The sequence below is a fragment of the Rhodococcus sp. RD6.2 genome, from assembly GCF_001040705.1.
Lineage (GTDB): Bacteria > Actinomycetota > Actinomycetes > Mycobacteriales > Mycobacteriaceae > Rhodococcus_G.
This window is the reverse complement of the sequence record NZ_CVQP01000004.1, coordinates 57,672-112,166: the sequence shown is the minus strand read 5'-3', so window position 1 is coordinate 112,166 and position 54,495 is coordinate 57,672. Positions and strand designations below refer to the sequence as shown.

Below are 54,495 nucleotides of genomic sequence, written 5' to 3'. Positions count from 1 at the left end.
GGTCGGTCTTCTCCACGAACAGGGCGCGCTCGCCGCGCTCGATGTGGTGTTCCTGGGCGGTGAGCCGATCAACGTCGGAAGGCTCGCAGCACTGATGGAATCCGGTGTGCGGGTGGTCAACAGCTATGGTCCGACCGAGGCGTCGGATGTGGTGTCGTTCCAGGCAGCGTCGGTCGCCGATGTGGCTGGCGTGCCCATCGGGCGTCCGGTGCCGAATCTCGACCTGTTCGTTCTCGATCGCCGGTTGAGGGTGGTTCCGGTCGGTGTGGAGGGTGAGCTGTACGTCGGCGGTGTCGGTGTGGGGCGCGGTTACGGTGGCCGATTCGATCTGACGTCGGATCGATTCGTCGCCAGCCCGTTCGGGGAGCCCGGTGATCGGATGTATCGCACCGGCGACCTGGTGCGGTGGAATCGGGAGGGGTCTCTCGAGTACATCGGTCGTACCGACTTCCAGGTGAAGTTGCGGGGGTTGCGGATCGAGCTCGGAGAGATCGAGGCAGTGCTGCTCGCTCACGAGTCGATTGCCAGGGCTGTCGTGCTGGTCCACGGCGACGTGACCGGCGATCGGCTGGTCGGCTACGTGGTCGGCGAGCCGGACACCACGGTCGACGCTCTGGACCTGCGGTCCTGGCTGGCGGGGCGGTTGCCGTCGTACATGGTGCCCTCGGTGGTGACGGTCCTCGACGAGATGCCGCTCAATGCCAACGGCAAGGTGGATCGGAAGGCACTGCCGGCGCCGGAGTTCGTCGCCAAGCAGTACCGGGCGCCGGTCACCGAGGTCGAGAAGACCGTAGCCACGGTGATCGAGGAGGTTGTCGGCGTCGAGCGAGTCGGTCTCGACGACAACTACTTCGACGTCGGTGGCAACTCTCTGATCGCCACTAAGGTCGTGTCCAGGCTGACGTCGGAACTCGGATTCGAGGTGCCGCTGGTCTGGCTGTTCGCGGAGCCGACGACCGAAATGTTCGCGGCGCGAATCGAATCCGCGCGTTCTGGTGAGGTCGAGGTCCTCGGCGCGGATGCGTTCGGCGTTGTTCTCCCGATCCGCGAGGGGCGCGATCAGCCGCTGTTCTGTATCCACCCGGTCGTCGGACTGTCGTGGGCCTTTGCCGGACTGGCGCAGCATCTCGATCCGGCTCGCGGTGTGTACGGACTGCAGTCGCCCGCACTGAGCGGCGACGGCGCCGTCCCCGATTCGATCGAGTCCTGGGCGGAACGGTATGTCCGGGAGGTTCGCGCGGTGCAGCCGACCGGGCCGTACAACCTGTTGGGTTGGTCGCTCGGTGGCATCATCGCGCATGCGATGGCCGTACGGCTGCAAGCGGAGGGTGAGGAGGTGGCCCTGCTGTCGATAATGGACAGCTTCGTCGCGACGGGCCGCGCGCAGGCCGTGGAGATCGAGGCGGCCCCCGTCGCCGAGACGTCGGCCCCGTCGACTCGTGACATGCTTGCGCTGGTGCTTCCCGGTGTCGAAATCGACGATGCGATCGAGGGCGAGATGTCAACTGACACGGTTGCGGAATTGGTGGCCGGTCTGCCGGAGCCCTTCAACGGGCTCGGCTCCGACCGGATCGCGACGGCCTTCGCGGCGGCAGAGGCGTCCATGGCGCTGGCCGCGGCCTACGAGCCGGCCCTGTTCAAGGGGGACCTCGTGTACTTCACCGCGACGCTGGACGATCCGAGCGGACTGCGGGGGGCCTCGACCTGGGCGGAAGTGATCGGTGGTCGGATCCACAACCATCCGATCGACACCACCCACTGGACCATGGCGACGCCGGCGGCGCTGACTCGGATCGCGGCCGTGCTCACCGAGTCGTGGGCGGCGGACGAAGGTCGTGGGTGAGGCCAGGCGAAGCAGCGGATCGTGAAGTGACGAGCGTGAAGACCGTGACAGTGCCGGCGAATGTGTCCGGTGCAGCGAAACGAAAGGCAGTACTGAAGTGAGCAATCCGTTCGATGACGAAGAGGGCACGTTCTTCGTGCTGGTGAACGACGAGGGGCAGCACTCGCTGTGGCCCACGTTCGCCGACGTGCCTGCAGGCTGGACAACCGTGCACGGCGCGGCGTCACGTCAGTCGTGTGTGCAGTACGTCGAGGAAAACTGGACGGACATGCGTCCCAAGAGCCTGATCGCCGCCATGGCGGCGGATGGCGAGAAGGTCGGACTCGGCGGCTGATCGACCAACGAAAGTGGGGCTCCAGCCTGATGGCTGGAGCCCCACTTTCGTTGGTGGTCGACCGTCGATTTGCGGTCGGCGGCGCGGGTGCTGCTATCCGACGAGAGCCTGGTCGTGCACCCCGCGTACGGCACGGCCTGACGGATCGGCCATCGCGGCGAACTCCGGATCCCATTCCAGCGCAGCCGGAGTGGAGCAGGCGATGGACTTGCCGCCGGGTACGGTCTCGGCAGCAGCGGCGCCGGGAAAGTGCTGCTCGAAGATTCGGCGGTAGAGGAACGCCTCCTTGGTGGCCGGAGGATTGTGCGGGAAGCGCTCGGCGGCCGTCGCGAACTCGGCGTCGGTGACCACCACCTCGGCGTGATCCTTCAGCCCGTCGATCCAGCCGTAGCCGACGCCGTCGCTGAACTGCTCCTTCTGCCGCCACAGGATCTGCTCGGGAAGGGCGCCCTCGAACGCCTCACGGATCACGGCCTTCTCGATCCGGCCGCCGCCGGCCATCTTGTGTCGCGCGTCCATACCCATTGCGGTGTCGAGGAACTCGAGGTCGAGGAAGGGGACCCGGGCCTCCACGCCCCAGGCCATCATCGACTTGTTCGCACGGAGGCAGTCGTAGTTGTGCAGGGCGTCGATCTTGCGCACCGTCTCCTCGTGAAACGCCTGCGCCGACGGTGCCTTGTGGAAGTACAGGTATCCACCGAAGATCTCGTCGGCGCCCTCACCGGACAGCACCATCTTCACGCCCATCGCCTTGATCCGACGCGCGAGCAGGAACATGGGCGTCGAAGCGCGGATGGTGGTGACGTCGTAGGTCTCGATGTGCCGGATCACCTCGGGCAGGGCGTCGAGCCCTTCCTCGAACGTGTAGACGAATCCGTGATGTTCGGTGCCCAGCATGTCCGCCGCGGTCTGGGCGGCCGCGAGATCCGGCGAGCCGTCGAGTCCGATGGCAAACGAATGCAGTCGCGGCCACCAGGCCTCAGTGCGGTCGTCGTCCTCGATGCGATCGCGAGCGAACTTCGCCGCACAGGCAGCGACGAGGGACGAATCGAGTCCGCCCGACAGCAGCACGCCGTAGGGCACGTCGGTCATCAACTGGCGACGGACCGCCTGCTCGAACGCCTCGCGCAGAGCCGCACGCGCGACCTCGGTTCCCGCCGTCGATGCGTGGTCGCGCCAGGGCTTCGAGTAGTACTGGCGCAGCTCACCGGTCGCGCTGTCGTAGACGTGTCCGGGCGGGAACTGGGCGACGTCGTCACAGGTGTCGACGAGGGCCTTCATCTCGGACGCCACGAGGAGGTGACCGTCGGCGTCGCGGCCCCAGTACAACGGGCACACACCGATCGGGTCGCGGGCGATCAGATAGCGCCGCTGGTCCGAGTCCCAGAGCGCGAACGCGAAGATTCCGTTGAGACGGCTCACGAAGTCGGCGTCGCTGCTGCGGTACAGCGCGTTGATGACCTCGCTGTCCGAGGCGGTCGTGAACTCGTAGTCGAGGCTCTCGCGCAGCTCGCGGTGGTTGTAGATCTCGCCGTTGACGGTGAGCACCAGGTAGCCGTCCTGCGATCGGAGTGGTTGCGCGCCGCTCGCGGGGTCCACGATCGCGAGGCGTTCGTGCACGAGAATCGCGCCGTCGTCGACGAACACTCCGCTCCAGTCAGGCCCGCGGTGGCGTTGCCGCCGGGAGGCCTCCACCGCCCGGAGCCGCAGCGTTGCCAGGTCCTCGTCGGGGTTCAGGCCGAAGATGCCGAAGATCGAACACACGGAAATTGACTCCTTGCCACGGCGGGTGTCGCGGGACGATGGGGTATGGGTGCGGAGTGGCGAGCCGTCGGCCGTCGTGCGGGCCGAGGCTGTGCGCTCGCCGCCCCGTTCGGTTCAGTGACAGTACTCGGAAGTAGGGTCCCGCCGGTCCGGTTTAGACAACATTGCCTGGACAGCTGTCCAGTGCTCGTCAGGTGTGGTTTCCGGATCGCCCGGCAAAGGCAAACCTTCCTTTACAGGTCCTCTCCGGACCTGTTCGATGCAGTCATGACCGCAGCCATCGACATCTTCCTGATCCTGCACTTCATCGGCCTCGCCGCCATCATCGGTAGCTACCTGACCGTGGCGATGCGCGGGGTTCCGCAGGTGCTGCCCGGCATGATGCACGGCGCCTTCCTGCAGTTGATCTCCGGTCTCGCGTTGGTCGGGCTCAACGAGGCGAACGATGCCGACCTCAACCACATGAAGGTCGGAGTGAAGCTGGTCATCGCGATCGTCATCGCCGTCCTCGCGGTGATCGGTGTGCGCAAGGCGAAGGAAGAGAACGCGGGCACCTCCGGCGGCGCGGGTGCCCTGACGACTGCGAGCTCCACCGCGACGTTGGCCCACGCCATCGGCATCCTCGCCATCGTGAACGTGATCATCGCCGTCGTCTGGTAGCCCACGTCATTCGACACACAGGCCGCGTCCGGATCGCCGGACGCGGCCTGATGCATTGTGGGGGAGTGTGATCGAGTGGGTCAGTCCCAGATCCCGATCGTCTCCAGGTGTGCGAGGAGTCGATCGGCGCCGTCGGCGAAGTGCGCACGGGTCACCGCGGCCGCCGCTCCCGCGTCGCCTGCCTCGAGTGCTGCGATCAACCGGTCGTGGCTGGCCACCGCCGCTTCGCCCCACGCCGGGTCCGACGAATACAGGTGCGCGGGTGTGTAGCGGACGGCGTTCAGCAGGAACCACGACAGCTTGTTCGCGTTCGCGAGCCGGTTGAGCTGCCGATGGAACGAGAACTCGAGCAGTTCGACGCGGGCCGTATCGGACTCCGCAACCGCGCGCGCGAGCTCGTCGCGGGCCTCCCGCATCTCGTGCAGAACCTCCGGTGTGATCGCGGCCGTCGCGCGGATGGCAAGCCTCTCGGCGATCTGTCCCTGCAGCCAGAAGAGGTCGTGAATGTCCGAACGGCTCAGCGGGGCAACCACGTAACCCCGGTGTGGCACGAGTTCGACGAGTCCCTCGCCGCGCAGCGTCAGCAGCGCCTCCCGTACCGGTGTCACGCTGACACCGAGTTCGGCAGCCGTCTCGTCGAGACGGATGTAGTCGCCCGGTCGCACCCCACCGGACATGATCATCCCGCGCACGTGCGCTGCGACCTCGTCCGACAGTTGGGGACGGCGACGCAGCGTACGGCCCGCGTTCGGGCCGCCGGCAAAGCCGGCCTTTCGGGTGGTGGTCAACGCACTGCCTCCTTCACGGCTTTCGAGCATAGGCGCCGATGATCGTGAGCCGAACCGATCCTCAGAGTCCGTAAGTCTTGCCGATGATGTCGCGCTGGATCTCGCTGGTGCCTCCGAAGATCGTGGACACCAGTGCCGAGCGGACGTGCTTCTCCATGTCGAACTCGGCGGCGTAGCCGTAGCCGCCCATCATCTGCATTCCGTCGAGTGCGACCCGCCGCGCGGTCTCGGTGGCCTTGAGCTTGGCCATCGATGCCTCGCGCGGGAGCATCATGTCGGGATTCGCGTCGGCCTGACGCGCCACGCTGTAGACGAGCAGTTTCGTGCACTCGATCTCGGTGGCGAGGTCGGCGATGCGGTGTCGCAGGGCCTGGAAGGTGCCGATGGGCCGACCGAACTGCTTGCGCTGCGAGACGAAGCCGAGCACGTCCTCGAACGCGCGCTCGGCGGCGCCGAGCGCCATGGCGGACAGAATCAGCCGTTCGAAGTTCAAACCGGTCATCAGCTGTCGCCAGCCACCGCCGACTTCGCCGACCACCGCGTCCTCGGGCAGGACGCAGTCGGTGAAGTAGAGGTCGTTGGTCTCCTTCTGGCCGCCCATCAGTTCGATCGGGCTGATCTTCAGCCCTGGGGTGTTCGCAGGCACGTGGAACATCGTCAGTCCCTCGTGCTTGTTCTCGCCACGGCTGGTGCGGGCGACGAGCAGGATGTTCTCGGAGATGTGCGCGTTCGAACACCACGTCTTCTGGCCGTTGACGACCCAGCCGCCTGAGGTCTTCTCCGCCTTCGTACTCAGGTTGCCGACGTCGGATCCTGCTTCCGGCTCGGACATCGAGATCGACTGGGACACGCCGCCGACGATGCCTCGCAGGACCGACTCCTTCTGCGCCTCGGTGCCGAACTTCGCGTACGCGCCGCCGGTGATCAGGGTCGGGCCGATCGCTCCGATCGGTGCCATCCCACGGGCGGTCTCCTCGAGCAGGATGCACATGTCGACCATGGTCGCGTCGGAGCCCCCGTACGCCTCCGGGACCGTCAGGCCCAGCCATCCCAGGTCGGCCATCTTGGAGTAGACGCCCTGGTTGTGGTTGTGCGCGCCGTTGCCGGTGAGCTTGTCGCGCTTCTCCCGCGTCCCCGCTTCCCGTTTGCAGAAGTCCGCGACGGCCTGCGCGAAGGCTCGCTGTTCGGTGGTGAAGTCGACGCTCATGGTCTCTCCCGTGGTCAGGGGTGGTGGTCGTGCACCTGGCACGTCGGCGAACTCGGCGCGGTGAGATCTTGCCTGTCGCTCGGGTACGGCCTAGTGTGACGGCCACAACAGTAAGACAAATCAAATATATGTGATGTGATTTCGGGCCGGAAGTGCGTGAATCCGCGAGGATCGACAGGTACCAGGCCGGACCCGACTCGATCGCCACACCGACGGAGGAAAACCCCCATGTCCCAGGGGACCGACAACAAGCCGAGCACTGCCGAGGCACCCGACGCCGCAACCACCTTCGCCTCCCTCGACCCGCGGACGGGCGGTGTGCTCGCGGAGTACCAGATCCACGACGCCGACGCCGTGGCCGCCGCCGTGGCACGCGCCCGCGAGGCCTCGGTGTGGTGGTCGGCGCTCGGCTTCGACGGCCGCAAGAAGTGGCTCCAGAAGTGGAAGGCCGCGATCGCCCGCGACGCGCAGTCCCTGGCCGGTGTCATGGCCGCCGAGACCGGCAAGCCCGTCGACGACGCGATCCTCGAGATCATGCTCGCCGTCGAGCACCTCGACTGGGCGTCCAAGAACGCCGGGAAGGTGCTCGGCCGAAAGAAGGTTCCGTCGGGACTGGTCAGCGCGAACCAGGAATCCACGCTCTACTACCAGCCTCTCGGCGTCGTCGGTGTCATCGGCCCCTGGAACTACCCGGTGTTCACGCCGATGGGCTCCATCTCCTACGCGCTCGCGGCAGGCAACACCATCGTCTTCAAGCCGAGTGAGCTGACGCCGGGTGTCGCCGTGTGGCTCGAGGACAAGTGGAAGGCACTCGTCCCCAATCAACCCGTGTTCCAGGTCGTCACGGGCTACGGCGCGACCGGCGGTGCGCTCGTCGAAGCGGGCGTCGACAAGGTCGCCTTCACCGGTTCCGGTCCCACGGCCAAGAAGGTGATGGCCGCCTGCGCCAAGACACTCACCCCGCTCGTCGCCGAGGGGGGCGGCAAGGACGCGATGCTCGTCGCGGCCGACGCCGACCTCGACGTCGCGGCGAGCTTCGCCGTGTTCGGCGGCATGGGCAACGCCGGGCAGACCTGTGCCGGTGTCGAGCGGATTTACGTCGCCGACGAGGTCTACGACGCCTTCGTCCGCAAGCTCACCGACAAGGCGTCGCGACTGCGCGTGGGCGGCGACAAGGACTCCTCGTACGGTCCGATGACGCTCGACCGGCAGAACGCCATCGTGCGCGGACAGGTCGAGGACGCACTGGACAAGGGTGCCCACGCGCTGCTCGGTGGACGCGAGTCGCTGCGTGAGCCGTACATCGACCCCGTCATCCTGGGCGATGTCCCCGAGGACAGCACCGCCATGACCGAAGAGACCTTCGGTCCGCTCCTCGCGGTCAACCGGATGCGCGACCTCGAAGACGGCGTCGAGAAGGCCAACCGGGCGAACTATGGGCTCGGCGCGTCGATCTTCACGAAGGACAAGGCCCGAGCGGTCAAGGCCGCCGAGAATCTGCGCACCGGCATGGTGTCCATCAACTCGGTTCTCGGGTTCGCGGGAGTCGCGGCGCTGCCGTTCGGTGGCGTCGGAGAATCCGGATTCGGTCGCATCCACGGTGCCGACGGACTGCGCGAGTTCACCCGTCCGAAGGCCGTCACCCGGCAGAAGTTCAAGGCCCCGCTGAACCTGCTCACGATGGAGCGCAAGGCTCGCGACATGAAGATCGCCGCCTGGATGCTGAAGACACTGCACGGCAAGGGCTGAGTCTGCAGCGTCGAACAACCGTCTGCGCCGGGTCGAATGTCCACCCGGCGCAGGCGGCTTTTGCGCTATACGCTTCGTTCCGGTCGATCACTGCCCACCCCGGGTACACGACTCGAACAGGAGGTACCCGTGCGCCAGCTGAAGGCCAAGGATGCCTGGTTCGTCTACGTGGACACGCCGCGTTCCCGTCAGGCGTACATGTCCGCGTACGTCCTCGTGCCCGACGACGCCGCCGGGCGACTGCCGGATCGGGGCGAGATCACTCGCTGGTTCGAGGAGCGTGCGGTCCTTCCCGTCCTCCGTCAGCGGCTCGTGCGGGTACCCCTCGATCTCGACCATCCGTACTGGGTCGACGACCCCGACTACGACGTCGGCCGACACCTCCACTTCCACGGCGAGCGAGGCTGGGACGAGTCCAGGGCGATGGTCGCGGACATCTCCACCGAGCCGATGGACGAACGGATCCCGCTGTGGGAGATGCACGTGATCGATCGCGTGCACGGGGTGCCGGACACCGAGGGCCCGGCCATGCTGGTCGTGATGAAGATGCACCACGCCATGATCGACGGCGTCGGCAGCAGCGCGGTGACGACGACGTTGTTCGGGGATGCGCTGCCTCGGGACGTCGGTGGGCCGACGCGTCACGACCGGGTGCCGGGTTCGGCCGAACTGGTGGTCCGTGCGCTCGCTCGCGTGCCTCGTACGGTCGTCGACACCGTCGTCGCTGTCAGGAGGGCGCGCGCGAACTGGAGTGCACTCGCGTTGTCCCGCGCGGACGCGACGTATCCGCTTCCCCCGCAAGGTCTTACGACCACGCCGCTGGACGGACCGGTCGGTCCGCGCCGGGTGCTGGAGGCGGAGCACTTCTCGTTGCCGGAAGTGCAGGAGATCAAGGCGCGGATCGGCGGCGTCACCGTGAACGACCTGATGCTCACGGTCGTCGGTGGTGCGATGCACGCGTACCTGGTCGAGCAGGGGCACCCGCCATCCGGTTCGCTGTCCGCGTCCGCGCCGATGTCGATTCGTGCGACCGGTGCAGGTGCCGACTCGAACAACAGGTTCGTGATGATGATCGTCGATCTGCGAACCGACATCGTGGACCCGGTGGCCCGGGCCCGCGCGGTTCACGACGCGGTGATCGGCGAGCGCACCCGCCTCGGTGTGCCCGCCGAGGCGGCTGTTGCGTACGTGGAATACATGTTCCCGGGCTGGGTGTTCCGGGCCGTCCGCCGAATCCGGACGTGGCGGGGCACGGACGCCGGTGTGCGCAGGCCCTTCAACACCTTTGTCAGCAGCGTGCCCCGCGACATCGCGGAGGTGCGGGTCGCCGGCACCACCTGTGTCCATTCGTTCGGTATCGGACCGCTGGACGGGACGGGTGTCGGGCACGCGGTCGGGGCGATCGGAGAGCGACTCGGCCTGAACACCGCGGCCGATCCGGAACTGCTGACGGACTCCCGGCGGTACTCGGAATTGCTCCGGCACTCCTACACCGAACTCAAGGAAGCGGCCCAGCAGCTCGTCGTCCGCTGATCACGCGGCGTCCATCGAATGTGACCGCTCGCGGGCGACCCGACGCCCGTCCGCGCGAAAGGCTCAGTAGTGCAACAGTTGTCGGCCCAGGATGCGTGGTTCCTGTACACGGACAGCCCGCGCTTCCGTCAGGCGTACGTATCGGCCTACGCCTTCGCTCCGACCGATGGAGAGGGTCGGCTCCCCGGTCGTGAGGAGACCGCACAGTGGATCGAGCAACGTGCGTACCTGCCCGAGCTCCGGCGTCGGCTCGTGCGCACACCCTTCGACCTCGCCCACCCGTACTGGGTTGAGGATCCAGACTTCGACGTCGCCCGGCACCTGCGCTTCCACGACGCGATGACGTGGGACCGGTTGCGCGAGTTCCTGGCCGGGCTGGCGAGCGCGCTGATGGACGATACCCGTCCGATGTGGGAACTCCACGTCGTCGACCGGGTGGAGGAGATGCCCGGCGTGCGCGGGCCGGTCGCCGTCGTGGCTGTGAAGATGCATCACTGCGCCGCGGACGGAATCGGGAGCGGACGGGTGACCACCGCCCTCTTCGGTAGCGAGGTCGGCTGCCTCGACGCCATGAGCACTCGCCGCGGCAGGGTGCCGACCCGCCCGGAACTGGTCGCGAGAGCCGCCCTGGGGGTGCCGCGCACCGTTGGTGGACTCGTCGCGGCGCAGAGGTCGGCGAAGGAGAAGCGGACGGCTCAGCTGTCCCTGCGTGAGACGGCGACGTATCCGCTCCCGCCGCAACGTCGCACACCGACCTCCCTCGACGGGCCGGTCGGACCCGGGCGCGTCTACGAGGCTGCGGTCTTCTCGCTCGCCGAGATGCAGGAGGTCAAGGCCAGGATCGGGGAGGTCACGATCAACGACCTGGTGCTCACGGTCGTGGGCGGGGCGTTGCAGGCATACCTCGCCGAGCAAGGTGAGACGCCGGACGGCTCGCTGGCGGCGTCGGTGCCGATGACCGTCCGCGCGACGCGCCCGAAGCCCGGGTCGAACAACCAGTTCGTGATGACTGTGGTGGACCTGCGGACCACCGAGACCGATCCCGTCACTCGTGCCCGAGGCGTCCGCGAATCAGTTCTCGGTGAGCGCAGCCGGATGTCCGTCCCCGCCGAGGCAGCGGTCCTCGACACCGATTTCGTGCTGCCGGGCTGGATGTTTCGCGTCGCGAGAGAGCTGGAACGGCGCCGCGGTGGCCCTCCGACTGGCGATCCGGCGAACGGCCGTCTGTTCAACACCTTCGTCACCAGCGTTCCTCGGCGTTCGACACCGCTACGCCTGGTCGACGCGACCGCGGTGATGGCGTTCGGGACGAGCACCCTCGACGGCACCGGAACCTCGCATTCGGTCGGGTCCGTCGGGGACGCCCTTGTCCTCAACATCACCGCAGATCCCGCACTGCTGAAGGATTCCCGACGTTACGCGGAGCTCATCCGGAAGTCGTACACCGAGCTCAGGGACGCCGCGTTCTCGACAGTCTGAGGGCGAGCCGCCTCAGCTGTGCAGCACGGTCAGCATGAGGGTCTGCATGCGGCCGCGCGTCAACGCACCGGTGTCGAACCGCATCTGCCTGCCGACGTCGAGGGTCTGTCCGAGCGCGGCGTGGACGAGGAACCGTGCCTCCGCCTGCTGACGTTGCGGATGCACCGCGGTGAGCAGATTGACCCATTCCTCGATGTGAAGGCGCTGGACGTTGCGGAGGCTGGTGCGTTCGCTCGCAGGCAGGTTGCCGATCTCGGCGAAGTACACCGCGATCACGTCGGGCTGGGCGAATGCGAGGTCGATGTATGCGCCCGTGAGGCGCTCGAGCGCTTCGGCTGGGTCCGTGGTGCTGCCCAGTGCGGACTGGGTTGCGACCGCGAGCCGGTCCGCAGCTCGGTAGAACGCGGCCGCGAGAAGGTCTGCCTTGCTGGGGAAGTGCCGATAGACGCTCGACGCGTTGATTCCCGCCGCTGCACCGATCTCCTCGATGCTGGACTCGTGGTAGCCGCGCCGATCGAAGATCTTCATGGCCTCGGTCAGAAGCAGTTCGCGCTTCGACGTCACCGACAGGCCGCCTGCGGCCGGGTCGTCGATCGTCGTCCGCGCGGGAGTCGCTGCCGCGAGGTCGCAGCGCAGTACGGCCCACGCCGCGCTGTGGAGCAGTTTCTCGGTGCGCCGGTTGGCGAGTGGTGCTCGGTGCGCGGTGATGCTGCCGATGACGCTGAGTGTGGACGCCGCGATCGCCGCGGCATCGGCCGCGGTCAGTTCGGGGCGCATTTCCCGCAGGGGCACCGTCAGCATCTCGTTGAGCGCCGCGAAGTCCGCCCGCATGAGAGCCCGGTCGTCGGGTTGGAGGTATCGGCCTTCCCAACGGTAGAGCCCACCCGTGGTGCGGTTCTCGATCGTGGTGGACAGCAGTGCGTTCACGATGGCGTCGAGGCGCTGCTCCGGGCCGGCGTCCGGGTTGGCCTCGACTGCGCCCTCGGCCTTCTCGCGCAGGGATCCCACCGTGCCGAGTGCGGCCTGGACGAACAGCGCGTACTTGTTGGGGAAGTGCCGATAGAGCGCCGGGCCCGAGATGCCGAGTCGCGCGGCGATGTCGTCGACGCCGACCGCGTGGTAGCCGCGTTCGCTGAAGGCCTCCGCCGCGACGAGCGCGATCTGTGCCTTGCGGTTCTTCGGACGCTTGCGAGGTGCCGACGGGTCCGGAACCGACCGACTGCGGGTCGATTGCGTCATCGGGCCTCCTGAATTCTCCGGGGGAAATGGTAGCGGAGCGCAGGATCCGCCTCCGACGAGTGCGAGTCGTCCTTCTCCGGTGCCGATCTCGGTTCCGGCGGGGGCGCGGCTTCGGTTTTCCCGTTTCACTGACTGATTCGCTCTTGACAGTACGCGGACCGTCGACGAAAGTTAACGCGAATTCGCACTAGTTCGTGACGGATCTCACCCCCGTTGCGTCCGCTTCGCCCGTTTCGTCCCCGACGAATGCGAGGGCGTGGCGTCGCATTCCAGGAGTGACCGAAGAAGATGACCGCAAGCATGAATCGCCGCAGCGTCGGACCCGGGTCCGGCGACTGCAGGCGGGGAGGTGGATCTACGTGTTGAGAACTCGCTTCACGGAGGTGTTCGGAGTCGAGCACCCCATCGTCCAGGGCGGAATGATGTGGGTTGGCCGCGCGGAACTGGTTGCCGCGGTGGCCAACTCGGGTGCACTCGGGTTCATCACGGCTCTGACGCAGCCGACTCCGGAGGACCTCGTCAAGGAGATCGCGCGCTGCCGCGACCTCACGGACAAGCCGTTCGGTGTCAACCTCACCATCCTGCCGTCGATCGCCCCGCCGCCGTACGCGGAGTACCGGCAGGCGATCGTCGAGTCCGGCATCAAGGTCGTCGAGACGGCCGGCTCCAACCCGGTGGACCACCTCCCACACTTCAAGGACGCGGGCGTCAAGGTGATCCACAAGTGCACCAGCGTCCGGCACGCGATCAAGGCCGAGCGGGTCGGTGTCGACGCGGTCAGCATCGACGGATTCGAGTGCGCAGGCCATCCCGGTGAGGACGACGTCCCCGGCCTCGTGCTGATCCCCGCTGCGACCGCTCAGGTCCGCATTCCGGTCATCGCCTCGGGTGGCATCGCCGATGCGCGGGGACTGGTCGCCGCGCTCGCGCTCGGCGCGGAGGGCGTCAACATGGGCACCCGCTTCATGTGCACCCAGGAGTCACCGGTCGCGGACGAGGTCAAGCGCCAGATCGTCGCCAACAGTGAACTCGACACCAAGCTGATCTTCCGCACCCTGCGCAACACCGCGCGCGTCGCATCCAACGCTGTCAGCAGTGAGGTCGTCGACATCGAATCCCGCGGGGGCGCCACCTTCGAGGACATTCGCGAGCTGGTCGCAGGCGCCCGTGGCCGGAAGGTCTTCGAGGACGGCGATCTCGACGCCGGTATCTGGACCGCAGGCCAGTGCCAGGGCCTGATCGACGACGTCCCCACGGTCGGAGAACTGGTGTCCCGCATGGTCGCAGAGGCCGAGAGCATCATCGCGGGTCGCCTCGCCGGGATCGCCGGGGCCATCCGATGACCGAGGCGAACGGTGCCATTGCGCCGAGCGAAGCCGAGCACGACGCCGCGCCGAGCGGGGCGACCGTCGAGCGGATCGGGGGGCTGGTCGTCTCCCACGACGCGGGCGTCCTGCGGATCACCATCGCCCGCCCGGAGCGGATGAACGCGATCGACCTGGACACGATGCGCACCCTCGGGGATCTCGTCGAGACCCGTGCCGCGGAACGCGACGTCCGCGTCATCGTGCTCGCGGGCGAAGGCGGACCCTTCAGTACCGGCGCCGACCTGATGGCCGCCGCGACCGGGCCCGCGACCGACCCCCGCGTGGTCATGGACACCGCGAACAGGGTCGTCCGAGCGATCCTGACGGCGCCGGTTCCGGTCGTCGCGCAGGTCGACGGCGCCGCAGCCGGGGTCGGCGCGTCCATCGCGCTCGCCGCGGACCTCACCTACGCCTCGCCGAAGGCGTACTTCCTGCTGGCATTCGTCAACATCGGTCTCATGCCCGATGGTGGTTCGAGCATGCTCGTGCCCGCATCGATCGGCAGGGCCCGCGCCGCCGAGATGGCCTTGCTCGGTGAGCGTCTCGGGGCGGGGGACGCCCACGCCGCGGGTCTGATCACCCGGGTGCTTCCGGTCGAGGATCTGGGCGCGCACGTCGACGCGGTCGCCGCGAAGTTGGCGGCGGGGCCGAGGCGAGCGCTCGAACTGACGAAGCGGTCGATCACCGCGGCGACGCTCGCTCGCGTCGAGGCGGCGTTCGAGATCGAGACCGAGGGTCAGATCGAACTCCTCGGATCGGCCGATTTCGCCGAGGGTGCCGCCGCGATGCTCGGAAGGCGCAAGCCCAGCTTCGGCTCCTGAACGCCACGTAGCACCCCCGGAACACATGCCGGGACAGTAGTGTCCGAGTTTGCGAATACTTGTTAACAAAACGGCCCACACCGGCCGCTTCGTTGCCATAATCGACCACAGCCGGAGAGGCGCCCCCACCGCGCCGTTCAGCTCCGTGACAGGGAAGGCCACGACGATGTCACCCGATCTCCTCACACAGCCCCTCCAGTCCCGCAGGAATCACTGGAACAATCAGGTCGCGACCCACGCCCTGATGCGTCCCGACGAGACCGCGCTGCGTTTTCTCGGCGCGACCACCACCTGGGCAGATCTGCACGGCCGTAGCGAAGCCCTCGCGGACGCCCTGCACCGCCGCGGTGTCGGCTTCGGTGACCGCGTGCTGATCGTGATGCTCAACCGCACCGAATACATGGAGGCAGTGCTCGCGATCAACGCGCTCGGCGCGATCGCCGTTCCGGTGAACTTTCGCCTCACCCCGCCCGAGATGGCCTACATCGTCACCGACAGTGGTTCGAAGGTCGTCGTCACCGACGGGCAACTCGCTCCGCTCGTTGCCGCGGTGCGCCAGCAGGTTCCGGAGCTGGCCGTGACCATCGTCGCAGGCGGCGAGACCGCCGACGGCGCGCTGGGCTACGAGGATCTCGTCGCCGAGTCCGGTGACCCCCGTCCGGCCGTCGATCTGCCCGAGGACATTCCGGCGCTGATCATGTACACCTCGGGCACCACCGGCAGCCCGAAGGGCGCGGTGCTCTCGCACGCCAACATGCAGGCCCAGGCCCAGACCTGCATCCGCGCGCTCGGCATCCGCTCGAACGGCGACGTCGGATTCTGCGCCTCGCCGATGTTCCACATCGCCGCACTCGGCAGCATGGCGCCGAGCCTGCAGCTCGGTGTGCCGACCGTCATCCACCCGCTCGGCGCGTTCAACCCGGTCGAACTGCTCGACGTGTGGGAGTCGGAGCGGGTCACCACCGCGTTCCTCGTGCCCGTCCAGTGGCAGGCCATGTGCGCGATTCCCGGCGTCAAGAACCGTGACCTCGCGCTGCGCGTGATCAGCTGGGGCGCCGCCCCGGCTTCGGACACCGTGCTGCGCGCGATGGCCGACACCTTCCCGAACGCGGTCAACGTGGCCGTCTTCGGCCAGACCGAGATGTCGCCCATCACCTGTGTGCTCGACGGTGAGGACGCGCTGCGCAAGCTCGGTTCCGTCGGCAAGGTCATCCCGACCATCCAGGCCCGCGTCGTCGACGACGAGATGAACGACGTCCCCGTCGGCTCGGTCGGCGAGATCGTGTATCGCGGACCGACCATGATGAGCCACTACTGGAACAAGGAGGCCGCCACGGCGGACGCCTTCGCCGGTGGCTGGTTCCATTCGGGCGACCTGGTCCAGCAGGACGAGGAGGGCTTCGTCTGGGTGGTCGACCGCAAGAAGGACATGATCATCTCCGGCGGCGAGAACATCTACTGCGCCGAGGTCGAGAACGCGTTGTTCGGCCACCCGAAGGTCCTCGAGGCCGCGGTGATCGGGCGCACCGACCCGAAGTGGGGCGAGGTTCCCGTCGCGGTGGTCGCACTCAAGGAATCGGTGACCGAGGGCCTCACCCTCGAGGAGCTCGCCGCCTACCTCGACGGTGTCCTGTCGCGATACAAGCATCCGAAGGAGCTCGTGATCGTCGACGCGCTGCCCCGCAACGCCAGCGGCAAGGTCGTCAAGGGCGACCTCCGCAAGTCCCACGGCACCGAGGGTGTCCGCGTCGGCTGACGCTGTTCGTCCGGTGGTGCCGTGGTCTCGCGACCGTGGCACCACCGGGGTGCGGGTTTCCTCGGGGGTGCGAGGCGAACTTGCAGGTGTGCGCGATGGCGGAACCCTTGTCGGCCTCACCCCGTCCGCATAGTGTTATGCGAATCCCGATTCACATATATGTGAGTCGAATGTACTTCGACCGAAACAGGGGGGAGCGCAGGTGACGTACGAGTTGCCCGCGGCCAAGGGGCCGCTTCGCGATGTCGCGAATCAGGGTGGCTATCTGATCGGCTTCGCGGTCATGTCGTTCGTGGCGCTGATCAGGGCCGTGTTCGCCCGGCGGCTCTCGATCAGCGAAACCGTCACCCAGACCCTGTTCATCGGCCGAGTGAGCACCGGCCCCTCGCTGTTGCTGATGATCCCCATCGGTGTGTTCATCGCCGTCTCCGTCGGTGAACTCGCAGGTCGGATCGGTGCCGGTGGGTACTCGGGCGCCGTGGTCGCGTTCATCATCGTCGGACAGGCCGCAGCGCTCGTCTGCGCACTGATGATGGCAGGCGTCGCCGGCTCGGCGATCTGTACGGACCTCGGCTCGCGGAAGATTCGCGAGGAGATCGACGCGATGGAGGTCATGGGCCTCGACGTGATCGAGCGCCTCGTCGCGCCCCGCCTGGTCGCCGCGGTCGTCGTCTCGCTCGCACTGTGCGCGATGGTCACGTTCGGCGGCGTGATCGCCTGCTACCTCTACCACATCTACGTGCAGCACCTGCCGGCCGGAACGTTCATGTCCACCTTCAGTCAGTACGGCCGCATGTCCGACTTCGTGATGGCGTTGGTGAAGGCCGCGGTCTTCGGTCTCACGTCGACCCTCGTCGCCACGTTCAAGGGTCTGCACACCAAGGGTGGGCCGCGGGGAGTGGCCGACGCCGTCAACGAAGCAGTGGTGATCGCGTTCGCGCTGGTGTTCATCGTGAACACCGCGCTGTCCGCGCTGTACACGGTCATCGTGCCTGCGGTCGGGGCGTACTGATGGTCGACATCGACGTCCGCTACCGACTCCGTCGCGCCACGGCTCCCGCTCACCGGGTGGTCGACGGGCTCGCCTCCATCGGCAGGCACGTCACCTTCTACTGCAGGACGATCGCGTCGATGCCGTTCGCGTTGATCCACTACCGCAAGCACGTTCTCGCCCAGATCAGCGAGGTCAGCTTCGGGACCAACTCCGTGCTCTCCGGCGGCGGCACCATCGGCATCGTGTTCGCGATGTCGCTCGCCGCCGCGATGATGCTCGGCGTGGAGACCCAGCGCGGCCTCGAACTGGTCGGCATGACGACCATGTCCGGGATGCTCTCCGCGATCGCGAACACCCGCGAACTCGCGCCCGTCGTGGTTGCCATCGCACTCGCTGCGAAGGTCGGCACCGGATTCACCGCTCAGGTCGGAGCCATGCGGATCTCCGACGAGATCGACGCCCTCGATGCCATGGCCATCCGTTCGATCCCGTTCCTCGCCAGCACCCGTGTACTCGCGGCGATGGTCTGCGTCATCCCCATCTACATGGTCGGCCTGCTGGCGAGCTACCTTTCGACGCGCCTGGTCATCGTGGTCTGGGGTGGCGCCTCCGCGGGAACCTACGATTACTTCTTCCACCTGGCACTGTCCCCGCAGGACCTGGTCTACTCCGCACTCAAGGCCGTCGTCTTCGCGGCCGTGGTGTCACTCGTGCACTGCGCCTACGGGTACTACGCGTCCGGCGGACCGTCCGGCGTCGGGCAGGCGGCCGGACGCGCCCTGCGGACCGCGATCCTCGCCATCGGGATTCTCGACGTGCTGATGACGTTCGCGCTGTGGGGTCTCGTGCCGCAGATCCCCGGATTGGGGATCTGACATGGAACAACTGTCGGGTCGAACCAAGGTCGGCCACGCGTTGCGCGGAGTGGTCGCCATCGCTGTCGGGCTCGTCGTCGCCGTGGCGCTCGTGCTGCGCGGCTCGGGATCGCTGGAGCGCAATCCCGAGGTCACCGTCGCCATTCCGGCGTCCGCCGGGCTCATCACCGGGGAGGCTCCGGTTCGTTACTCGGGTGTCAACGTCGGGCACATCTCCGGCATCGACTCCGGCGTCGAATCGTCCGTGGTGACCCTGCAGATCGACGGTGACTCGATCGATCTGATCCCCAGCACCGTCCTCGCGCGAGTGGTTCCACGAACCTTCTTCGGCGACATCTACATTCAGCTCGTCGACGACGAGTCGACAATGGATGCCGCGGCCCCGCCGCTCGCCGAGGGGGACACCATCACCGTCGACGAGGGCCCGGACGCTGTCGCGCTCTACAGCATCTACACCAAGCTCGTCGACGTCCTCGACAGCATGCAGCCGCAGAAACTCCAGACGGCACTGACCGCCCTCGGTCAGGCCCTCGACGGCCGCGGCGAGACCATCGGCCGTGTCGTCGACCGGCTCGCCTCGGTCAGCCCCGCGCTGACTCCCGCAATGCAGCAGTTCCTCGACGCCACACCGGAGTTCCGTGAGGTGATGACCGCGCTCGACACCGCGACGCCCGACGTCCTGGCCACGCTCGCGTCCGCGGCATCGGTGTCGCGCTCCATCTCCGACCACAGCGACTCGATCGGCCGCATGCTCGCCTCGGCATCCGGCTTCGCCTCGACGGCCGCCGGCTTCACTCGGGAACGGCAGGAGCAGATCACCACTGTCGTCGACTCGGTGGGGATCATTCTCGCCACCACCGCGGCGAACCCCGAGGGGCTCACCGGCACCCTCGCCGGCGCGCAGTCGTTCGGCGCGGCGGGCGGCCGGGTGTTCTCGACGGGCAAGTTCAACATCACCGCGGTGCCGTCGTTCGCGGACCCGTTCACATACACCGGAGAGGACTGCCCCACCTACGGCACCGAGACCGGCGACTACTGCAGTGGCGGACCGTCGCCCGCGCACACCGCGACCACGAAGAACATGAACCCTGTCGCGGCACCGGTGGTCGACACGGCCGAGGAAACCGATGCCCTCGGACTGCTGGAGTCACACCTACGCGGACTGCCCACACTGCCCGGAGTCGACCCCAACCCCGCGACCGTGATGATGCTCGGTCCGCTCGTCCGTGGAAACGAGGTGACCGTCCGATGAAGCTCGGATGGGTTCCCGTCGCCAAACTCGTCGGCTTCTGCGCCGCAGGCGTGGCGTGCGGACTGCTGGTGTCCAACACCCTGCTCGTCCCGGTTCGCGGCGACACCGAACGCTATTCGGTGGAGTTCGTCGACGTCGAGGGCCTGACACCGGGCAATCCGGTGACGATGGCAGGCATCCGTGTCGGCCGGGTCGAGAGCATCGAGTTCGCCGACGCAGGCGGTGGTACCAGCAAGGCAGTCGTCGGGATCGAGGTCGAGGCGGACCAACCGCTGACCACCGATGTGACCGCCGCGGTCCGGTACGGGGACATGCTCGGCGCGCGCTACATCGCGCTGTCCGGACCCGACGGACGGCCGGTGTCCGCGACCGGCGAACAGCCGGTCGGCGTAACGGATTCGGAGGGGTCGGAGGTGCTGCCGCCGGGATCGACGATCCCGATCGACCGCACGACGCCGCCCGTCGACCTGACCGCGATGATGAACGGCTTCCGGCCGCTGTTCGACGCCCTCGCGCCGGACCAGGTCAACAGCCTCACCCGCGGCTTCGTCGAGACCTTCTCGGGGCAGGGCCAGTCCGTCGCGACCCTGCTCACGCAGATCGGGGATCTGAGCAGTGGCCTCGCCGAGCGTCAGCCCGTGCTCGAGCAACTGGTCGGGAACATGTCGTCCCTCCTCGCCTCCGTCGACGCCCACTCACCGGAACTCGAGGAGCTGCTCGTCGGCCTGGGAACCCTCTCGTCGACCGTGGTCGGGAGCAACGACCAGCTCGTCGCGCTGCTCGACGGCGGGAACACGGCGATCGCGGACCTCGCGCGGGCGATGGCGGTGTCGAACGGAGCGTTCGGCAAGTCGATCACCGATCTGAAGTCGGTCACCGACGCATGGATCGGATCGACGGACCAGTTCAACGAGTTCCTGGCGAAGATGCCCGAGTTCGGCTCCGACCTCAACCGGATCGGCAGTTACGGCGGCTTCGTGAATCTCTACCTGTGCAACTTCACGCTGGAGGCGGGGGACATGCAGGCGAACATCTTCGGGACCACCCACTCGCAGGTGTGCCAATGATGTTTCTCGTCAAACTGATCGACGTCTTCGTCGGAATCTTCCTGTTTCTCTTCAAAGGGGAGCGGCGCAGCAACTCGACGCCGATGGCACTCGGTCTACTGGGGATCGCGGTACTCGTCATCGGGCTGCTCGCCGCGGTCGGCGCTCCCCGCGTGTGGTACCAGGTCCGGACACAGGCGTACACGGCGGAACTCGCGAACGCCAGTGGACTCGCAGGCGGCGATCCCGTCTACGTCGCGGGGGTGCCCGCCGGGCGGGTGGAGGGCATCGACCTGGCGGGCGACCACGTCGTGGTCGACTTCCGACTCGACAGGGATCAGCCGCTGGGTAACCAGACCACCGCGACCGTCCGGCTCAAGACCGTCCTCGGCAAGCGTTACCTCGAGGTCGTGCCCGCAGGCGTCGACGAGGGACAGACGGTCATCCCCATGTCCCGCACCACCGTTCCGTACGGACTCGACGACGTGAGCCGGGACGCGACGAACGCCGCGGCCGACATCGACGTCGACTCGCTGCAGGCGATGATGACCACGCTCGAGCAGGTGCTCCCCGCCGACTCCGAGGAGTTGGGCAGGGCGTTGACCGGGCTGAGCGGTGCGTCGGCGGCATTCGCCCGCAACGGCGAACAGATCGACGAGTTGCTGACGATGTCGCGTTCGCTGTCGGACCTGATGGCTCGCCAGACCGACTCCGTGACCACAACTGCACGCAACGCGCAGACGGTGATGCAGATCCTCGCGGCGCGCAGGCAGGCCCTGACCGATCTCGTGGACAACCTCACCGTGGTCCTCGACTCGCTTGCGAACACCATGAGTGCGAAGGAATCCGAGTTCGGGGGACTGGTCGAGAACCTGGCCGCGGTGACCGCCACCTTGAAGAACAACGCGGCCAACATCGACCAGATCATGGTGAAGGTGCCGCCCGCGCTGCGCGGAGCCACCGATGCCACGGGCAACGGCGCCTGGACGGACGTGTCCGCACCCGCTGCGGTCATCCCGGACAACCTGCTGTGCGCCATCGGAGTGATGCAGGGGTGCAAATAGATGAGCGTCCAGTCCGTCTCCGCCTGTGAAGGCGACGACCCCGAGAAGAAGCGGCGCCTTCCGGTCGTCGTGACCGCACTGCTGCTCGTCGTCGCCGTCGCGGTCGCCGGCTGGTTCGTGTTCGCACGCACCGACCGGTCGAACACCTTCCACGCGAACTTCGCCTACGTCAACGGGATCTACGTCGGCAGCAAGGTGACGGTGCTCGGTGTGCCGGTCGGGACCGTCACCGAGGTCGTTCCGCAGGGCACGACGGTGCGGGTGACCATGTCGATGCCCGCCGACGTACCGCTACCCGCCGATGCGAGCGCGTACGTGCTGAGCCCCTCGGTGATCAGTGACCGGCACGTGGAACTCGGTCCCACCTACAGCAGCGGACCGACGCTCGAGGACGGCGCGGAGATCCCGCCGGAGCGTAGCCACGCGCCGATCGACTTCGACTCCCTGATGGGCAGCATCAGCACGCTGACCGACGCCGTGAAGGTAGAGAACGGCTCGCCCGCAGACCTTCTGAGCAAGGCCGCCGACGGCTGGCGCGGCCAGGGCGGCGAGTTCAACGAGGCAATGCGCAATCTCAGCTCCGCAACGGGTGTCGTCGGCGCTCGCGCCGAGGACATCGGCGTCCTGGTGTCGAACCTGTCGGGTCTGATGGCCGCACTCGACGCGCGGCAGGTCAGCCTGGACGAACTGGTTCGCGATCTCGGTGCGGTCGGGGACCAGTGGGCGTCGACCGACGTCGATCTCGCGGCGCCACTGCAGGATCTGCAGGTCGTCCTCGACCAGGTAGGCGCCTTCATGGACCAGCACGGCGACGACGTGGGCGCCGCGGCGGAGAACGTCAACGCGCTCGGCGACGTCCTCACCGCGAACCAGGCGGGGCTGGCGGAGTTCATGGACCTGGTACCGCTGCTGATGCAGAACCTCGCTCGGGGCATCGACGACACCAACAAGGGTCGGATCCGGCTGAACATCTCGACGGCACTGACCCAGTTCGCCGTTGCACAACCGCTGTGCGAGGAGCATCCGTTGCCGCTGTGCACGGGTGCCGGATTCACCAACCCGATCCCGTTCCCGGTCAGCCAGTCCGATCCGCTCAACATCGCCGGCGCAGTAGCAGGGGGGAACTGATGCGCACCAGGACGATTCGCGTCGCCGCGGCAACGGCCGGAGTCCTGCTCACCGCGGGCTGTGGTGTCGGCATGCAGGATCTTCCGCTCGGCCGCAGTGCAGACGGGCCTGCGTACACGGTGACGTTGCAGCTCGCGACCGCGGAGGGTCTGCTGTTCGGTGCCGACGTGCGCACGGGGCAGAAGGTGATCGGGCGGATCCAGAGCCTCGACACCGACACGATCGGTGCGAAGGTCGGGCTCAGCCTCGAGGAGTCCACCGAGCTGCCCGACAACGTCCTCGCCTCGGTGGAACTGCCGTCGGCGCTGGGCAGCCCGTTCATTCGTCTGACCCCGCCCGCCGACCCGTCAGGGCGTCGCCTTCAGGACGGTGACGTGATCGTCGAGACGAGCACCACCATCGGGCCTCAGGTCGAGAGCATGCTCGCGACCCTGGGGACGATCGTGACCGGTAGCGGCCTGGCGCAGTTGCAGACGGTCGTGAGCGAACTCGACACCGCGTTCTCCGGGCGTTCCGGTGAGATCCGCGGTCTCACCGACACCATGACGACGCTGCTGGCCTCCGCGAACGCGAATCAGGACGACTTCGAGGTGGCGATCGACACCGCCGCACGGATTTCGGGACAGCTCGCGGGGCAGCAGGCCACCGTCGACGCCTATCTCGACGCGATGCCGGGTGCGGTGCGTGCGCTGACCGAGCAGCGCGACAGCATCGCCGCGTTGCTCGACTCGACGAGGCAGCTGACCGACACCGCGAACGTGGTCGTCTCCGGCGACCCGGACGGGCTCGGTGCGATGGTGTCGGACGCGTCGACTGTGATCTCGACGCTGGCGGCCTTCAACTCCGAGATCGGGGCGACGCTCGACAACATGAACAGCTTCCTCGACAACTTCGGCAGTGCCGTGCACGGCGACTACCTGAACTTCGACGGTGCGCTCGACATCCCCGGAACCATCGACACGTTGCTCACCGGCGGGCAGGTCCCCGGTGGTGCGGTGTCGGCGACCGCGGGCGACCTGACCGATCTGCTCCAGGGAGGTCGACGATGAGACGTCTGGTCGTGGTGCAGCTGGTGCTGTTCGCGCTCGTGTCGGTGATCGTGATTCCCTTCGGGATCAACTACGTGATCGGTCCGCAGGCGTTCGGCACTCCGCTCCGGGTGTACTCGGTCATGACCGATGCCCGTGGCCTGACCGCGGGAACGGCCGTGACGTACCGCGGCGTCTCGGTGGGGTCGGTGGCGTCGGTCCGGCTCGATCCGGAGGAGGGCGCGCGCATCGATTACGACCTGGACCCGGGCGTCGAGATTCCCGTCGACAGCATCGCCAAGGTGGGGATGGGCACCGCTGCGGGCATCCAGAACGTCGACATCTTCCCGAACACCGGTGACGGCCCGTATCTGGAGGACGGCGACCTCCTCCCCGCGCCTGCCGATCAGCAGCCGGTGCAGATGGGTGAACTGATGACCGACGCCTGGGAGCTGATCGAGGGAGTCGACCCGCAGGCCGTCAGTGACATCGGTACGGAGCTCGGGGCGGCGTTCGACGGGCTGGGACCGTCCCTGGCCAGCATGATCGACCACGGTGACGCGCTCACCGCTCAGATGAGCGAGCAGGCGCCGATGCTCACGGGTCTGCTCGAACGGACCGCGAGCCTGGTCACCACGATGGCGGGCGAGTCGGATTCGTTCGTGCGGGGTATGGGAGCGGCCCGCGATTTCACGGAGCAGCTCGACACCAACGCTCCGGTGCTCGTGTACCTCGCAGACACCTCGCCTGCCGCACTGGATCAGGCCACCACACTGTTCGACCGGTACCACGACACCTTCGGGTCGTTGCTGGCGAACCTGGTGACGGTGGCGCCGATCATCTCCGATCGGCAGGCCTCGCTCGCGTCTGGCCTGAACGACATCCCACGGGGCCTGGGCAAGCTGGAGTCGATCGTCACCGGGGACCGAGCCAACTTCGTCCTCGTCGGAACGCTGGGGCAGGTGTGCACCTATGACACGGTCCGCCGGGCCGTCGGGGACGAGAGCCCCACCACGCCGAATCTGACGTACTACTGTCCTCCTGCGGACAACCTCGCCCAGCGTGGCTCGCGCAACGCGCCCCGCCCGAACGACCTCGGGCTGCAGAACGCAACGACCCCGGGCACCCCGATCGGGTACCCGCCCGTTTCCGATCCGGTGCTGATTCCCACAGGGACGGAAGCACTGCAGTACTGGAATTCGCTCCTGGAGGACCTCGGCAATGGCCAATGACGGCAGCACGCAGACCACCGCACGCGACGACGTGGACACGGGGGAGGACGCCTCCGATGGCGCGTCGCGTCGCGGCACCCCGCGATGGGTGGTCGTCGTGGCGGGCCTGCTCGTCGTGGCGCTGATCGCGGCATCGGTGTCCCTGTTGATACAGGTCCTGGACGCCCGCAACACGGATGCGCTGCGCACCGAGGCGATCGACACCGCTCGGGACTACTCGGTGGCACTGTCGTCCTTCGACTTCGAGAACCTGGACGCGAACCGGGACGCGATCGTGTCGCAGTCCACGCCGGAGTTCGCTGGCAAGTACAGCGAGATGGTGGATGCGCTGCGTCAGATCGTCACGGACGGCAAGGGGAAGGCCACCGCGACGGTCGAGCACATCGGTGTGGAGTCGATCGACGGCGACCGTGCCGTCGTTCTCGTCTTCGTCGACCAGCAGGCGACCAACGTCGTCTCCCCGGAGGGGAACACGCAGAAGTACCGGATGGTCGTCAGCCTGACTCGGGACGGCGACCGCTGGGTCGTCGACAACGTCGACACAAAGTAGGACCGTCGCTGTGCCGCCCAGCAGGCGATGGTCTGCTGCTGTGTCCAGAGCGTTCCGCCACGCGACGCGACCACGAGGTGTTTGCGGCACCGCTGTGACGTCTGATACGAATGCACGTTCCGGCCATTTGCCGGACCATGTCGTGTCGGCCAGTCCGTGTCCGCTGTAATCGGACGCGGTCGACAAGGCAGTGAGTGGGGTGAGACTCGTGTGCGACGCCTTCGGGGGTTGCCAGGCAAGGAGGACGATTCGACGGGGATCCCGAGCGTGACGGCTGGTCTCCAGGGCCGTGTCCGTCCCGTGACCGACAGGTGTGAGAACGACGGCATTTCAACCGACACCGTACTGTGTGCGACCGAGAGTTCACGCGTTTCCCCAGGACAGGGCCCCTGTCGTGGGTTCACTGGTGACCGGCGCCACGGTGGGGTCGCCGTAACGGTCATGCGCCGGATTGAGATACTGAAGAAGACCCTCACTGCCGTTTCCTTGTGGAATTTGCCTGGAATCGAACATGTGTTCGATCGATCGACCAGGCGATTCGACAAGTCGGTGGCGAGGGCATGAGAGTTGTGAGTGAAGAAGGGCCTGCAGAGTCGGGGGACGTCGGGTCCTCGGCGATGACTCAGGTCCTTCGTGCACCACGCCGTGGCGGCGGCGACGAGGAGGATCACGAGTGGACGAGGCGACGAACCAGGGAATTGGGCCGGGGGAAGGTGGGGGTGTTCCCGCAGGAGCGTTTCCTCTCTCGGCCGCCCAGTTCGGACTGTGGCTCTCGCAGCAGCTGAATCCCGATGTGCCGATCAACATGGCGCAGTACGTCGAGCTCCGTGGCGATCTCGACCTGGACCTGCTCGAGCGTGCGAGCATCGTCGTCGGCAAGGAACTCGGATCCGGCTACCTCCGCCTCATCGACGTCGACGGACGTCCCTTCCAGATCATCGACCGTGACATCGACCAGTCCGTTCTCCGCGTCGACTTCTCCGCGGAGGCCGATCCGGTCGCGGCAGCACACGCGTGGATGCGCGCCGAGTACACGGCGCCGCTCGACCTGCTGTCCGCGCCACTGATCCTGTGCGCGGTTCTCACCGTTGCCCCCGGTCACCACTACTGGTACGCGCGCTGCCACCATGTCGCGCTCGACGGCCTCGGTGCCATCACCCTGATGACGCGGACGGCCGAGCTGTACACGCAGGCGCTGGAAGGCGTCGACCTGCCCGAGCCTCGCAACGACGAGCTGCTCGCGCTCTACCAGGCGGAGGAGAAGTACCGCAGCTCTGGACGCTTCTCCACGGACCGCGACTACTGGCGCGAGATCGCCGCGGGGTTGCCGGAGCCGGTGAGCTTCGCGCCCCGCCAGGCGCCGCCGCAGGCGTTGAGCCGCGTCGCGAGCGCACCGCTGTCGGCGGACACCGTCGCTCGGATGACCGAAGCGGGCCCGTCGTTCGCGCCGGCGACCATCGCCGCGTTCGCCGCCTACTTCGGCCGGATGACGGGCACGGAGGACGTCCTGCTGTCCCTGCCGGTGTCCGCACGCACGACCGCGGCGATGCGCCGCGCGGGCGGCATGGTCTCCAACGTGGTGCCGTTGCGTGTCACCGTTCGCGAGGACACCCCGATCCGCGAGCTGCTCGAGTCGGTTCAGGTGCAGCTGGTCGGCGCGCTGCGGCATCAGCGCTACCGCGCCGAGGACATTCGACGCGACCTCGGCGTCCAGGGCGCGGAGCGGTCCTACTTCGGTCCCGTCGTCAACATCATGATGGGCCTGGGCGATCTGCGTCTCGGTGAGATCGAGTCGCACCTGCACGTGCTCTCGTCGGGTCCGGTCGACGACCTGATGCTGAACCTGTACGAGACGGGCACCGGCTCCACGCACGTCGACTTCATCGGCAATCCCGCCAGGTACTCCGACGACGAGGTCGAACGGCACCACGAGCGGTTCTTCGACTTCCTCGCCCGCTTCGTCGCCGCCGACCCGAACACGCCGGTCTCGGACCTCGACTACGTCGGCGAGGCCGAGGTCGTGTGGCTCGCGGATCGGCGCGGCGAGGCGGCCGCGGCACCGACCGTGCTCGGTGACATCCTCAGCGACACCGCGGCGCGCCACCCGGATCGGGTCGCCGTGACGTTCGAGGGCACCGACTGGACGTACCGTGAGCTCGACGAGCGGGCGAACCGGTTGGCTCGGGTGCTGGTGTCGAAGGGCGTCGGCCCGGAGAGCTTCGTCGCGCTGGCCGCGCCGCGGTCACTCGAATCGGTTCTCGCCGTGTGGGCGATCGCGAAGGCGGGCGGCGCGTACCTGCCGATCGACCCGAACTACCCGATCGAGCGCATCGTCCACATGGTCACGGACTCGCAGGTCCGGCAGGGCGTGACACTGGCCGCGCATAGCGGCGACCTGCCCGAGTCCGTCGACTGGCTGGTCCTCGACTCCGCCGAGTTCGCCGACCTCTGCGCCGCGGAATCGGCGTCGCCGCTGGTCGACGCCGACCGTGTCGCGCCGGTTCGGGCGGGCAACCCCGCGTACGTCATCTACACCTCCGGTTCGACCGGCAAGCCGAAGGGCGTCGTCGTCCCGCATCTCGGCCTGTCGACACTGGCAGCCGACCTGCGCGTCACCTACTCCGTGACCCCGGATGCCCGGGTCGCACAGTTCGCGTCCCCGAGCTTCGACGCCGCGTTCGGCGAGATGCTCGCCGCGTTCGCGCACGGCGCCACCCTCGTCGTCGCACCGCCGACCGTTCTGGGCGGCGACGATCTCGCGCAGCTCATCTCGCGCGAACAGGTCACCACCCTCGTCTCGACGCCGCCCGCGGCGCAGACACTCGATCCGGAGGGTCTCGACTCCATCGTCCGGGTCATCACGGGTGGCGACGTGTTGCCCGCGGAGCTGGCGGCACGCTGGAACGGCCGCCTCCGCAACGCGTACGGACCGACCGAGACGACCGTCATCGTCACGATCACCGAGCCGCTGGCGCCGGAGGTGCCGGTCACGATCGGCGCGCCGATGCGGGGCGTGCACGCGCTCGTCCTCGACTCCCGGCTGCGGCCGGCCCCGATCGGCGTCTCGGGCGAGCTCTACATCGCCAACCCGGGCCTCGCCCGCGGCTATCACGGGCGCGCGGGGCTCAGCTCCGAACGCTTCGTCGCCAACCCCTTCGGGGCTGCAGGCGAACGCATGTACCGCACCGGTGACGTCGTTCGCTGGACCGCGGATGGTGAACTCGACTACGTCGGCCGCGCCGACTTCCAGGTCAAGGTCCGCGGCTTCCGCATCGAACTGGGCGAGATCGACGACGTCCTGAGTGGACATCCCGCGGTGGAGTTCGCGACCACCCAGGTCCGGGTGGGCGCGGCCGGTCAGAACCGGCTCGTGGCGTACGTGCTGCCCGCGGAGCCGGGTTCGGCCGTCGACGTGGTCGATGTGCTCGCGTTCGCGGGCCGCCAGCTCCCCGAGTACATGGTTCCGGCCGCGGTCGTCGTACTGGACGAGATTCCGCTGACGGTCAACGGCAAGCTCGACCGGGCCGCGCTGCCGGACCCGCAGCAGGGTGCCGCGTCGACGGAGCACCGCGATCCGAGCAACGCGCTCGAGCACCGCATCGCAGGCGTGTTCGCGCAGGTTCTCGGACTCGACCGGGTCAGTGTCGACGCGAGCTTCTTCGAACTCGGCGGCGACAGCATCGTCTCCATGCAGCTGGTGTCGCGGGCGAAGGCTGCGGGACTGTCGTTCACCGCGCGCGACGTCTTCGAACGTCGCACGGTGGCCGGGCTCGCCGAGGTCGCTCGGTTCGTCGACGCCGCCGACGATGTCGTCCGGCTCGCGGAACTGCCCGGCGGCGGGGTCGGCGAGCTCCCGCTGACCCCGATCGTGCACACCATGCTCGAGCTGGGTGACCACGCTGGCTTCGCGCAGGCCCTCGTGCTCACGTTGCCGGAGGGCGCAGACCGCGACTGGGTGGCCGCCACGGTGCAGGCCGTCCTCGACCGCCACGACCTGCTGCGCGGGCAGCTCACCGGAGCAGGCGCGGATCTGCGGTTCGTGACCCGAGCCGCCGGAGCGGTGCAGGCGACCGACGTCATCGTCGAGGTCGACGCGGCCGCCGCACCCGGCACCGACGCGTTCGCGGCGCAGATCGAGGAAGAAACGTCCCTGGCCGCGGGTCGACTCGACCCGGCTACCGGTGTCCTGGCGCAGTTCGTCCGGCTGGTCTCCGCCGGCGGCACCGACGACCGCATCCTCGCTGTCGTGCACCACCTCGCCGTCGACGGTGTGTCCTGGCGTGTGCTCGTTCCCGATTTCGCGATGGCGTGGATGCAGGTGTCGGCGGGCCAGGTGCCGGTTCTGCCCGAGATCGGCACGTCGATGCGCCGATGGGCGCACGGACTGGTCGACGCGGCGAAGTCGCCACAGCGCCGTGCAGAACTCGACTTCTGGCGCACCGTGGTCGACGGCAGCGATCCGCTGTTGGGTTCGCGTGCCCTCGACGGCGCGGTCGACGTGGCCGCCACCGAGCGCAGGCTCGAGGTGGAACTGTCCGCCGCGACGACCGACGTGCTCCTGACCGCGCTGCCTGCGCAGTTCCGGGCCGGGGTGTCCGATGCGTTGCTCGCCGCCCTTGCGGTCGCGGTCGCCGCCTGGCGTCGCGGACGCGGGCTCGCGGAGGCGTCCACCCTGATCGACCTCGAGGGCCACGGCCGCGAGGAAGCGGTCGTTCCGGGTGCGGACCTCTCGCGCACGGTCGGCTGGTTCACCAGTGTGTTCCCGATGCGTCTCGACCTCGGCGACGTCGATCTCGACGACGCACTCGCGGGCGGCCCGGCCGCCGCGGTCGCGATCAAGCGGATCAAGGAGCAGTTGCGTGCGGTGCCGGATCACGGCATCGGCTACGGGATGCTGCGGCACCTGCGCGGTGACACCGCAGAGCTGATGCGCGACTGGGCGCGTCCGCAGATCGCCTTCAACTACCTGGGCCGACTGTCGGCCGGGGACATTCCCGCCGAGCTGCAGGCCGTCGGCTGGATGCCGGACGGCGACTCGCTCGGGACCGGCGCACACCGCGATCCCGGCATGGCGTTGTCCGCGGCGCTGGCGATCGACGCCATTGCCGCGGATTCCGCCGACGGCACAAGGCTGACCGCGACGTTCGCCTACGCGTCCGAGGTGCTGGGAGCGGAGGCGGTCGGTGAACTGGCGTCGCTGTGGCACCGCGCGCTCGACGCATTCGCGGTGCTCGCGGCGTCCGGCGCGGCGGGCGGGTACACCCCGTCCGATCTGCCGCTGGTGACCGTCACGCAGAACCAGATCGAGGCGTGGGAGCAGCGGTACCCGTCGCTGAGCGACGTGTGGTCGCTGTCCCCGCTGCAGTCCGGCCTGCTGTTCCACGCGACGCTGACCGAACAGTCCGTCGACGTGTACACCGCGCAGATCGTGCTCGACCTCGGCGGAATCGTCGACGCGGACCGGATGAGGGCTGCGGGGCAGGCGCTGGTCGACCAGCATCCGAGCCTGCGGGCCGCATTCGTCTACGACGAGGCCGGTGAGCCGGCACAGATCGTCGTCGACGAGGCCGCGGTGCCGTTCACCCTCGTCGACCTGACGGACCGCGAGCCCGCCGACGCCGACGCCGAAGCCACCCGGCTGATCGACGCGGACCGCGTCGCGCGCTTCGACGTCGCCGCGCCGCCGTTGGTGCGCATGCTGCTCGTGCGCAGCAGCGCGGACACCTACCGGCTGGCGATCACCAATCATCACCTGCTGCTCGACGGCTGGTCCCTGCCGCTGATCCTGCAGGACCTGCTCGCGCTCTACGCCCAGGCGGGGGACCGGTCCGTCCTCACCCGCGGCCGCTCCTACCGGGATTTCCTGGAGTGGCTCGGCAGGCAGGATCCGCAGGAGTCCGGCGACGCGTGGGCGCGCGCCCTGTCCGGCCTGGAGGAGCCGACGCTGATCGCGGCCGGCAGTCCCGGCGCGGCGCTCCCCGTGCCGGAGCAGATCGACGTCGCGCTCGACGCGGACGTCGAGGCCGGTGTCGTGGCGCTCGCCCGCGACCTCGGCGTCACCGCCAACACGATCGTGCAGACCGCGTGGGGTGTGCTGCTCGCTCGCCTGACCGGCCGCACCGACGTCGTGTTCGGCGCGACGGTGTCCGGTCGTCCGCCGCAGCTGCCCGGCATCGAGACGATGGTCGGCCTGTTCATCAACACCCTGCCGGTGCGGGTCCGTTTCGATGAGGACGAGGCGATCGCCGATCTGGTTCGCCGGATCCAGGGCGAGCAGGCGGACCTGCTCGACCACCACCACACCGGTCTGACGGACATCCAGCGGGCTGCGGGCCTCGGTGCCCTGTTCGACACCCTGACGGTGTTCGAGTCGTACCCGGTCGACCGGGACGCGCTGTCCGCGGCCACCGACATCGCGGGCATGCGGGTGCTCGACATCGGCGTCAACGACGCCACCCACTACCCGCTGACGCTCGTCGCGCTGCAGGATCCGGCGCTTCGCTTCGCCGTGAAGTTCCTGCCCACCGCGTTCACCCGCGACGAGGCGCTGCGGCTGATGGACCGTTTCACCCGGATCCTGGCGGCCGTCGTTGCCGATCCGACCGCGCCGATCGGTGGCGTGGAGATCCTCGACGAGGCCGAACGTGCCCGCCTCGCCCCGGTTCGTGGGATTCCGGCGACGCCTGACGCGGGCGGGTTCGAGCTCTTCGCGCGAGCGTGTGCCGAGAACTCCGAGGGGACAGCTGTCTCCTTTGCCGGCCGCGAGCTGACGTACCGCGAACTCGACGAGTGGTCGAACCGGTTGGCGCGCGTGTTGACCGACCGCGGCATCGGCCCGGAAACCTTTGTCGCACTGGGTATGACGCGATCGCTGCACTCGGTTGTGGCGATGTGGTCGGTGCTCAAGGCCGGCGGCGCCTTCGTGCCCGTCGACCCGAACTATCCGCTGGACCGCATCGAGCACATGCTCACCGATTCGGGTGCCCGGATCGGGTTGACCGTGACGACCGAGCGGGCACTGCTGCCCGGCGGCGACACCGACTGGCTGGTGCTCGACACCGCCGAGTTCGAAGCCCTGGTGGCGGAGCGTTCCGCGGCTCCGCTGACCGCAGCGGAGCGCGGCGTCGGCCGAATCGACCAGTCCGCGTACATGATCTACACCTCGGGGTCGACGGGTCTGCCGAAGGGCGTCGTCGTGACCCGCACGGGCCTCGCGAACTTCGCCGTTGAGCAGCGTGAGCGCTACGACGTCACTCCCGAATCGCGGGTGCTGCACGTCGCGTCCCCGAGCTTCGACGCGTCCATCCTCGAATTCACGATGGCGTTCGGAACCGGCGCGACGCTGGTGGTGTCGCCGCCGACGGTGTTCGGTGGCGCCGAGCTGCACGACCTGATCGTCGCCGAGCAGGTCACGCACGCCTTCGTCACGCCGTCCGCACTCGCGTCCGTCGACCCTGCCGGGCTCGACAGTCTCCAGCACCTGGTCGCCGGTGGTGAGGCCGTCCCCGCCGAGATCGTCACCCGATGGGCGCCCGGTCGGCGGCTGTACAACGGGTACGGACCGACCGAGACGACCATCATGGCCGCCATCAGCGACCCGATGGCGCCGGGTGCCCCGATCACCATCGGTGGCCCGATCCGCGGGGTGTCGGCACTGGTGCTCGACGAGCGCCTGCGTGTGGTGCCGATCGGTGCGACCGGTGAGCTCTACATCGCAGGCGTCGGCCTGGCCCGCGGCTATCACGACCGCGCCGCGCTCAACGCGGAACGGTTCGTCGCGAACCCGACCGATCCGGGTGCCCGCATGTACCGCACCGGCGATCTGGTCCGCTGGACCAGTGCAGCGACGGGGGATGATGCCGCGCTGACGATCGAGTACATCGGTCGGTCGGACTTTCAGGTCAAGGTGCGTGGCTTCCGCATCGAGCTCGGCGAGATCGACGCGGCACTGACCGCGCATCCCGCCGTGGACTTCGCCGCGACCATCGGCGTCGACAACGAGCACGGTCAGACGCAGCTCGTCGCGTACGTCCGCCCCGTCCCCGGTGCGGTCGTCGACGTGGCCGAGTTGACCGCGTTCGTCGCCGAGTCGCTGACCGCCTACATGGTTCCGTCGGCGGTCGTCGTCCTCGACGAGGTGCCGCTGACCCCGGTCGGCAAGCTGGATCGCCGCGCCCTTCCTGCGCCGGTGTTCGCTTCAGCCGCAAGTGATTACGTCGCGCCGGTGACGCCGGTCGAGGAACTGGTCGCGAAGGTCTTCGCCGACGTGCTCGGCGTCGATCGTGCCGGTCTGACCGACGACTTCTTCGACCTCGGCGGCAACTCGCTGATCGCCACGAAGGTCACCGCGCGGGTGAACGCCGCGCTCGGCACCACGATCGGTGTCCGCGACCTGTTCGAGGCTTCGACCGTCGGTGCGCTCGCGGTGCGCGCCGAGCAGGCGGCGACGGGCTCAACGGACCGTCTTCCCCTCGTTGCGGGCGCGCGGCCTGCGCGGGTTCCGCTGTCGCTCGCGCAGCAGCGCATGTGGTTCCTGAACAGGTTCGACCCCGCTTCCGGCAGCTACAACGTGCCGATGGCGATCCGGCTGTCGGGACGTCTCGACGTCGACGCGATGCGGGCGGCGCTGCGCGACGTGCTCGGCCGCCACGAATCGCTCCGCACGGTGTTCCCGCAGTCGGCCGACGGGCCGGAGCAGGTGGTGCTCCCGCTCGCCGACGTCGAGGTCGAACTGACGACGATTCCGGTCTCCGAGAGCGAACTGCACACCCGTGCACTGGAACTCGGGTCTCGCGGATTCGACGTCACCCACGAGATCCCGGTTCGGGCGCACCTGTTCGAGGTCGCGCCCGAAGGCGCAGCCGCAGGCAGTGACACCGACGAGCACGTGCTCGCCCTGGTGATGCACCACATCGCGACCGACGGCTGGTCGCTCGCCCCGCTGGCGCGGGACCTGGTGCTCGCCTACACCTCCCGCACCCGATCCGTGCCTCCGGTGTGGGCGCCGCTTCCGGTGCAGTACCCGGACTTCGCGATCTGGCAGCGGACGATGCTCGGTGACGAGCAGGACCCGGAGTCGATCGCGGCCCGGCAGATCGACTTCTGGACGCGTGAACTCGCGGGTCTGCCGGACGTGCTGGAACTGCCGTCCGACCGACCGCGGCCCCCCGTGCGGTCGGGAAGCGGTGCGCGCGTGCAGTTCTCGCTGGACGCTCAGACGCGACGCGCCGTCGACGAGTTGGCGCTCCGTCATCGCTCCACGCCGTTCATGGTGCTCCAGTCGGCGCTCGCGGTGCTGCTGGCGCGCATCTCCGGTGAGTCCGACGTCGTGGTCGGCACCCCCGTCGCCGGCCGCGGCGAGAAGGCGCTCGACGACCTGGTCGGCATGTTCGTCAACACTCTGGTGCTGCGCACCCCGGTCGACGCCGCAGCCCCGTTCGCCGACCTCCTGGCGCAGGTCCGGGGACGCGACCTGGCCGCCTTCGAGCACGCCGACGTGCCGTTCGAGCGGCTCGTCGAGGTCCTCAATCCGGTTCGCTCCGCGGCGCATTCGCCGCTGTTCCAGGTCCAGTTCGCGCTCGAGGCGTTCTCCGAGCCGAGCATCGACCTGCCCGGACTGAGCGTGCTCGCCGAGGGCATCAAGACCGCGGTGTCGAAGTTCGACCTCGCTGTCACGGTGACCGAACGCGCGGACGCCGGGTACGGCGTGACCTTCCTCTACGCGACCGATCTGTTCGACGAGTCGACGATCGCGGGCTACGGCCGCTGGTTCACCCGGCTCCTGGCCGCGGTGCTCGCGGATCCGGCGGTTCCGGTCGGTGACCTGCCGATGCTGGATGCCGATGAGGCCGCAGCGGTTGGCGCACTCGGCTCCTCCCATGTCTCGGCGACGCCGGACGGCCTGCTCTTGGACGACTTCCACGCGCAGGCCTCGCGCACGCCGGACGCCGTCGCCGTGTCCGGCGACGTGTGGACGCTGACGTACGCCGAGTTCGAGGCGCGGGTGACGCGGGTCGCCCGCGCGCTGGTGGGCCACGGGGTGGGGCCGGAGACGACGGTTGCGCTGGCCATGCGCCGCACCGTCGAATCGGTCGTCGCCGCCTACGCGATCGTCGAGGCGGGCGGCGCGTACGTGCCGGTCGACCCGGATCAGCCTGCCGATCGCAACGCGTACGTCCTGGCGGCCGCGGCACCGGTGTGCGTGGTGACGACGGCGGCCGACGAGGTCGGACTTCCCCTCGGCGGCACACCCGTGCTGCGCATCGAGGACGTCGCGGACGAGGGTCCGACCGCTCCGCTGACCGACGCCGACCGCATCGGGGCCCTGCGCCCGGAGCACCCGGCGTACGTGTACTTCACGTCCGGGTCCACCGGCCGACCCAAGGGCGTCGTGGTCTCGCACCGCGCGATCGTCGCGCACCTGCGCTGGGCGCGCGCCGAAGCCGAGCTGTCGGATCGTGATGTGCTGCTGCACAAGTCGGCGTCGACGTTCGACGTCGCCGTGTGGGAGACCTTCGCCGGGCTGCAGGCGGGTGGCTGTATCGTCGTCGCACGGCCGGACGGCCACCGCGACGTCGCGTACCTCGCCGAGCTGATGGAACGCGAGCGGGTCACCGCCGCGCACTTCGTGCCGTCGATGCTCGAGGTGTTCCTCGGTACGGGCGTGCCGCTGGCGGATTCGCTCCGATTCGTCCGTGTCGGTGGAGAGGCCATCTCCTACTCGCTCGCCGAGCGCGCCGCCGCCGCAGGCGTGCGCGTGCGCAACGGCTACGGGCCGACCGAGACCGCGGTCACCGTCACGATCGCCGACGAATTCGATCCCGCGGCGCACGCGGCCGGCTCGATCGTGCCGATGGGCCGCCCGGGTGCGAGCGTGCGCGCCCACGTCCTCGACGCCCGCCTGCACCCGGTTCCGGTCGGTGTCGGGGGAGAGCTCTACCTGTCGGGCGATCAGGTCGCCCGCGGCTACCTCGGCCGCACCGACCTGACCGCCGAGCGGTTCGTCGCGGATCCGACCCAGTCCGGTCAGCGGATGTACCGGACCGGCGACCTGGTGCGCTGGAACGAGTCCGGTGAGTTGGAGTTCCTGGGCCGCACCGACTTCCAGGTCAAGCTGCGCGGTCAGCGGCTCGAACCCGGCGAGGTCGAGGCCGCGTTGCGCGGTGAGCCGAACATCGTGCGCGCCGCGGTGCTCGTCCACCACGACGAGCACGTCGGGGCGCAGCTCGTGGCGTACGTCGTCACCGCCGACGGGTCCGACGCCGACGCGGGGACGCTGCGGCACGCACTCGAACGCACGTTGCCCCGGTACATGGTGCCGTCGGCGATCGTCACGCTGCCCGAGCTGCCGCTGAGCGCCGCGGGCAAGCTGGATCGACGGGCACTGCCCGCCCCGACGTTCGACGCCACGGCAGGTGCGTACGTCGCACCGCGGACGCCGATCGAGGAGATCGTCGCCGCGATCGTCGCCGAGGTCGTCGGAGCGCCGCGGGTCGGTGCCACCGACAACTTCTTCGACCTGGGCGGCAACTCGCTCATCGCGACCCAGGTGATCGCTCGCATCAACGCCGCCGTCGGGACCGCACTCGCGGTTCGAGAGATCTTCGACGCGCCGACGGTCGCCGAGCTCGCGCTGCGCGCCGAGACCGGCGGCGAGTCGGCGCCGCGCCCCGCACTGGTCGCCCGCGACCGCAGTGGTGCGGTTCCGCTGTCCCTGGCGCAGCAGCGGATGTGGTTCCTCAACCGTTTCGACCAGGACTCCGCGGCGTACAACATGCCGTTCGCGATCCGGCTCACCGGTGAACTCGACGTCGACGCACTGCGTGCGGCGATGCGCGACGTGCTGGATCGCCACGAGACGTTGCGCACCGTGTACCCCGACTCGGCGACGGGACCGCACCAGGTGGTGCTCCCCGCCGACCGGGTCGCGGAGACCGCCGACCTGAACATCGTCCGGGTCGCCGAGGCGGACCTCGAACGCGAGGTGGTCGCGTTGGCGACCGGTCCGTTCGACGTCACCGCGGCCCCGCCGCTGCGGGTGCGGTTGCTCGCGACCGCGGCTGCCCACACCGACAGCACCGGAGACATGGACGGCACCGCCGTCGTCGACACGGACGGCACCGCCCTCGTCGACTCCTACGTGCTGGTGTTCGTCCTGCACCACATCGCGTTCGACGGCTGGTCGTCTGCGCCGCTGGCCCGCGACCTGATGATCGCGTACTCCGCCCGCACGAACGGGGCGGCCCCGTCGTGGGCTCCGTTGCCGGTGCAGTACGGCGACTTCGCGATGTGGCAGCGCGACCTCCTCGGCGACGAGCAGGACCCCGAGTCGCTCGCCGCTCGTCAGCTGGACTTCTGGCGTTCCGCGCTCGCGGACCTGCCCGACCTGCTGGAGTTGCCCACGGACCGCCCTCGTCCGGCGCAGCAGTCCTTCCGCGGCGGCGACGTCGCACTCCGGCTCGACGCCGATCTGCACGCGCGACTGCTCGAGGTTGCACGGCAGACGAACTCGACGCTGTTCATGGTCGTGCACGCGGCCCTGTCCGTGCTCCTCGCCCGCCTGTCGGGTAGCGAGGACATCGCCGTAGGCGCTCCGATCGCGGGCCGTGGCGAGGCCGCACTCGACGACGTGGTCGGCATGTTCGTCGGCACCCTGGTGCTGCGCACCGACGTCGACGAGAACGCGTCCTTCGCGGACCTGCTGGCACAGGTGCGCGAGCGCGACCTGGCGGCGTTCACGCACACCGACATCCCGTTCGAGCGGCTTGTGGAGGCGCTGAACCCGACCCGGTCGGCGGCCTATCATCCGCTGTTCCAGGTGTCGTTGTGGTTCCAGAACATCACCCGCGGTGAGCTCGAGCTCCCCGGACTGACCGTGGCGCCCGCCGAGTTCGAGATCGGGCTGTCCCGGTTCGACCTGCAGGTGACCGTCACGGACCACACCGACGCGCAGGGCGTGCCCGGCGACATCGACATCGTCCTCACGTACGCGACCGACCTGTTCGACCGGTCGACCGCGGAAGCGTTCACGCACCGCTTCGCCGCGGTCCTGGGCGCTGTTGCCGCCGACCCGGCCGTCGTGGTCGGTGACATCGCCCTCGTCTCCGATGACGAGCGCACGCGGGTGCTCGACTCGTGGAACGACACCGCGCACGTGGTGCCGGAGGTCGCGGCGGGCGACGACACCCTCGTCGCGCTCTTCGACGCGCAGGTGGCACGCACTCCGGATGCGGTGGCCCTCGTGTTCGAGGGTGAGCAGCTGACGTACGCGGAGTTCGACGCGCGGGCCAACCGCCTCGCGCGCGGACTCATCGGCCTCGGAGTGGGGCCGGAGTCCCTTGTCGGACTGTCGATTCGGCGTTCGATCGACCTGATGGTCGGGATGTACGCGATCCTCAAGGCCGGTGGCGCCTACGTGCCGCTCGACCCCGACCATCCGGCGGAGCGCAACGGGTACGTGCTCGACAGTGCGGCACCGGTGTGCGTGCTGACCACCGCCCGCGACGCCGACGCACTGCCTGCGGGCACGCCGACGCTGCTGGTCGACGAGTCGGATTTCTCCGACTTCGACTCGGCGCCGGTCACCGATGCGGACCGGATCACGGCGCTGCTCCCGCAGCACCCCGCGAACCTGATCTACACGTCCGGTTCCACGGGTCGGCCCAAGGGCATCTCGGTGCCCCACGCCGGCCTCGTCAACCAGCTGCTCTGGATGCAGGACGAGTATGCGCTGACCACCGACGATGCGGTGATGCTCAAGACCCCGATGACGTTCGACGTCTCGGTGTGGGAGTTCTTCTGGACCCTGCAGACCGGCGCTCGTCTGGTCATCGCGCGCCCCGACGGCCACCGCGACCCCGAGTACCTGTCCCGGCTGATGGTCGACGAGCGCGTCACAGTCGTGCAGTTCGTGCCGTCGATGCTGGCCATGTTCGTGTCGAATTCGTCTGCGCGGATACCGGATTCGGTTCGCGCTGTGATCGCGATCGGTGAGGCGCTGCCGATCGAGACGGCCGAACGCTTCCGGTCGCTCTCGTCCGCACCCCTGGACAACCTGTACGGCCCCGCCGAGGCCTCGCTGGCAGTGACGAACTGGCGCCACAGCGCCGACGACCACGGGGTCGTCCCCATCGGTGTCCCCATGTGGAACACCCGGCTGTACGTGCTCGATGCACGCCTGCAGCCGGTCCCGCCGGGTGTCGGGGGTGAGCTGTACCTGTCGGGCGTGCAGTTGGCCCGCGGCTACCACGGTCGTGTCGACCTGACCTCCGACCGGTTCGTCGCCGATCCGTACGGACAGGCCGGTGAACGGATGTACCGCACGGGTGACCTCGTGCGGCACAACTCCGACGGCGTCCTGGAGTACATCGGCCGCACCGACTTCCAGGTCAAGGTGCGCGGCAACCGTATCGAACTCGGCGAGATCGAGGCTGCGTTGCTGTCCGCACCGGGCATCAGTCAGTCCGTCGTCGTCGTCCGGTCCGACGCGCACACCGGCGATCAGATCGTCGGCTACGTCGTGCCGACGGGTGAGGTGCCCGTCACCGCCGACGAGGTCGCCGCGCATGCCGCGCAGGCCCTGCCGTCGTACATGGTGCCCGCCGCGGTCGTGGTTCTCGACGAGTTCCCGCTCAACGGCAGCGGCAAGCTGGACCGGAAGGCGTTGCCGGAACCGGTCTTCGATCTGACCACCGCCGAGTACGTGGCGCCCCGCAACCCGGTCGAGGAGGTCGTCGCCGGAGTGTTCGCCGACGTGCTCGGCGTCCCGCGGATCAGTGCCCTGGAGAGCTTCTTCGACGCGGGCGGAAACTCGCTCGTCGCGACCCGGGTGGTCTCCCGGGTCAGCGAGGCGCTCGGTGTCCGGGCAGGCGTCCGCGACCTGTTCGAGGCCCCGACCGTCGCGCAGCTGGCGGCGCGGCTGGAACGATCCGCCCGCAGCGACCGGCCCGCACTGGTGCGGCAGGACCGCGGCACCGCGGTGCCGCTGTCGCTCGCGCAGCAGCGTATGTGGTTCCTCAACCGGTTCGATCCGTCCTCGCCGGCATACAACCTGCCCTTGCCGGTGCGTCTCGTCGGCGCTCTCGACGTCGCCGCGATGGGCGCGGCGGTCGCCGACGTCGTCGAGCGGCACGAGTCGCTGCGGACGATGTTCCCGGACTCGGATTCCGGCCCGCACCAGGTGATCGTGCCCGCCGCCGAGGTCGCGCCCGACCTGACGCCGGTTGACGTGGCGTCGGCGGACCTGCGTGGCGCCGTCGCGCAGGTCGTCACCCGCGGATTCGACGTGACCACCGAGGTTCCGCTGCACGTCGGCCTGTTGCGTGTCGCCGACGGTGACGCGCGCGGGGAACACGTCCTCGTCCTTGTGCTGCACCACATCTCGGGTGACGCGCTGTCGCTTGCCCCCTTGGCGCGGGACGTGATGATCGCCTACGGTGCCCGCACGGCTGGTGAGGTGCCGACATGGGCTCCGCTCGAGGTCCAATACGCGGACTACGCACTCTGGCAGCGCGCCGTACTCGGCGACGCCGCCGACCCGCAGTCGGTTGCGGCCACGCAGATCGAGTACTGGCGCACGACCCTCGCCGGTCTGCCGGATCGCCTCGACCTGCCGACGGACCGTCCGCGTCCGCCCGCGCAGTCCCTGCGCGGCGCCGACCACCGGTTCGAACTCGGGGCGGAGCTCTACGCCGAGGTCGTCGACTACGCGCGCCGCCGCGGCGTGACGCCGTTCATGGTGATGCACGCCGCGTACGCGACGCTGCTCGCGCAGCTGTCCGGAACCGACGACATCGCCGTCGGCACCCCGGTGGGCGGACGTGGCGAGCGGGCGCTCGACGACCTCGTCGGCATGTTCGTCAACACCCTGGTGCTGCGCACCGAGGTCGATCGCGGCGAGAGCTTCGACGGCCTCGTAGCCCGGGTCCGAAGCACCGATCTCGCGGCGTTCGAGCACGCGGAGGTCCCGTTCGAACAGCTCGTCGACGTCCTCGACGTGCCGCGGTCGACGGCGCACTCGCCGCTGTTCCAGGTTGCGCTCGCCTTCCAGTCGCGGAACGGGTCCCGGTTCGAACTCGCCGGCCTCGACATCGATGCGCTCGACGTCCCGACCGGGTCGGCCAAGTACGACCTGATGCTGACGATCCTCGAGGACTCGGCCGCCGGTGCGGACGCGGTCCTGACCTACAGCACCGACCTGTTCGACGCGGCGACCGTCGTGAAGTTCGGGGACCGGCTGCGGTCGCTGCTCGCTGCGGCGCTCGCCGCGCCGCAGACGCCGGTCGGCGATATCACGGTTCTCGATCCCGCCGAGGCCGCGTCGCTGGTCGCGCGTCGAGGAGCGGAGGCCGAGGTTCCGCTGACCCTCGCGGAGATCCTCGCCGCCGTCGCGGTGGACCACGCCGACCGCACCGCGATCGAGTGGGCAGGCGAGTGCGTCACCTACGCCGAGCTCGCCGCCCGGTCCAACCGCCTCGCTCGGCACCTCGTCGACCACGGCGTCGGTCCGGATACCGTTGTCGCGCTGGCAATTCCGCGTTCCGTCGACGCGATGGTCGCGATCTGGGCGGTGGCGGCGGCCGGTGGCGCGTACGTGCCGATCGACCCCAAGCTGCCCGCCGACCGCATTGCGCACATGGTCGGGGACTCCGGTGCCGTGGTCGGCCTGACCACCTCCGAGTTCCGTGCCGCGTTGCCCGAGCAGGCGAACCCGGCCGGTGGCTGGCTGCAGCTCGACGACACGACGCTCACCGCCGCCGTCGCGGCCAGGTCGGCGGCACCGCTCGGCGATGCCGACCGCACCGCCGCGCTGTCGGTGGACCATCTCGCGTACCTGATCTACACGTCCGGCACCACCGGTTTGCCGAAGGGTGTCGCCGTGCCGCACCGCGGCCTGGCCTCGCTGACCGCGGACGTCGTCGACTACTACGCCATCTCCGCGGCATCGCGAGTGCTTCAGTTCGCGGCCATCAGCTTCGACGCCGCGGTCGGCGAGATGCTCGCGACGTTCGGTGCGGGCGCGACGATGGTCATCGCTCCCACCGACCTGTACGGCGGAGCCGAGCTGGCGCGGTTCGTCCGCGAGCAGCGGGTCACCATGTTCGTCAGCACCCCGACAGCCGTGGCGACGATCGACGCCACAGGTCTCGACCTCGTCGAGCGGGTGGTCGTCGGCGGTGACGTGTGTCCGCCGGAGCTCGCCGCGCGTTGGGGCGGCCGGCTGCGCAATGCGTACGGCCCCACCGAGACGACGGTCATCGTCACCGTCACCGAGCCGCTCGCCCCGGGTGCGCCGATCACCATCGGTTCGCCGATGCGCGGTGTGCACACGCTGGTGCTCGACGCGCGCCTGCGTCCCGTGCCTGCCGGCAGCCCCGGTGAGCTGTACGTGACCAACGCGGGCCTGGCCCGCGGCTACCACGCGCGCCGCGCGCTGACCGCCGAACGGTTCGTCGCGAACCCGTACGGCGAGCCGGGCGAACGCATGTACCGCACCGGCGACGTCGTGCGGTGGAGTGCAGCGGCGGGGGATGTCACGGGTCCGGACGAGCTGGCATACGTCGGCCGGTCCGACTTCCAGTTGCAGATCCGAGGATTCCGCGTCGAGACCGGTGAGATCGACGCCGCGCTGAACGCCCACCCGTCCGTCGCGTTCGCCGCGACCGTCGGCAGGCCGGGACCCGCGGGCGATCTGGCGTTGGTCGCGTACGTGCAGCAGGCGGCAGGAACACACCTCGACACCGACGATCTCGCTGCGTTCGTGGCGCGGACGTTGCCGCCGTACATGGTTCCTGCGGTGATCGTGGTCCTCGACGAGGTGCCGCTCACCGCGCTCGGCAAGCTCGACCGGGCCGCGCTGCCCGCACCGGAGTTCGCGGGTGCGGCCGTGTTCGTCGCGCCGCGCGGCGAGGTCGAGATCGGCATCGCCGAGGTGTTCGGGCGCATCCTGAACGCGGAGCGGGTCGGCGCCACCGACGACTTCTTCGACCTCGGCGGCAACTCGCTGATCGCGACGCGTGTCGTGGCCCAGGTCAATCAGGCGTTCGGCACCGATGTCGGCGTGCGGGACCTGTTCGAGGCGCGCACGGTCGCAGCGCTCGCGGTGCGGGTCGTCCGCGGCGGCGCGAGCACGCGTCCTGCCCTGGTTCCGCAGGCACGGGACGGGCAGGTGCCGCTCTCGCTCGCCCAGCAGCGGATGTGGTTCCTCAACCGGATGGATCCGGAGTCGGCGGCCTACAACATCCCCCTCGCCGTGCGCTTGTCCGGCGCTGTGGACCTGCCCGCGTTGCAGGCGGCGCTGCACGACGTCGTCGGCAGGCACGAGACCCTGCGCACCGTGTACCCGGACTCCGTCGACGGCGGGCACCAGGTCGTGCACCCGGTCGAGTCCGCCCTGCTTGCGCTCGACCTCGAATCGATCACCCCCGAGCGGGTGGTCGAGCGGATCACCGAGCTCGCGACCACGGGCTTCGACGTGACCGCCCAGGTTCCGGTGCGGGCCGCGCTGCTCGAGTTGTCCACTGGCCGGGATGTTCCCGCGGAGTACGTCTTCGTCCTCGTGATCCACCACATCGCAGCGGACGGCGTCTCGCTGCGTCCGCTGGTGACGGACCTGATGACGGCTTACGCGGCCCGTCAGGGCGGACAGGCTCCGCAGTGGACCCCGCTGCCGGTGCAGTACGCGGACTACGCCATCTGGCAGCGTGAACTCCTCGGCGACGCCGAGGACCCGCAGTCGCGGGCGGCAGCCCAGCTCGGCTACTGGACCTCCGCGCTGGCGGGGCTGCCCGATCAGCTCGACCTGCCGACCGACCGCCCGCGGCCCGCCCGTGCCTCGATGCGCGGCGGCCGGGTCGAGTTCACGATCGACGCCGAGGTGCACCGCGCGGTCACCGAGATCGCGCGTGCCCAGGGTGCGACCGTGTTCATGGTCATGCACGCCACCCTCGCGGTGCTCCTGGCCCGGCTCGGCAACACCACCGACATCGCCATCGGTACCGCGGTCGCCGGCCGCGGCGAGTCCGAACTCGACGCCCTGGTCGGCATGTTCGTCAACACCGTCGTGCTTCGCACGCGGGTCGAACCGGAAACCGAGTTCGCGACGTTGCTGGGGCACACCCGCAGCGTCGACCTGGCCGCGTTCGCGCACACCGAGTTGCCGTTCGAGCGGCTGGTCGACGTGATCAGCCCGTCCCGCACGCAGTCCCACCACCCGCTGTTCCAGGTGGCGATCGACTTCCAGAGCGCCACCGACCTGCGCCTCGAACTGCCCGGACTGACGGTCACCCCGGAGCCGATCTCCGCCGGGGTCGCCAAGTTCGATCTGCAGCTCACCCTGACCGAGCAGGTGGACGCCGAAGGCCGCCCGAACGGTATGCGGGCCGCGTTCGACTACGCCGTCGACCTGTTCGACGCCGCCACGGTCCGCACCTACGCCGACCGCCTGGTGCGCATCCTGTCGACGGTCGTCATCGATCCGACCTTCCCGGTCGGCGACGTGCCGATCCTCGATCCCGGTGAGCAGAGCGCACTCTCGGCAGTGGCAGGTCCGGACGGTCTGCGGGCGCGCACCCTGCCGCAGATCTTCGCGGACGCCGTCGCCGTCGACCCGACCCTGGTCGCCGTCGACGCAGGCGAGTCGCGGGTGACCTACCGCGACCTCGACGCCCGCTCCAACCGCCTGGCCCGGATCCTGATCGACCGCGGTGTCGGTGCCGGATCGTTCGTCGCCGTCGCCATGCCGCGTTCGGTCGACACCGTCGTCGCGGTGTGGGCCATCGCCAAGACCGGCGCCGCGTTCCTGCCCGTCGACCCGAACTACCCGGCCGACCGCATCGAGCACATGCTCACCGATTCCGGTGTGGCCGTCGGTGTCACCACGTCACGCGACCGCGGCGCGCTGTCCGGCCACGTGGAGTGGCTGGTCCTCGACGAGATCGCCGCCGCGCTCGCCGCGGCAGACGACGACGCTGTCGAACCGATCCGACCGGTACTCGTGGACGACGCCGCCTACGTCATCTACACGTCCGGTTCGACGGGTCTGCCCAAGGGCGTCGTGGTGACGCATCGTGGCCTGGCCGACCTGGTCGCCGAGCAGCGTGCCCACATGCGGATCGAACCGCGTTCGCGCACACTGCAGTTCGCTTCGCCGAGCTTCGACGCGTCGGTGTTCGAGATGCTGATGGCGTTCGGCAGTGCCTCGACGTTGGTCGTCGCCCCAGCCGACCTGTTCGGTGGAGTAGAACTCTCCGAATTCCTTCGGGCCCAGCGGGTCACCCATGCCTGTATCACCCCGGCCGCGCTGGCCGCGGCCGACCCGACCGGTCTCGCCACCCTCCGCGTACTCGCGGTCGCGGGCGACGCCTGCCCGCCGGAACTGGTGGCCCGCTGGGCACCGGACCGCACCATGCTCAACCTGTACGGCCCCACCGAGGCGACCGTGTGGTCGACGGTGTCGGCCCCGCTGACGGCCGGTGCGCCGATCACCATCGGTGCGCCCACTCGGGGCTTCCGGGTCTCCGTCCTCGACGGCAGGTTGCGGCCCGCCCCGGTCGGTGTCGCAGGTGAGCTCTACCTGTCGGGCCCGGCGCTGGCGCGTGGCTACCACGCTCGGGGGCCGCTGACGTCGGAACGGTTCGTCGCGAACCCGTTCGGGCGTCCCGGCGAGCGCATGTACCGCACCGGTGACGTGGTCCGCTGGACCGCCGACGGCACCCTCGAATACGTCGGCCGGTCCGACTTCCAGGTGAAGGTCCGCGGATTCCGCATCGAACTCGGTGAGATCAGCGGCGCGCTGGCCTGCCACGACAGCGTCGGCTTCGTCACCACCGAGGGTGTGACCGCGCCCGACGGCGGCACAGTCCTGGTCGCCTACGTGCTGCCCGCGTCCGGGCGCACCGTCGACGAGGAGACGCTGCGTGCCTTCGCGGCGGAGTTCCTGCCCGCCTACATGGTTCCCTCGCACGTCGTCGCGCTCGCCGAGGTCCCGCTGACGCCCGCGGGCAAGCTGGATCGGCGCGCCCTGCCGACCCCCGAGTTCGTGACACCGGAGCTCGAGTACGTCGCACCGCGGTCACTGACCGAGGAGATCGTCGCCGGTGTCTTCGCCGAGGTCCTCGGTCTCGATCGCGTCGGCGTGACGACGAGTTTCTTCGACCTGGGTGGAAACTCGCTGTCCGCCACCAAGGTCACCGCTCGCATCGGTGCCGCCCTCGACGTCCGCGTCGGGGTTCGTGACCTGTTCGACGCCCCCACCGTCGCGGAACTGGCTGCGCGCGTGGAACACTCGTCGGCTCCCGCTGTGCGGGCGCTCACCGCGGGACCGCGACCCGAACGGATTCCGCTGTCCCTGGCGCAGCGTCGGATGTGGTTCCTCAACCAGTTCGACACCGGGTCGGCCGCGTACAACGTGCCGATGGCCGTGCGGCTGTCCGGTGCGCTCGACGTCGACGCGCTGCGCGCCGCCGTGGTGGACGTGCTGGCCCGGCACGAGGTGCTGCGCACCGTGTACCCGGACTCGGAGTCCGGCCCGTTCCAGCAGATCCTGCCCAACTCGGCGACCGTCGTGGAGCTGACGCCGGTTCGGGTGCCGGAGGACGAGGTCGTCGCCCGGGCGATCGAGCTGATCTCCCTCGGTTTCGACGTCACCACCGCACCGCCGGTGCGGATCGCGCTGCTCGAGACCTCGTCGACCGAGCGGGTACTGGTCGTGGTCATGCACCACATCACCGCCGACGGCGCGTCGGTCGCGCCGCTGGCGCGGGACGTCATGGTCGCCTACGCGGCCCGGTCCAACGGCGTCGCCCCCGAGTGGGCGCCGCTGCCCGTGCAGTACGCCGACTACGCGCTCTGGCAGCACGAGACGCTCGGCCCGTTCGACGACCCGGCGTCGCTGGTGAGTACGCAGGCCGACTACTGGCGGGCGCGGCTCGCCGGTCTGCCCGAGGTGCTCGACCTTCCGATGGACCGGCCGCGTCCCGCGGTCCGATCCACCGCGGGCGCGAACGTCAGCTTCACCGTCGACGCCGCGCTGCACGTCCGGTTGCTGGAGTTGGCCGCCGATCGCGGCGCCACACTGTTCATGGTGCTGCACTCCGCGTTCGCGGTACTGCTCTCGCGGCTCGGCCGCGAGACCGACATCGCGATCGGTACCCCGGTCGCCGGACGCGGCGAGCAGTCGCTCGACGAGCTGGTCGGCATGTTCGTCAACACCCTGGTCCTGCGGACCGCGGTCGAGCCCGGCACGACCTTCGCGTCGCTCATCGACTCGGCCCGGGAGGCCGACCTGTCGGCATTCACGCACGCCGACATGCCGTTCGAGCAGTTGGTGGAGGCCCTCGCACCGGCCCGGTCAACGGCATACTCGCCGCTGTTCCAGGTGATGTTCACGATGCAGAACAACACCCAGGCGACCTTCGAGCTGCCCGGCCTGACCGTGAGCGGTTTGACGTCCGACTTCGATGTCGCCAAGTTCGACCTGCAGCTGACCGTCGGGAACGCGCGCGCCGAGGACGGCGCGGTCGCCGATCTGACGTCCACCCTGAGCTACGCGACCGCGCTGTTCGACGAGGCGACCGTGCGCGGCTTCGCCGACGCCTACCTGCGGATCCTGAACGCCGTCGTCGCCGACCCTCAGGTCGCGGTCGGTGACGTGGAGATCACCGGTTCCGTGGACATGTCCGCGATCGCCGCGGTCAACGAAACGGCGCACCCGGTGGCTGACGCCACCCTGGTCGATCTGTTCGACGCGCAGGTCGCTCGTACACCCGATGCGGTCGCGCTGGTCTTCGAGGGTGAGCGCCTGACCTACGCCGAGTTCGACGCGCGCGTGAACCGCTTGGCGCGCAAGCTGATCGATGCCGGCGTCGGGCCGGACGTGCTCGTCGCCCTGGCGGTGCGCCGGTCGGTGGACCTGCTGGTCGGCATGTACGCAGTCATCAAGGCCGGTGGCGCCTACGTGCCGGTCGACCCCGACCATCCCGTGGACCGCACCCGGTACGTGCTCGAGTCCTCGGCACCGGCCGTCGTGCTCACCGGTGGCGACGTCGAACTCGACGTGCCTGTGGGCACCACGATGTGGTCGCTCGACGACCTCGACACGAGCGGATACTCGGACGCCCCGGTCGTCGACGCGGAACGTGTTGCACCGTTGCGTGATTCGAACATCGCGTACGTGATCTACACGTCCGGGTCCACCGGCCGCCCGAAGGGCGTCGCGGTGCCGCACGTGGGCATCGTCAACCGCCTCGAGTGGATGCAGGCGCAGTACCCGATGGGGCCCGAGGACACGGTCGTCCAGAAGACGCCGTCGACCTTCGACGTCTCGGTGTGGGAGTTCTTCTGGCCGCTGCAGGTCGGTGCCTCCCTGGTGATCGCGCGCCCGGACGGGCACCGCGATCCGCTGTACCTGGCGGACCTCATCGAGGCGGAGTCCGTCACCACCGCCCACTTCGTGCCGTCGATGCTGTCGGCGTTCACGTCAGTGGTCGACGCCGGACGGGTGCCGTCCCTGCGTCAGGTCTTCTGTTCCGGCGAGGCACTGACGCCGCAGGCTGCGCAGGCGTTCGCCAGCCTGAGCGCGGCGGCGCTGCACAACCTGTACGGACCGACCGAGGCATCCGTCGACGTCACGTTCCACCAGTACACGTCCGCCGACACGATCACGGTGCCGATCGGTGCCCCCGTGTGGAACACGCAACTGCACGTGCTCGACGGTCGGCTCCGCCCGGTCCCGCTCGGTGTCGCAGGTGAGCTGTATCTGGCGGGCTCCCAGCTCGCCCGTGGGTACGTCGGACGCGCCGACCTGTCGGCCGACCGGTTCGTCGCCAACCCGATGGCGAGCGGAGCGACGGGGGGTGTCGCAGGTCAGCGGATGTACCGCACCGGCGACCTCGTCAAGTGGGTCGAAACCTCCGCTGGTGGGCTCGAACTGGTGTACCTGGGGCGGACCGACTTCCAGGTCAAGCTGCGCGGTCTGCGGATCGAGCTCGGCGAGATCGAGTCGGTGCTCCTCGAACAGCCCGACGTGGCGCAGGCGGCCGTTCTCGTGCGCGAGGACATTCCGGGTGCGCAGCAGCTCGTCGCCTACCTGACTGCGGCCACGGGTGCGGCTCCGCAGATCGAGGAGCTGACCTCGGCGCTGTCCGTTCGGCTGCCCGAGTACATGGTGCCGTCGGTCCTGATGGTCCTCGACGCGCTGCCGCTCAATGCTTCCGGCAAGCTCGACCGCAAGGCCCTGCCTGCGCCGGACCTGTCCGATCGCGCGGAGACGTACCGGGCGCCCGGCACCCCGACGGAGTCCGTGCTGGCACGCCTCGTCGCGGAACTGCTGGGCCACGACCGGGTCGGCGTCGACGACTCGTTCTTCGCGCTCGGCGGTGACTCGATCATGGCGATCCAGCTGGTGTCGCGTGCCAAGCGGGAGGGCATCGTCCTCAAGCCGGCACTCGTCTTCGAACACAAGACGATCGCGGCACTCGCCCGGGTCGCGGCAGTCGGCAGCGACACCGTCGTGCTGGCGGAGCTGCCCGGCGGCGGTGTCGGTGAGCTCCCGCTGACCCCGATCGCGGCATGGATGATCGAGCACCTGCGAGAGTTCGACGAGTTCTCGCAGGGCATGCTGCTCACCCTGCCCGAGGCCGTGGTCGAGGCCGACCTGCAGGCCACGGTGCAGGCGGTCCTCGACCACCACGACATGCTGCGTTCGCGGCTCGTGCGCGCCGGCGACGGCGGCCACTTCGAGGTCGCTCCGGTCGGCGCGGTGTCCGCGGCGGCTGTCGTCACCCGGATTCCGGTCGCGGACGCGCCCGGCACGGACGCCTTCGCGACATTCGCAGAGGCCGAGATGCGCCGCGCGGCAACGCGACTCGATCCCGAAGCCGGGACGATGGTGCAGTTCGTGTGGTTCGACACCCAGGCTGGGCCGGGACGTCTGCTCGTCCTCGCGCACCACCTCGTGGTCGACGGTGTCTCCTGGCGGGCGCTGCTTCCCGATCTCGCGCTCGCGTGGTACCGCACCACCGAGGGTGCCACCGCGGAACTGTCCGCCGCCGGTACCTCCTTCCGACGGTGGGCGCACGGCCTCGTCGACGCCGTGCCTGCCCGCGCGGCCGAACTGCCGCTGTGGCAGTCCATCCTGGACGCACCCGATCCGCTCCTCGGATCCCGCGCCCTCGACCCCGACACGGACACCGTGTCCACCGTCGACGACCTGCGGATCGAGCTGGACCCGGCCGTGGCCGAGGCGGTCCTCGGGCGGGTGCCCGCGATCGTGCACGGCACCACGAACGACGGCCTGCTCACCGCACTGGCCATGGCGGTCGCGAAGTGGCGGCGGGACCGCGGTGGCGACACCGCGAGCGCGCTGGTCACGCTGGAGGGTCACGGCCGTGAGGAACAGGCGGTGCCCGGCGCGGATCTCGCGAACACCGTCGGCTGGTTCACCACGGCGTTCCCGGTCCGCCTCGACCTCGACGGTGTCGACCTCGACGACGCCTTCGCGGGCGGCGCCGCGGCGGGTGACGCACTCAAGCTGGTCAAGGAGCAGCTGCTGACGATTCCGGACCACGGCATCGGCTACGGCATGCTCCGCTACCTCGACGCGGAATCCGGTGCCGCACTGCGGAACCTGCCCGCGCCGCAGATCGGCTTCAACTACCTCGGCCGGGTTGCCGGGACCGCGACCGGAGCCGACGCTCCCTGGATTCCGGACAGCGCGTCCGGAAGCTTCGGAGGCGTGCGTGACGCCGACATGACCGCCCCGGTCGTGCTCGACATCAACGCCTCCGCCGTCGACACCGCGGATGGCAGCCGCCTCGGTGCGACGTTCTCGTACGCCACCGGCATCCTGGGCGAGGAGCAGGCCCGCGGGATCGCCGACCTGTGGGTGGCGGCGCTGACCGCGCTCGCCGCGTACGCCGACACCCCGGGCGCGGGCGGGTTCACCCCGTCCGACCTGCCGCTCGTCGCGCTCGACCAGGCCGGAGTGCACCAGCTCGAGGCTCGCCACCAGGACCTGGCCGACGTGTGGTCGCTCTCGCCGCTGCAGGAGGGCCTGCTCTTCCACGCCCAGTTCGCGGGTGAACACCTCGACGCCTACCTGGTCCAGACGGTGCTCGACCTCGAGGGTGCGGTGGACGCCGAGCGTCTGCGCACCGCGGGCCAGGCACTGCTCCGCAGGCACGCCAACCTCCGGGTCGCGTTCGACACCGCATCGGGTGAACCCGTGCAGATCGTCCCCGCCGATGTCGAACTGCCCTGGAGCACGGTCGATCTCAGCGGTGAAGGCGATGTCGAGGCCGCGTTCGCGGAGGTGCTCCGCGCCGACCGTGCCCGCGGGTTCGACATGGCGACCCCGCCGCTGATTCGGTTCACGCTCGTCGACCTCGGTGACGGCCGGTACCGGATGGTCTCGACCAACCACCACGTCCTGCTCGACGGCTGGTCGACGCCGCTGCTGCTCAAGGATCTGCTGTACCTGTACGCGACCAGCGGTGACGCGGCGACCATGCCGCCCGTCGGTGCCTACCGGGACTTCCTGGTGTGGCTGTCCGAACGGAACCGGAGTGTGTCGACGGACGCGTGGCGGGAGGCGTTCGCCGGACTCGACGAGCCGACCCTGCTCGCTGCCGGTCAGAGCGTCGAGTCCGTCGAGTCCGCCGACCTCGCGGTGTTCGCGACCGCGGAACTGACGGCCGCCCTGACGGCGCTCGCGCGACGCCACGGCGTCACCCTCAACACCGTCGTCCAGGCGGCGTGGGGCATCGTGCTGTCCGCGTTGACCTCTCGCACCGACGTCGTGTTCGGGTCGACGGTGTCCGGGCGGCCCGCGGACCTGCCGGGCGTCGAATCGATGGTCGGCCTGTTCATCAACACCCTGCCCGTGCGGGTGACGCTCGATCCGGCCGAGTCGGTGAGCGGACTGCTCGAACGCGTCCAGGTCGAACAGGCAGCCCTGCTCGATCACCACTACCTCGGACTGTCCGAGATCCAGCACGCCGCCGGTGCGGGCACGTCGTTCGACACCCTCACGGTGTTCGAGTCGTACCCGGTGGACCAGGAGGCGCTCGCCGCCGCCACCGACATCGACGGCCTCCGGGTGACCGGTTTGCGGGGTATGGACTCGACCCACTACCCGATGACCCTGGTCGCGAGCGTGTCCGACCGCCTGCACCTGCAGGCCAAGTACCTGACCGGCCTCTACACGACGGACCAGGCGCAGACCCTGCTGGACCGGGTGCTGCGCGTACTCACCTCGTTCGCACAGGAACCGGCCCTCCGTGTCGCGGCGCTCGACGTCCTCGACTCCGCCGAGCGCGAGCAGGTGCTGACCGCGTGGGTGGAGCCGGGCGTGACGCCCCCCGCCGCAACACTTGCCGTCGAGTTCGCGGCCGCGGCGGCCGTCAACGGCACCCGCACCGCCGTCGTTGCAGGCGACGACCGCCTCACCTACGCGGAGCTCGCGGAGCGGGTCAACCGTCTCGCGCGGGTGCTGATCGCCGAGGGCGTCGGCCCGGAGTCGATGGTTGCCGTCGCCATGCCGCGCACCACGGACCTCGTGGTGGCGCTGCTCGCGGTGATCACCGCCGGCGGCGGGTACGTCCCGGTGGACGTCACCTACCCCCAGGACCGGTTGGCGTACATGCTCGCCGATTCCGAGCCGGTCGTGGTGCTCTCGACCAGTGACGACGTGCAGTCCTTGCCGGACAACGACGTTCCGCAGCTGCTGCTGGACTCGCCGGAGCTCGCCGCACGACTGTCGCGGATGTCGGCCGAGCCGGTCACCGACGCCGAGCGTGTTGCGGCGCTGTCGCCACAGCACCCGGCCTACGTCATCTACACGTCCGGATCCACGGGACGCCCCAAGGGCGTCGTGGTGCCGCACGTGGACGTGCTGACCCTGATGGCGAACACCCAGACCAGGTTCGGTTTCGACGAGACCGACGTGTGGACGATGTTCCACAGCTACGCATTCGACTTCTCGGTGTGGGAGCTGTGGGGCCCGCTGCTGTTCGGCGGCGAACTCGTCCTCGTCGACTACCTGACGTCGCGCTCGCCGGAGGAGTTCCTGGAACTGCTGCGCCGGGAGCGGGTCACGGTGCTCAACCAGACGCCTTCGGCGTTCTACCAGCTCGCGGAAGCGGACCGGCTCTCCGCCTCGGTTGCAGGGGACGGGTCTGTCCCGAGTGCAGGGGAGAGGTCTGCCCTCAGCCTGCGCTACGTCATCTTCGGTGGCGAAGCCCTCGACCTCGGGCAGCTCGAGCGGTGGTACGAGCGGCACGACGAGCAGTCCCCGCGCCTGGTGAACATGTACGGCATCACCGAGACCACCGTGCACGTGTCGTTCCTGTCCCTCGACCGCGAGTTCGCGCGGGAGTCGAAGGCCAGCGTCATCGGCCGCGGCCTGCCGGGCATGGGTGTGTACGTGCTCGACTCGCGTCTGCAGCCGGCGCCGGTCGGTGTCGTGGGCGAGATGTACGTCCACGGCGGTCAGTTGGCGCGCGGCTACCTCGGCCGCCCCGACCTGACGTCCGACCGGTTCGTCGCGAACCCGTTCGCCGGCGCGACAGCGGGCGATCGCATGTACCGCTCGGGCGACCTGGCTCGCTGGAACGACCGGGGTGAGCTCGAGTACCTGGGGCGCAGCGACTTCCAGGTGCAGCTGCGTGGTTTCCGGATCGAGCTCGGCGAGATCGAGTCGGCGCTGCTGCGGTACGAGGGCGTCGCGGCGTCCGCGGTGCTGGTGCGCTCCGACGAGCACACCGGTGATCGTCTCGTCGGCTACGTCGTC

At 69.1% G+C, this 54,495-nt stretch carries 23 protein-coding genes (1 of these 23 cut by a window edge); 19 read left to right on the top strand and 4 right to left on the bottom strand.

Translation table 11 applies throughout. From position 1 onward, the window contains the following. Both RHCRD62_RS06555 and RHCRD62_RS06550 read left to right on the top strand, forming a co-directional pair. The coding region (locus tag RHCRD62_RS06555) for a thioesterase domain-containing protein (RefSeq protein ID WP_157050834.1) at positions 1-1,843 on the top strand (1,843 nt) is incomplete at its 5' end. 97 nt (positions 1,844-1,940) lie between these two features. After that, entirely contained in the window at positions 1,941-2,177 is a 237-nt protein-coding gene (locus tag RHCRD62_RS06550; RefSeq protein ID WP_050063907.1) for an MbtH family protein, read from the top strand. 93 nt (positions 2,178-2,270) lie between these two features. On the opposite strand, the gene asnB is transcribed toward RHCRD62_RS06550, so the two are convergent. Beyond that, on the bottom strand, positions 2,271-3,941 hold the full coding sequence (asnB, locus tag RHCRD62_RS06545) for an asparagine synthase B (protein ID WP_050063906.1): 1,671 nt from the start codon (positions 3,939-3,941) through the stop codon (positions 2,271-2,273). A 267-nt stretch (positions 3,942-4,208) separates the two neighbouring features. On the opposite strand from asnB, the gene RHCRD62_RS06540 reads away from it, so the two are divergent. Continuing rightward, positions 4,209-4,601: a hypothetical protein gene (locus tag RHCRD62_RS06540; RefSeq protein WP_050063905.1), complete on the top strand. Its 393-nt coding sequence runs from the start codon at positions 4,209-4,211 to the stop codon at positions 4,599-4,601. Between the two features lie 80 nt (positions 4,602-4,681). Here RHCRD62_RS06540 and RHCRD62_RS06535 read toward each other — a convergent pair whose 3' ends face one another. Both RHCRD62_RS06535 and RHCRD62_RS06530 read right to left on the bottom strand, forming a co-directional pair. Next, positions 4,682-5,389, bottom strand: coding sequence for a GntR family transcriptional regulator (locus RHCRD62_RS06535; RefSeq protein WP_050063913.1), 708 nt, complete (start codon positions 5,387-5,389; stop codon positions 4,682-4,684). A gap of 61 nt (positions 5,390-5,450) precedes the next feature. Beyond that, a complete protein-coding gene (locus tag RHCRD62_RS06530; protein ID WP_050063904.1) occupies positions 5,451-6,596 on the bottom strand; it encodes an acyl-CoA dehydrogenase family protein in 1,146 nt (381 codons plus the stop codon). A 228-nt stretch (positions 6,597-6,824) separates the two neighbouring features. On the opposite strand from RHCRD62_RS06530, the gene RHCRD62_RS06525 reads away from it, so the two are divergent. The 3 genes from RHCRD62_RS06525 (at position 6,825) to RHCRD62_RS06515 (ending at position 11,357) form a co-directional block, all read left to right on the top strand. After that, positions 6,825-8,345 (top strand): aldehyde dehydrogenase family protein, encoded by a 1,521-nt coding sequence (locus RHCRD62_RS06525; RefSeq protein ID WP_050063903.1) that lies wholly within the window; start codon positions 6,825-6,827, stop codon positions 8,343-8,345. 129 nt (positions 8,346-8,474) lie between these two features. Further along, positions 8,475-9,878, top strand: coding sequence for a wax ester/triacylglycerol synthase domain-containing protein (locus RHCRD62_RS06520; protein WP_050063902.1), 1,404 nt, complete (start codon positions 8,475-8,477; stop codon positions 9,876-9,878). 69 nt (positions 9,879-9,947) lie between these two features. After that, positions 9,948-11,357 (top strand): wax ester/triacylglycerol synthase domain-containing protein, encoded by a 1,410-nt coding sequence (locus RHCRD62_RS06515; protein ID WP_050063901.1) that lies wholly within the window; start codon positions 9,948-9,950, stop codon positions 11,355-11,357. Positions 11,358-11,369: 12 nt separating this feature from the next. On the opposite strand, the gene RHCRD62_RS06510 is transcribed toward RHCRD62_RS06515, so the two are convergent. Further along, positions 11,370-12,596, bottom strand: coding sequence for a TetR/AcrR family transcriptional regulator (locus RHCRD62_RS06510; RefSeq protein ID WP_050063900.1), 1,227 nt, complete (start codon positions 12,594-12,596; stop codon positions 11,370-11,372). 362 nt (positions 12,597-12,958) lie between these two features. Between RHCRD62_RS06510 and RHCRD62_RS06505 the strand changes: the two genes are divergently transcribed. The 13 genes from RHCRD62_RS06505 to RHCRD62_RS06445 form a co-directional block, all read left to right on the top strand. Next, entirely contained in the window at positions 12,959-13,939 is a 981-nt protein-coding gene (locus RHCRD62_RS06505; RefSeq protein ID WP_172671017.1) for an NAD(P)H-dependent flavin oxidoreductase, read from the top strand. Then, positions 13,936-14,784, top strand: a complete 849-nt coding sequence (locus RHCRD62_RS06500; RefSeq protein ID WP_253277223.1) for an enoyl-CoA hydratase — start codon at positions 13,936-13,938, stop codon at positions 14,782-14,784. The genes RHCRD62_RS06505 and RHCRD62_RS06500 overlap by 4 nt, the downstream gene beginning before the upstream one ends. A gap of 166 nt (positions 14,785-14,950) precedes the next feature. Then, positions 14,951-16,540, top strand: a complete 1,590-nt coding sequence (gene fadD5, locus RHCRD62_RS06495; protein WP_050063899.1) for a fatty-acid--CoA ligase FadD5 — start codon at positions 14,951-14,953, stop codon at positions 16,538-16,540. A 202-nt stretch (positions 16,541-16,742) separates the two neighbouring features. Then, on the top strand, positions 16,743-17,552 hold the full coding sequence (locus RHCRD62_RS06490) for an MlaE family ABC transporter permease (protein WP_050063898.1): 810 nt from the start codon (positions 16,743-16,745) through the stop codon (positions 17,550-17,552). After that, positions 17,552-18,409: an MlaE family ABC transporter permease gene (locus RHCRD62_RS06485; protein WP_050063897.1), complete on the top strand. Its 858-nt coding sequence runs from the start codon at positions 17,552-17,554 to the stop codon at positions 18,407-18,409. Before RHCRD62_RS06490 ends, RHCRD62_RS06485 begins: the two co-directional genes overlap by 1 nt. Before the next feature lies 1 nt (position 18,410). Then, a complete protein-coding gene (locus RHCRD62_RS06480; protein WP_050063896.1) occupies positions 18,411-19,661 on the top strand; it encodes an MCE family protein in 1,251 nt (416 codons plus the stop codon). Further along, on the top strand, positions 19,658-20,728 hold the full coding sequence (locus RHCRD62_RS06475; RefSeq protein WP_050063895.1) for an MCE family protein: 1,071 nt from the start codon (positions 19,658-19,660) through the stop codon (positions 20,726-20,728). Before RHCRD62_RS06480 ends, RHCRD62_RS06475 begins: the two co-directional genes overlap by 4 nt. Continuing rightward, positions 20,728-21,771: an MCE family protein gene (locus tag RHCRD62_RS06470; RefSeq protein WP_050063910.1), complete on the top strand. Its 1,044-nt coding sequence runs from the start codon at positions 20,728-20,730 to the stop codon at positions 21,769-21,771. The genes RHCRD62_RS06475 and RHCRD62_RS06470 overlap by 1 nt, the downstream gene beginning before the upstream one ends. Next, entirely contained in the window at positions 21,772-22,899 is a 1,128-nt protein-coding gene (locus RHCRD62_RS06465) for an MCE family protein (protein ID WP_050063894.1), read from the top strand. It abuts the gene before it with no gap. Next, entirely contained in the window at positions 22,899-23,948 is a 1,050-nt protein-coding gene (locus tag RHCRD62_RS06460) for an MCE family protein (RefSeq protein ID WP_050063893.1), read from the top strand. Before RHCRD62_RS06465 ends, RHCRD62_RS06460 begins: the two co-directional genes overlap by 1 nt. Further along, positions 23,945-25,159, top strand: coding sequence for an MCE family protein (locus tag RHCRD62_RS06455; protein WP_050063892.1), 1,215 nt, complete (start codon positions 23,945-23,947; stop codon positions 25,157-25,159). The genes RHCRD62_RS06460 and RHCRD62_RS06455 overlap by 4 nt, the downstream gene beginning before the upstream one ends. Next, complete coding sequence (locus tag RHCRD62_RS06450; protein ID WP_157050833.1) at positions 25,149-25,709, top strand: mce associated protein mas1a; 561 nt, start codon at positions 25,149-25,151, stop codon at positions 25,707-25,709. The genes RHCRD62_RS06455 and RHCRD62_RS06450 overlap by 11 nt, the downstream gene beginning before the upstream one ends. A gap of 673 nt (positions 25,710-26,382) precedes the next feature. After that, a protein-coding gene (locus RHCRD62_RS06445; RefSeq protein ID WP_050063891.1) for a non-ribosomal peptide synthase/polyketide synthase crosses the window boundary here: on the top strand, positions 26,383-54,495 show its 5' portion. 15,498 nt of this gene lie beyond the right edge of the window; 28,113 of the gene's 43,611 nt are visible here — the first part of the coding sequence; the start codon lies at positions 26,383-26,385; the stop codon falls past the right edge of the window.

Bases quoted from the DNA above. Each gene is read 5' to 3' on its own strand.
- RHCRD62_RS06540 (WP_050063905.1), top strand. From the start codon at position 4,209: ATGACCGCAGCCATCGACATCTTCCTGATCCTGCACTTCATCGGCCTC.
- RHCRD62_RS06530 (WP_050063904.1), bottom strand. From the start codon at position 6,596: ATGAGCGTCGACTTCACCACCGAACAGCGAGCCTTCGCGCAGGCCGTC.
- RHCRD62_RS06525 (WP_050063903.1), top strand. From the start codon at position 6,825: ATGTCCCAGGGGACCGACAACAAGCCGAGCACTGCCGAGGCACCCGAC.
- RHCRD62_RS06510 (WP_050063900.1), bottom strand. From the start codon at position 12,596: ATGACGCAATCGACCCGCAGTCGGTCGGTTCCGGACCCGTCGGCACCT.
- RHCRD62_RS06500 (WP_253277223.1), top strand. From the start codon at position 13,936: ATGACCGAGGCGAACGGTGCCATTGCGCCGAGCGAAGCCGAGCACGAC.
- fadD5 (WP_050063899.1), top strand. From the start codon at position 14,951: ATGTCACCCGATCTCCTCACACAGCCCCTCCAGTCCCGCAGGAATCAC.
- RHCRD62_RS06485 (WP_050063897.1), top strand. From the start codon at position 17,552: ATGGTCGACATCGACGTCCGCTACCGACTCCGTCGCGCCACGGCTCCC.
- RHCRD62_RS06480 (WP_050063896.1), top strand. From the start codon at position 18,411: ATGGAACAACTGTCGGGTCGAACCAAGGTCGGCCACGCGTTGCGCGGA.
- RHCRD62_RS06475 (WP_050063895.1), top strand. From the start codon at position 19,658: ATGAAGCTCGGATGGGTTCCCGTCGCCAAACTCGTCGGCTTCTGCGCC.
- RHCRD62_RS06470 (WP_050063910.1), top strand. From the start codon at position 20,728: ATGTTTCTCGTCAAACTGATCGACGTCTTCGTCGGAATCTTCCTGTTT.
- RHCRD62_RS06465 (WP_050063894.1), top strand. From the start codon at position 21,772: ATGAGCGTCCAGTCCGTCTCCGCCTGTGAAGGCGACGACCCCGAGAAG.
- RHCRD62_RS06460 (WP_050063893.1), top strand. From the start codon at position 22,899: ATGCGCACCAGGACGATTCGCGTCGCCGCGGCAACGGCCGGAGTCCTG.
- RHCRD62_RS06455 (WP_050063892.1), top strand. From the start codon at position 23,945: ATGAGACGTCTGGTCGTGGTGCAGCTGGTGCTGTTCGCGCTCGTGTCG.
- RHCRD62_RS06450 (WP_157050833.1), top strand. From the start codon at position 25,149: ATGGCCAATGACGGCAGCACGCAGACCACCGCACGCGACGACGTGGAC.